Genomic DNA, 54,682 nt, shown 5'->3' with positions numbered 1-54,682 from the left:
TGCCTCATTCGGTCATGCGGCGCTGGCGCTGACGGCGCTGATGATTCCGCAGATCGCCGTGGCCTATTACATCGAACCGAAGTTTCTCGGCCGATCGGTCAACCTGTCGCCCTTCACCGTGCTGCTGGCTCTGGCGATCTGGACGGCGATCTGGGGGATGATGGGGGCGATCCTCGCCATTCCGCTTACCGCCATGGTGATGATCATCCTGGCGGAGCTGCCGAGCACGCGGTTCATCGCGGTGCTGATGTCGGAAACCGGCGACCCCTGAGCCGGTCGCGGCGGGGCGGGGGGCGGACCCGCGCAGGGGCGGTATGTGCCGCAGGGGCTGGTGTGCGCCCCGTTCCCGGCGCTATTACCGGCGCGAATCTGTCCTCAGACCCCGGAGCGTCGCCGATGTATGTCGCCACCCTCATGACTTCTTCTTCCGGGCCGGAGCTGGATCCGGCCCTGGTCTCTTCGCTGCGCAACGCCTGGGGGGGCGGCGAGGCGAAATGGCTGGCCCCCGACCGGGTGGCGGAATTCCCGCTGCCGCAGCTGCCGGAAAACCGCTGGGATGTCTGGCAGGATCTGCAGAACATGGCTGTCGATCTGGTGGTGCAACCGGCCGAGGGGCGCCGCAAGAAGATGCTGCTGGCCGATATGGATTCCACCATGATCCAGCAGGAGTGCATCGACGAGCTGGCCGATGTCGCCGGCGTCGGCGATCACGTCAAGGCGATCACCGCCCGCGCGATGAATGGCGAGCTCGACTTCGAAGGCGCGCTGATCGAGCGGGTCAGCCTGCTGAAGGGGCTGCCGGCGCAGGTGATCGAACAGGTGCTGGAAGACCGCATTACCCTGATGCCGGGCGGCCGGGAGCTGCTGGCGACGATGCGCGGCAACGGTGCCTATGCGGTGCTGGTCTCCGGCGGGTTCACGGCCTTCACCCAGACCGTGGCCGCCTGGCTGGGATTCGACGAAAACCGCGCCAACACGCTGATTGTCGAGGGCGAGGTTCTGGCCGGCACGGTGCAGATGCCGATCCTGGGCCGCGCTGCCAAGGTCGAGGCGCTGGAACAGGTTACCGCGCGGCTCGGGCTGTCCGAGGCCGAGGTGATCGCGGTGGGCGATGGCGCCAACGATCTGGGCATGCTGGGCCGGGCCGGCACCGGCGTGGCGCTGCACGCCAAACCGGCGGTGGCGGCGGAATGCGATGTGCGGGTGAACTTCGGCGATCTCACCGCCCTGCTCTATATCCAAGGCTATGCGCAGGACGAGTTCCTGGGCTGACCTTACCGCGTCCGATGCCCGGGCGGTCGGCCCGGGCATGGCGATCCGGCGGGACCTAGAACGCGCCGCGCAGGCCGGCTGCGGCCCGGATCTGGCCGACCGCGATGTTGCGGCGGTTCAGCAGCGGCGGCGCCATGCGTTTGATCGCGGCGGGATGATCCGCCTCCAGCACGCCCAGACCCACCAGAATCGCGGTGATCGCCGCTTCGCTGGCGCGGGTGGCGCCATCGGCGATCTTCAGGGCGATCCCCAGTTTCTGTTCCGGCAGGATGGCAACGAAGACGCCCTCTGCCCCGGTCTTGACTGCGACCCGCCCCTCCATGGCGCGCATCAGCTCGGTACAGGCGCGGCCTTCGCCGGCGACCAGATCGGGATGCGCGCGCATGGCGTCGACCAGCGCCGCGCCGGCCACGCTCTGGGCATCGCTGCGCGCGGCGGCCGAGGCGAACCAGGACATGGCACGGGCCAGCCCGTGCAGCGTGGTCTGGAAATTCGGCGCCGAACAGCCGTCGATGCCATAGCCGGGGCTGGTCAGGCCGGTGACCTCTTCGAAGGCGGTGCGCACCGCCTGCTGCACCGGGTGGTCGATCTCGACATACTCCGGCCCGGCACCCAGATGCTGCGACAGGGTGAGAAAGCCGCAATGCTTGCCGGAACAGTTGTTGTGGCACTGGCAGGGCGCCGCATCGGCGCGGATCAGCCCGTAGCGGGCATCGCGGTCGTCGGGCATCTGCGGGCCGCAGCGCAGATCGTCGTCGCCCAGCCCCAGATCCGCCAGCCAGGCGTTGACCCGGTCGGTGTGGATCGCCGCACCGTTGTGCGAGGCGCAGGCCAGCGCCAGCTGTTCGCTGCTGAGCCCGCGGGCCCGGGCGGCGCCGGAACTGACCAGCGGCAGCGCCTGAATCATCTTGCAGGAGCTGCGCGGATAGATCAGCGCCTCCGGGTCGCCCCAGGCCTGAACGATGTCACCAGCGGCATCGCAGACCACGGCATGGCCCAGATGCAGGCTTTCCAGCAGGTCGGCGCGCCAGATTTCGGCGAGGGGGACAGGATTGGTCATCATAAGCTCCGCAATTTGGCGAAATTCTGCCAATCGCCCTTTCGCCCGTGGCGGAAATTACGCTACTGTGCCTATGTCGGCAAGCGAAGGCCGCGCGATCAAACAGACAGTCCGAAGACTGCAGGCGCGGCAGAGCGATTGAGGTAAAGGACAGTCTGGAGGCTGGACAAATGGGATCGAAACACGCCCGCGCGCTCGTGGGCCTGTGCTTGGCCGCAGCGGCCACTTTTTCCGGGACACTTCCCGCGTTCGCGCAGGAGCAAAGCACCAATCGGGTCGCCGCCAAGACCGACTGGAGCGTGTTCGTCGAGGATGAACCGAAAGAATGCTGGGGCGTCTCCGCCCCCAAGGAAACGGTGAACACCCGCGATGGCCGGGTGGTGGCGGTGCGACGCGGCGATATCCTGCTGTTCGTCTTCTACCGTCCGGCGGCCGGGGTGACAGGGCAGGTGACATTCACCGGCGGCTATCCTTTCGCCACTGGCTCCACCGTCAATCTGAAGATCGGCGACGATGAGTTCGAACTGTTCACCGAGGGCGAATGGGCCTGGCCGGCGAGCGAGTCCGACGATGCCAAGATCATCGCGGCGATGAAACGCGGCGCCGACGCGGTGCTGACGGCGCGGTCCTCGCGCGGTACGCAGACCCAGGATACCTTCTCGCTCCTCGGCTTCACCGCCGCGGTCGAGGATGCCGAGGCGCGCTGCAAGTAAGCCCGGCAGACCGTCTGCCTTTGAGGGATGCGCCCGGCCGGACAGCGGCCCGTGCTTCGGCACGGGCGGAATCCTTTTGATTCCGGCGCAAAACCCTATATAGGGGCGATCTGCCCCGAAAACCGCCTTCGAACGATCCAGAACCGTTCCGCAACCGCGAAAGCCTGTCCGATGTCATCCGATGCCCCCTCTGCCCGCGCGCCGATCACCCAGGACGTCATGACCATTCCCCGCAAGCTGCCTGAGGCAGAGCGGGTCAATCTGGTCGGCTTGACGCGGGATCAGATGCGCGAGGCGCTGATCGCCGCCGGCACGCCGGAGAAGCAGGCGAAGATGCGCACCGGCCAGATCTGGCAGTGGATCTATCAGTGGGGGGTGCGCGATTTCGCCCAGATGACCAATCTGGCGAAACCCTATCGCGCCATGCTGGCCGAGAAATTCTCGGTCGACATCCCCGAGGTGGTCAGCCGGCAGGTCAGCAATGACGGCACCCGAAAGTATCTGGTGCGCATCGCCGGCGGTCATGAGGTCGAGGTGGTCTATATCCCCGAGGAGGATCGCGGCACGCTCTGCGTCTCCAGCCAGGTGGGGTGCACCCTGACCTGTTCGTTCTGCCATACCGGCACCCAGAAACTGGTGCGCAACCTGACCGCGGCAGAGATCGTCGGCCAGGTGATGATGGCGCGCGACGATCTGGACGAATGGCCGGTGCCGGGCGCACCCAAGGACGAAACGCGGCTGCTGTCCAACATCGTGCTGATGGGCATGGGCGAGCCGCTCTATAATTTCGACAACGTGCGCGACGCGATGAAGATCGCCATGGATCCCGAGGGGATCTCTCTGTCGCGCCGCCGCATCACCCTGTCGACCAGCGGCGTCGTCCCCGAGATCGCCCGCACGGCGGAGGAGATCGGTTGCCAGCTGGCGATTTCCTTCCATGCCACCACCGACGAGACCCGCGATGTTCTGGTGCCGATCAACAAGCGCTGGAAGATTGAGGAACTGCTGAACGCGCTGGCGACCTATCCCAAGGCGTCGAATTCCGAGCGGATCACCTTCGAATACGTGATGCTGAACGGGGTCAACGACACCGATGAGGATGCGCATCGGCTGATCAAGCTGATCAAGGACCACAAGATCCCGGCCAAGATCAACTTGATCCCCTTCAACGAATGGCCCGGCGCCCCCTATAAACGGTCGTCGAACAACCGCATCCGCGCCTTCGCCGACATCATCTACAAGGCCGGCTATGCCTCGCCGATCCGCACGCCGCGGGGCGAGGATATCATGGCGGCCTGCGGTCAGTTGAAATCGGCCACCGAACGCGCTCGCAAGTCGCGCCGCCAGATCGAAGCAGAGGCCGGAGTCACCCGCTGACCCGGTCGATTGCCCGTCTTTCGGGAACAATCACGCGCTGCGCCCCAAAAATTCCCTAATTCCGGTACAATTAAGCCGCCATCAACAATCAGTTTCCATACTGCAAACAACAAAACCGCAGGAGGAATTGAGCAATGGCACAGGCAATCATTCACCGCGCAACGATCGAGGCTCCGGTTCTGGACCTGCTGATGCGCGAACGTCAGAAGGCGCTGAGCCCGCGGGAATGGAAATTCCGGCTGATGGGCTACGGCTATGCCATCAAGGAGGTCGGCGGCCGCCAGATGGTGACCAAGCTGCCGCAGAACACCATGCTGGGTGTGCTGCCCACCGATCTGCACTGAACCGGTCCGGGACCCGGCTGTGTCGGCACAGCCGGCCGGACCAGCGCGCGCTCAGCCGAAATCGAAGCCGTCGGGCAGCAGCAGCCAGTCGGTCTGACGGGGGGCGAATGTGTCCTGCCCCTCCAGGAGGAGACCTCGATCGGCGATACCGTCGCCGTTCTGATCGATCTCCACATAGCCGTTCTTCATGCGGATTTCGAACCGGCCCTCGGTGCCGGAAAACGCCTTCTTGCCGATATAGCGGATCTCGTCCACGTCGGCGAAATTGAACAGCAGATAGCTGTCGTTGCTCAGGTCGATCTGATCGCCCTGACGCTTGTTGAAATCGGTGATCGTGGTCGACACGTCACCGGCGCCGAACCAGGCGCCGGGTTGGAACAGGTCGGCGCCCTTGCCGCCGGTCCAGACATTGTCGCCATTGCTGTCGGCGAAGAACGTATCCTTGCCGGCCTGCCCGAACAGACGGTCAGAGCCGTCCTTGCCGAACAGGAAATCGTCACCGCCGCCGCCCAGCAGCCGGTCATCGCCGGCATGGCCATCCAGGTGATCGTTGCCGAGCCCCCCGATCAGCCGGTCGTCGCCCAGACCGCCGTTCAGGCTGTCGTCGCCGCGCGCGCCGTTCAGGATGTCGTCGGTGACCGATCCGTTCATGTTGTCGGCGCCGGGGGTCAGCTTGCCGCGCACCCCGGTGTTGGTCAGTTCGTTCCAGATCAGGGTGGACGGCTGCACATTCACGATCCGGGACAGGTCGATGCCGGAATTGACCTGCAGCACCCCGACGGTCTCACCGTCGATCTTCATGATCGCCCGGGTCACCGGACCCGACCAGGTGCTATCGGTCTTGCTGAAATCCCCCTTCAGCACCAGCCCGTAGCTGATCGACCCGTCCGGACCGCTGAGGCTGGTGCCGAGATCGACGGTCGTGCCGGCCTTGCCCCGGGGCAGCGCCGCCGCCCAGCTGTCAGGATCAAATTTGAGGTGGGAATTGGTCAGAAGAAACAGGAAGTTATCATAGAGCGTCGCTGGCGTGGCCAGAGACTTCAGAACAGAAAAAGTCATCAAAAAATTCCGATACAAAGCTTCAAGGCCGCCCCAGGGCGGTCAGGGAAGGCTAGACAGGTCGTGGCGACCTGGCAATCGGGAAACGTCGGCGCTGCCGTCAGTCGCGGCCGGGAATCTGGTTGCGCGGCGGCGCGGGTTCCCATTCGTCGATCAACTGCGCCGCCTCGGCGGCGCTGTCGACGAAGCGGAACAGATCGAGGTCCTGCTGAGAGATCGTACCGGCATCGGCCAGCGCCTCCCAGTTGATGACCTTTTCCCAGAACGCACGGCCGAACAGCAGGAAAGGCACTCGTTCCATCCGGCCGGTCTGGATCAGGGTGAGGGATTCGAACATCTCGTCCAGCGTGCCGAAGCCGCCGGGAAAGATGCAGATCGCCCGTGCCCGCATCAGGAAGTGCATCTTGCGGACGGCGAAATAGTGGAAATTGAAGCTCAGGTCCGGGGTCACATACTGGTTTGGCGCCTGTTCATGCGGCAGCACGATGCTGAGCCCGATGGAAATCCCGCCGGCCTCGGCGGCACCGCGATTGCCGGCCTCCATCACGCCGGGCCCGCCACCGGTGGCGACGACGAATTCGCGGTTGTTGGTGGCCAGCGACCGTTCGGTCATCAGCCGGGCGAATGCGCGTGCCTCCTCGTAGAACTGCGACAGCTCCGCCAGGGTCTCGGTGCGGGCGGTGTGTTTCTGCGCCGGCTCGGGAATCCGCGCGCCGCCGAACAGCACGATGGTGCTCTTGATCTGGCGCTCTTCCAGCAGAAGCTGCGGTTTCAGCAGTTCCAGTTGCAGCCGGACCGGGCGCAGCTCATCGCGAAACAGGAATTCCTCATCGGCGAAGGCCAGTCGGTAGGAGGGGGAGCGGCTCTGTGGGGTATCGGGGATCTGGCGGGCTGTGCTGCGGTCGCTCTGGGCATCGCGGAATACGCTGTGACGATCGTCGCTCATTCACCGGTCCTCTTGTCTCTCTCCCTCTGGCTTAGCGCGTTCGCGAGGCTGTGACCAGACGCTGCGGCGCGCGTTGTCTCTGCCGTCGAAGCGGGGTTATCTGGGCGCGCGACAACCGGAGGGACGGCAGATGGTCAATCGAAGCGAAATCGATGCAGCGGCAGCGCGGATCGCGGAACATATCCAGCGGACACCGGTGATGCAGGTACGGGGCTTCGGCCTGCCCTATTCGGTGGAGATGAAGCTGGAGCAGACCCAGCATACCGGCAGCTTCAAGGTGCGCGGCGCCTTCAACACGCTGTTGTCGCAGCCGGTGCCGGCGGCCGGGCTGGTCGCTGCGTCGGGGGGCAACCACGGTGCCGCGGTGGCCTATGCCGCCCAGACGCTGGGCCACCGGGCGGCGATCTTCGTGCCGGAGATGGCCGGCCCGGCCAAGCTGGCGCTGATCGAACGCGCCGGGGCGGATCTGCATGTTGTGCAGGGCGAATATGCCAATGCCTTCCAGGCGGCGCTGGAATATGAGGCGGAAACCGGCGCGGCGCAGATCCATGCCTATGACGCACCGGCGACGGTGGCGGGGCAGGGCACCTGCATGCGCGAATGGGAAGAGCAGGGGCTGCAGGCCGATACCGTGCTGATCGCGGTGGGCGGTGGCGGCCTGATCGCCGGGGCGCTGGCCTGGCTGCGCGGCGCGCGCAAGGTGGTCGCGGTCGAACCAGAGACCTCCTCGGCGCTGCATTCGGCGCTGGTTGCCGGGGCGCCGGTGGATGTCGAGGTGTCGGGCATTGCCGCCAATGCGCTGGGGGCGCGGCGGATCGGCACCATCTGCTTCGATCTGGCCCGCGCGTTCGAAGCGCAGTCGGTGCTGGTTTGCGATGCGGCCATCGCCGATGCGCAGCGCGCCCTGTGGCAGGAGCGGCGCCAGCTGGTGGAACCCGCGGGGGCCACCGCGCTGGCGGCGCTGATGTCGGGCGCCTACCGTCCGGCGCCGGGCGAAAAGGTCGCCGTTCTGGTCTGCGGTGGCAATATCGCGCCCGATCCGCTGGCCTGATCGGGTCTGGCTGCTGGGGCGGCGGGGCGGCGTTACAGATAGCGTCCGCCGCGCTGCAGCACCTCGATCTGATAGCCGTCAGGGTCGGCGACGAAGAAGAACTTGGCGATCACCTCGCCGCCGGGCGCGAACTCCACCAGCTGGCGCGGCGCCAGCCCGGCGGCCTCGAAACGGGCGTGCTCGGCCTCCAGATCGGCGACGGAAACCGCCAGATGGCCGTAACCATCACCCGGATCGTAGGGCTCTGTCCGGTCCTTGTTGATGGTCAGCTCCAACTCGAATTCGGTCTCGGGGTTGCTGAGGTAGACCAGCGTGAAGCCCGGGAAATCCAGCCGGTCGGCCACCTTCAGCCCGAAGGCTGTGTCGTAGAAGGCGACCGAGCGTGTTTCGTCCAGCACACGGATCATGCTGTGGATCTGTTTGGCCATCTGTTTCTCCAGTCCTGCGTTGCACCTGGCCGGCGGTTGGCCGACCATGGGGTGGCTTTCGGATCGCATGAGGACCCGCCGATGTCCAATCCCCAGACTGCCGACGTGACGCTCTATGCCTATCCGCCCAGCTCCTACTGCCAGAGTGTGGGCATGATGCTGGCGGAATGCGGAATCGTGCCGCGGGTGGTGACGGTCGATCCCTTCGGCGGCAGCGGTTCCATCCCGCATCCGTTCGGCGCGGTGCCGGTGCTGGAGGACGGGAGCTTCGCGCTCTACGAGACGGCGGCGATTCTGCGCTATCTCGATGCCGCCTATGCCGGCGGCCGGTTCACCCCGGCGGCGCCGCATGCTCTGGCCCGGATGGCCCAGGTCGAAGGGATCGCCGACAGTCAGGGCTATCGCGCCTTCGTGCGCCAGGTCTATGGCGAGCGGATTTTCGCGCCGCTTGAGGGGGAGCGCCCCGACGAGGCGGTCATCGCCGAAGGCATGGTCGCGGCCCGCGCGGTGCTGGCGGCACTGGAGGCGATCGCGGCAGAGGGGCTGGTGCTGACCGGATCGGCCCTGACGCTGGCCGATGTGCATCTGGCCCCGATGATGGGGTTTTTCGCGGCGACCCCGGAGGGGGCGGCTGCGCTGGCGAGCCATCCGGCGCTGTCGGCCTGGTTCGGCGCGATCGCCGGGCGGCGGAGTTACCGCGAGACCAGCCCGCTGGGGCGCTGATCCGGTCGCTGGCCAAGCCGGTCCGCAGGATCATATGAAGCGCTGCTGCCCCGGTCGCCGCCATCGTTATCTTGCCCCGTGCGCGCGTCCCGGTTTATAGGCGATCTGACGCCACGACCGACCATGAGCGAAGAGGAAGACGACCCATGTCCAACGCCCAACTGGAAGCCGCCATCGAGGCCGCCTGGGAAACCCGCGACCAGATCACCCCGCTGACCGGCGGCGAGACCCGCGAAGCCATCGAGGACACGCTGAATGCGCTGGATTCCGGCGCCCTGCGGGTGGCGGAGAAACAGGAAGACGGCAACTGGCACGTCAACCAGTGGGCCAAGAAGGCGGTTCTGCTGGGGTTCCGTATCAAGGACATGGAAATGCAGGACGGCGGCCCGCAGGGCGGCGGCTGGTGGGACAAGGTCGACAGCAAGTTCAAGGGCTGGGGCGACAACGAATGGGGCGCGGCCGGCTTCCGCGCGGTGCCGAACTGCGTGGTGCGCAAATCGGCCTATATCGCCCCGGGCGCGGTGCTGATGCCCTCTTTCGTCAACCTCGGCGCCTATGTCGACAGCGGCACCATGGTCGACACCTGGGCCACGGTGGGCTCCTGCGCGCAGATCGGCAAGAACTGCCACATCTCCGGCGGTGCCGGCATCGGCGGCGTGCTGGAACCGCTGCAGGCCGGCCCGGTGATCATTGAGGACAACTGCTTCGTCGGCGCCCGGTCGGAAGTGGCCGAAGGCGTGATCGTGCGCGAGGGCTCGGTGCTGGGCATGGGGGTCTTCCTCGGCCAGTCGACCAAGATCGTCGACCGCGAGACCGGTGACGTCAGCTATGGCGAAGTGCCGCCCTATTCCGTCGTTGTCGCCGGCACCATGCCGTCGAAGAACGGTGTGAACCTCTATTGCGCGGTGATCGTGAAGCGGGTGGACGAGCGTACCCGGTCGAAAACCGGCGTGAACGAGCTGCTGCGCGACTGATCCGGCACAGCCGGCGACCCAGACCAGGAAAAAGGGGCGGCCCGCCGGGACCGCCCCTTTTTTCATCCTGTGCCTGGCGGGCGACGGTGTGTGCCGTCCTCAGTCGGCCAGCAGCGCCTTGCTCTCATAGCTTTTCAGCGGCAGCCGCGCCGCCGGGCCATAGGCCTCCGGCCCGTGTTCGGCGACCGCCGGCATCAGCCGCAGCAATTCGTCCCGGGTTTCGGCATCGAAACTGTCCAGCGTCTCGTCGCCGGGGTGATAGCTTTCGCTCTCCAGCCCGTTGCCGCGGATGATCTGGTGTTTTTCGAACAGCAGGTGGACATAGGTGACCGCGCTGTTGTCTCGGCGCAGACGGATGGTCTGGTCGTTCAGCAGGTCCTTGGCCTTCACCAGGATCTCGCTTTCGCCGAACATCAGCTCGGCGCGCAGCGACCGCAGCATCACCCGGTGGTTCTGCGACAGTTCGACCCGGCCGTGATCGCCAAGCGCGCCGGCCTCGATCACCACGGGGGCATCGCGGCCTTCGGCGCGGCGGGTGGCGCGGCCGCACCAGCGGATCGGCTGGGCGCCGTTGTCTTCGGTCAGCACCAGATCGCCGGGTTTCAGATCCTCCACCGCGACCGGCCCGTTGGGCGTGTCCACCAGGGTGCCGGCAACCAGGCAGGGCACCGTCGTCATCTTGACGAAGGCGGTGTCTGTGTTGCCGTCGCTGTCGGTCACCTCGTAGGTGAAGGTATTGGTTTCGTCGTCGCCATCGGGGTGGATCGTCACCGTGCCGTCGGCGTTCAGCGTCACCTCCTCGCCCGAGGGCAGGGTGATGGTGTCGCCGGCATGAACGTTCTGGCCGTTGATCTTGGTGATCGTCAGTGTCGCGCCGGTGGTGCTGGTGTCGTTGGCCAGCAGGTCGAAGGTTCCGGAATCACCCTCGACCGTGATGATGTCATCGCCCGCGATCAGCGCGCATTGGATCGAATCCCCGGCGATCAGCAGGTTACTGTCGTATTTCGCGTCGCCGCCATCGGCGATGGCGATCTTGATGTCGTTGACCTCGCCGGCGTTCACATCCGCCTTCAGCGTCAGGGTGACGGTGAACCCGTCCATCTCGGTGTTGTAGAGATCGAGGCTCTGCGGGTTGTCGACGTAGAGGTTGGAGTTGCTCTCGTCATTGATGTTGTTGATGGTGATGTCGCCGGTGCCGACCGTCAGCTCTGCCTTGACGCCATTGACCCAGATGCCCACCGCATCGTTGAAGCCGGAATTGACGTATTCCAGATATTCCTCCGACGAGAAGACAACCTGCATGGTCAGGGTGTCGCCATCGGGGACGAATTCCGCCTCGAATACCGCGGCGTCGTAGGTTTTCACGCCCGACAGCTTGTCCAGGTCGGAATCGCCGGGATCGCGCAGGTTGGTGCCGGTGGAGGCCGAGTTGTTCGCATCGCCCCAGCTGTTGGTGACGTCCTGCGCCTCACCGGTGGAGAGAATCACGCCGGAATCCGACGGGGTCAGATCCGGGGCGACGCTATCGCCGTTCGAATAGATGCCGGAAGCCCGGGAATCGCCGGTATAACTGGCCGAAATGATATTAATGCCGGAGCCGAACATGGCTTCGGCCATATCCATCGCCGATGCAGACGTGTCGATCGGAAGCTCGGAAGCTGTAACCATTGTATGCCTCAATCGTTATAGACGGCGACTTGCTGACGCCTGTTCTTATGATGGGATCATGAATAAAGAATTGGGCGAAAATATGCACTTCGAATCGAATTATCGGAAAATTTACCGGAAACATGCGGTCATGAGGTAACGGTTGACCCCTCTGCCCGGCTGCGGATAAGGCAGGCGCCATGACAGACAAGCCCAAAGTTTCGCGTCAGCAGGTCTATACGCTGCTGGTTCAGATCGGCCGCAAGACCGGCGATGGCCTGCCCGAGGGGGCCACCGGGGCGGCGCTGATGTGCTATGCCTCCGGCGTGGACGAGGCCGAGGCGGTGCGGGAAACCGTGGCGATCCTGAAACAGGCCGATACCGCGCCGCTGGATGTGACAGGGTATGGCACCCTGGCTGAGCGCGAAGAGGCCGGCCATGAGATCGATGCCGACGAGCGCGCGCTGATGCAGCGGGCGTTGGACGAGAACGCGGTGATCGTGGCGCAGATGACGCCCTTCTTCGGCGATGAGATGGCGCAGGAGCTGCCGCTGCAGTAAGGCGCGTTGCCGGGGGCGGATCAGCGCCGCCGCCGTGGGCCTGGAACCCGCGACCGGAAGCCGGGCGGGCGTTTGCGCACCCAGTCGATGAAGCTTGCCAGGTGGGGATGGGCCTGCAGCGCCGCGATGGTGTGGTAATTCCGCGCCAGCTGACTTTCGGTCAGTGTGGCGTGGATTTCGCGATGGCAGATATCGTGTAACAGGACAGTTGGCCCGCCCTTGCCACCCCTGAGCCGGGGGATCAGGTGATGCCGGCTTTGCGCGACATCCGCCGGGATCGGCCGGCCGCAAAGCGGGCAGATCGGGTCGCCGGTGGCGGCATCGTGGGCGGCGGGCGAAAACGAACGGGCGTCGGGCCTGGGGTCTGGCATCGGAAGAGGTCGAAAGGTGGAATTGGCGACGAGCGTGGCGGAGCCCGGGGCAGAGCACAACCCCCGGGCCGTGGTGATCGGCGGGGGGCCTGCCGGGCTGATGGCGGCGGAGATGCTGGGCCGGGCCGGGGTGCCGACCCTGGTGGCTGAGGCAAAACCCTCGCTGGGGCGCAAATTCCTGATGGCCGGGAAATCCGGTCTGAACCTGACCAAGGCCGAGCCGCCGGAGCAATTCCTGACCGCCTATGGCGCCGCGTCGGAGTGGCTGGCGCCGATGATCGGGGCCTTCGGTCCCGACCGGGTGCGGGACTGGGCGCAGGAGCTGGGTCAGCCGGTCTTTACCGGGTCGACCGGGCGGGTGTTTCCCGAAACGATGAAGGCCTCGCCGCTGCTGCGGGCCTGGCTGGCGCGGCTGTCGAGGCTGGGGGTTGGCTGGTCCACCCGATGGCGCTGGCTGGGCTGGCAGGACGATGCGCTGCTGTTCGACACCCCCGAGGGGCCGCGGACGCTCCGGCCCGGAGTGACGGTTCTGGCTCTGGGCGGGGCCAGCTGGGCGCGGCTGGGGGCCGATGGGGCCTGGGCGCCGCTGCTGGAGGCCCGGGGGGTGGAACTGACGCCCTTCGCGCCTTCGAACGTCGGGCTGCTGGTGCAATGGTCGGCGCCGATGCAGGCGCGGTTCGGCCAGCCGCTGAAAGGGGTACGGTTCTGCGCCGGCCGTTTGCAGTCGCGGGGGGAGGCAGTGATCTCCAGCCGCGGGCTGGAGGGCGGCGGGCTCTATCCGCTGACCCCGGCGCTCCGGGCCGGGGCGCCGCTGACCGTCGATCTGCTGCCCGATCTGCCGCTGGAGGTGGTGGCGGCGCGACTTGCACGGCCGCGCGGCAAGACCAGCCTCAGCACCCATTTGCGCAAGGCGCTGAAACTCGATCCGGCGCGGCTGGCGCTGGTGATGGAATTCAGCCGGCCGCTGCCGTCCGATCCGATGGCGCTGGCGCGGCGGATCAAGGAGCTGCCGCTGCATCACGCCGGGCTCCGGCCGCTGGACGAGGCGATCTCGACTGCCGGTGGGGTCCGCCACGCGGCGCTCGATGCCGATCTGATGTTACGGGCGTTGCCGGGGGTCTATTGCGCCGGCGAGATGCTGGACTGGGAGGCGCCGACAGGTGGCTATCTGCTGACTGGCTGCCTCGCCACCGGCCGTTGGGCGGGCCGCGCCGCGGCGGCCCGTCTCTCCGCGCCGCCGGCCCGGGCTCAGGACACCAAGGCCAGCGTGCGGCCGTAGGCCTCGCGCCCGCGCAGCGCCTTGAAATAGGCGTTCATCGTCTCATCCTCCAGCGGGAAGCCTGCGCTTTTGGCCCAGCCGAGGCAATGGACGCAGAGGATATCGGCGATCGTCATCTGGTCTCCCTGCAGGAAGGGGCCGGCGAAACGATTGCCGAGCCGCGCCAGATTGCGTTCGAATTCCCATTTCAGGCTGTCGGTGACGCCGGGCACCCGCATGTCCTCGGGCAGCACCGCGCGGTGCCGCGCCGCGGTCCAGAGCACCGCATCGAATTCGTCCAGGATGGTATGGCTCAGCGCGTCCTGATGCGCCCGTTCGACGCTGCCGGCGGGATAGGTGAACCGCCCGTGTTTATCGGCCAGATAGGTGATGATGGCCACCGAATCGGTCAGCACCGCGTCGCCGTCCGCCAGGATCGGGATCTTGCCCGATGCGTTCAGCGCCAGCGCCTCGGCGCTGTGTGGCTTGATTTCGTGCAACTCGTACCGCTGGCCGAGCTCTTCGAGCATCCACAGAACGCGGAACGCGCGGCTCGCCACGGCGCCATAGACTTTATACATGCCGATGTCCTTTCTTGGGTCGCGGCAGTCTTGATCGGCCGGCGCCGGCGGCGCAAGGGTTGGCGTGACGACGACAGCGACAGCGCCGGCGGCGCGGGAGGATGCGGATGGCATGGCTGACAGGACGTCTGACCCGGCGGCGGGTCCTGATCGGTGGCGGCGGGCTGCTGCTGGCGGGACTGGGGGCCGATACCGCGCGACAGCTGCGGCAGGGCGGTTACGAGGCGGCGCTGGCGCGGATGACGACGCGGCTGCCGGAGACGCCGACGCTGGCCGATCTGCTGCGCTATGCGACCCTGGCGGCGAACGGGCACAACACCCAGCCCTGGCGGTTCGCGGCGACCGAAACCGGCGTGCGGCTGCATCCCGATCTGCTGCGGCGAACGCCGGTGGTCGATCCCGACGATCATCATCTCTTCGCCAGTCTCGGCTGCGCGGCGGAAACGCTGGCGATCGCCGCCCGGGACCGGGGCCGGGGCGGCGTGGTGGCGGCCGCGACGCCCGAGACCGGGCTGGAGATCGATCTGACCCCGGGTGTGGCCGAGGCGCAGGCGTTGATGCCGGCGATTCCCCTGCGCCAGAGCACCCGGGGGCTCTATGACGGCAGCCGGCTCGACGCGGCGCAGACCGCGCGTCTGGTTGCCGCCGCCGCCCGCCACGGGGTCGAGGCGCGGGTGATCGCCGATCCGCCGGGGATGGAGGCACTGCTGGCGCTGGTGCAGGAGGGCAACCGCGCCCAGATCGCCGATCCCGCCTTTTTGGTGGAGTTGAAGGAATGGCTGCGCTTCAACCCGGTTGCGGCGGCCCGGAGCGGCGACGGGCTTTTCACCGGCGCTTCGGGCAACCCGTCGCTGCCGGACTGGTTGGGGCCGCGGGTCTTCGATCTGGTGTTCAGCGCCGGAGCGGAGAACGAGAAATACGCCGCCCAGGTCCGCTCATCGGCCGCGTTGCTGGTACTGGTGGCGCCGGAGAATACGCCGAGGGGCTGGGTCGCGGCCGGGCGGGCGGCGCAGCGGCTGATGCTGCAGGCGACACGGGACGGGCTGAAATGCGCCTTTCTCAATCAGGCGGTGGAGGTGCCCGAGGTCCGAGCCGAGCTGCAGGCGCATCTGGGGTTGGGGGACCGGCGGCCCAATCTGGTGCTGCGCGTCGGTCGGGGGCCGGCGCTGCCGCGATCACTGCGCCGGCCGGTGGCGGCGGTCTACGACAGCTGAGGGGCAGGCGGCTCAGCGCTTGCCGAGCATCGCCAGCCGGATCAGGGTGCGTTCCATCAGTGCCATCGCCGGCGCCGTCTGCTGGGCGGAGCGCAGCTGCAGATCGGTATCGGTCAGCAGGGTCAGCGCGGTTTCCAGCCGCATCGCGCCCCAGCCCTGCGCCTGCCGCACCACCCGGTCGCGCCGCTTGCCATAGACCGGCGGGCGCAGCCGGCCGACGCCGGCCGCCGGGCCACCGGGATCGGCGGCGGCGGTATAGAGCATGCGGAAATGCCGGGTCGCGCCGATGCAGAGCGACACCGCATTGGTACCCTGCGCCTCCAGCCGCTGCAGCAGCGGCCCGATCTCCTGGCTGCGGCCCTCGGCCACCACGTTCAGCATGTCGTCGAGCCCGGCTTCGGTGGATTGCGGCGCGCAGGCGGCGATGTCGTCGAGGCCGAGCGGGCTGTCGTCCCGGAATTTATAGAGCGCGATCTTCTCGGTCAGCCGGGCGAAATCGCCGGGGCCGAGCTCATTGGCCAGGTCGGTCAGCGCCGACATCGAATCCTGCGGCACATTGCGAATCCCGGCCTCGGCCAGGGTGCGCTCGATCTCCTCGCGTGACGGCGGATCGTCGTAGAGGCCGACGGCAAAGGCGTTGGGGTGCAGTTCGAAGGCCTTGCGCAGTTTCGAGGTTGCCTTCAGCGATCCCGCCGCCACCACGATCTGGGCATCGCCGGGCGCCCAGTCGTCAAGCGCCGCGGCGACGGCGGCGGCGATGGTGTCGGTGGCGTCCTCGACAAAGACGGCGCGGGGGCCGGGAAAGAATCCGACCGCCTTGACCGCGTCGTTCAGCTGTGCCGGATCCTTGCGCAGATCGCCGCCCTGCAGGCGGGTCAGCCGCATCTCTTCCTCGGCGCCGGGACCGAGCAGCGCCTTGAGCACCTGCTGGCGCTTCAGCGCCACCCGCATGGTATCGGCGCCATAGATCAGCAACCCGGTGCGCTCCGGCTCCGGCTTGGCGAAATAGCGGTCCGCGTCGCGGGGGCTGAGCTTCATGCCGTCAGGTCCGGCGTCGCATAGAGCCGGGTGACGATCTGGTCGGCGAGAATGGTCATCAGCCGTTCGGCCGCATCGCGTTCGCCGGCCAGGGTTTCCACGGTGGAGCCGGTGGCGGAATAGCCGGTGAAATTGCGCACATCGCCTGAGGCGACGACGGTGCCGGTGTCGAGCGCGGTCAGCGTGTAATCGACCCGCCCCACCAGGCTGTAGCGGGTGGTTTCGTTGGTGGCGGTCACCGCCTGACCTTCGGTATCGGTGCTGAGCACGAACCGCAGCTCATACCCCGGGGCGCTGTTGGGCCGGCCCAGCCGGTCCTCCAGCGTGCGCACCAGCATGTACTCATCCGGGCTGTCGGGCTCCTGCACCCGGACGCGGCCACGCAGGGCGCGCCCGGTGCCGCCGGGGCCATAGACAGGGGTAAAGCCGCAGGCGGCGAGCGCCAGCGGCAGGATCAGCAGGCTTCTGCGGTCAAGCGACGACATTCACGATCCGTCCGGGGACGACGATCACCTTTTTCGGCGCCGCCCCGTCCAGCGCCCTCTGCACAGCCTCCACTGCCAGCGCCGCTTTTTCAACCTCTGCCTTGTCCATATCCTTGGGCACGCTGATTTCCGCGCGCCGCTTGCCGTTGACCTGGATCGGCAGGGTGACGGTGTCGTCGATCAGCATGGCCGGATCGGCCTTGGGCCAGGGCGCGGTGGCGATCAACCCCTCGCCGCCCAGCAGCTCCCAGATCTGTTCCGACAGATGCGGGGTCATCGGCGCCATCAGCTGCGCCAGTGCCAGGGCGGCCTCGCGCTTGGCGGCGCCACCGGCCTTGGATTTGGCCAGCGTGTTGGTAAAGGCATAGAGCTTGGCGATGGCGGCGTTGAAGCCGAAGCTTTCCACCCCGCCGGTGACGTCATGGATGCATTTGTGCATCTCGCGCAGCAGCGCGCTGTCGTCCTCGGTGCCGGGGGCGGTGGCGTCAATCTCCGCGGCGATGCGATAGACCCGGCTCAGGTGCTTGAAGGCGGCCTCGGCGCCGGCGGCGGTCCACTCCACGTCGCGCTCCGGCGGGCTGTCGGACAGCACGAACCAGCGCGCGGTATCGGCGCCGAACTGGCTGATGATGCTGACCGGGTCGACCACGTTCTTCTTGGATTTCGACATCTTGGCGGAGGGGATGATCTCCACCTCCTCGCCGGTGGCCTTCAGCTTGCCGGCTTCGACCTCTTCCGGCAGGTGATAGACCGGGCGGCCGTTGCCGTCGCGGGTCTGATAGATCTCATGGGTCACCATGCCCTGGGTGAACAGCGCGTCGAAGGGTTCGATCGCCTTCTTCGGCAGGTGGCCGGTGATCTGCATCGCCCGCGCGAAGAAGCGGGAATAGAGCAGGTGCAGAATCGCGTGTTCGATGCCGCCGATGTACTGATCGACGTTCATCCAGTATTCGGCCTCTTCCGCGACGGTCGGCGTGGTCGCATGCGGCGCGGTGAAGCGGGCGTAATACCAGGACGAATCGACGAAAGTGTCCATCGTGTCGGTCTCGCGCTTCGCCGGCTTGCCGCAGGTCGGGCAGCTGCAGTCGCGCCATGTCGGGTGCCGGTCCAGCGGGTTGCCGGGGATCGAGAAGTCGATCGGCTTGCCGCCCTCGTCATAGGGCAGCAGCACCGGCAGGTTTTCCTTCTTCTCCGGTACCACGCCGCAATCGGCGCAATGGACCACCGGAATCGGGCAGCCCCAATAGCGTTGCCGCGACAGCCCCCAGTCGCGCAGGCGGAACTTGGTGACGCCCTGGCCCCAGCCCTCGGCCTCGGCCTTGTCGACGGCGGCATTCACCGCCTCTTCGCCGGTTTGCACCTCTTCGCCGGCGATGCCCGCGACATAGCGGACCTTTTCCGACTTGGTCGGGACGAAGGCTTCCTTCAACCCGGCGCTGTCGTCATCGGTGGCCACGAAGGTCGCCTTGATCGGCAGGCCGTATTTGCTGGCGAATTCGAAGTCGCGCTGATCATGCGCCGGGCAGCCGAAGATGGCGCCGGTGCCGTAGTCCATCAGGATGAAGTTGGCGATCCAGACCGGCAGTTCCCAGTTGGGGTCGAGCGGATGCTTGACCCGGATGCCGGTGTCGAAGCCCAGTTTCTCGCCGGTCTCGATGGCCTCTTCCGTGGTGCCGCCCTTGCGGCATTCCGCCACGAATTCAGCCACTTGCGGGTTCTCGGCCTCCAGCGCTTTGGCGATCGGATGATCCGGGGAGATGCCGACGAAAGAGGCGCCCATCAGGGTGTCGGGACGGGTGGTGTAAACCTCGATCGGCTCCGCCCCGTCGGTGCGGGTGAAGGCGAATTGCAGGCCGCGCGATTTGCCGATCCAGTTCTCCTGCATCAGCCGCACCTTGGCCGGCCAGTTGTCCAGTCCGTCGAGCGCGTCGAGCAGTTCCTCCGCCATGTCGGAGATCTTGAAGAACCATTGGGTGAGTTCGCGCCGCTCCACCTCGGCGCCCGACCGCCAGCCCTTGCCGTCGATCACCTGCTCGTTGGCCAGAACGGTCATGTCGATCGGGTCCCAGTTCACCACCGCGTTCTTGCGATAGACGAGGCCGGTGTCGAGCATGTCGAGGAACAGCGCCTGCTGCTGGCCGTAATATTCCGGATCGCAGGTGGCGAATTCGCGGGACCAGTCGATCGACAGGCCCAGCGGCTTCATCTGGCCGCGCATGTCGGCGATGTTGCCATAGGTCCAGTCCTTGGGGTGGCCTCCGCTCGCCATTGCGGCGTTCTCCGCCGGCATGCCGAAGGCGTCCCAGCCCATCGGGTGCAGCACGTTATGGCCGGTTGCCAGCTTGTAGCGCGCGATCACGTCACCCATGGTGTAGTTGCGCACATGCCCCATGTGGATACGCCCCGACGGATAGGGGAACATCTCAAGCACATAGTACTTCGGCTTGTCTGCGCTGCGTTTGGCGGTGAAGATTCCGGCCTTGTCCCAGGCCTCCTGCCATTTCGCTTCGATTTCAGCGGCGGAGTAACGCGACATCGCTGCGGTCCTTCTGGAATGAAAACGCCGGGTCAGAACCCGGCGTGGTGTTACTGTGGTTTTGCGCTGCTTTCTAGAGCTTCTTGTCGCGCACACGCAACTGGCGGGCCCGGGTCAGGATCGCGTCCTCGACCGCGCGGGAGGTCGCCGGCGCCACGGCGCGGCCGCCCTGGGTCTGCAACGAAACGTTGAGCGAACGGGCATCCAGCGCCGGGTCGGAAACGTGAACCACGGCGCGATAGGCGCGGCCGCCACCCGGCGGGGTGCCATAGCCGGTGATGATCACGCCGGTGAACGGATCGACCGACTGCACCGGCAGGAAGCTCAGCACATCGAGCGAGGCCGCCCAGAGGTAGCGGTTCACCTGAACATTGGTGTCGGCCTTGTTCGGGCCGAACACGTCCCAGATCGAGGACCGCTCGTAGTTCATCGGCGCCGTTTCACGGTTATGGGCAATATTGCCGCCGGCCGGGGACTCGCCGCCGACACGGATACCGCCGCCCTTGTTGCCGCAGGCAGCCGTGGCCAGGCAAACGGTCATAATCAGCATGGCCTTCGACGGCGTATTCAGCAATTTCATGTCGCAGTCCCGGGTTTTCCGCTCTGGCCTGTCCTACCCAACGGGGCTTGGGGGAGCAAGGGTTTAGTGTAGGGCGGGGCGGTGGCCGGCGGCGGAGCGCGCGGGTTTTCCGGCGCTGGGGCGATCCAGCCTCTCGCCAGGGGCAGGATGAAGGCATCACGGGCGCCATTCGGCCGGATCGGGCCGTCGCCCCGGGAACGGGACAGCGTGCCGATGGGCGGGAATATCCCGGGCGATGTGGCCAGACTGCTTTTCGGGCCCCGGATCGGGAGGCGTGGCAGTCGGGCGGGCTGCACCGACCCCGGCGCCCCGTTTCTTTGGAAGGACATGCGGTGCGGGGACGATACTGACAGGCTTTCTCGGGTGCGGCCGCGGCGGGCCGGGCGGACTGTGGCAAAGCTGCACCATCCGTGACCGCTTTGGAGACGCCTCGCCGCGAAGTCTTGCCAAGACGACCCCGAAAGAGCGAAACCCCTGTCCATACCCACACCGGATTCCCCGGTTTGGGCGTATGAATCGAAAAACCGAGGGAAAGACATGAAAAAAGTTCTTCTCGCAACGACTGCGCTGATCGCGACCGCGAGCATGGCCGCAGCCGAAGTGCGGATCAGCGGTTACGGCCGTTTCGGTCTGGACTACAACGACGCGCACTCGAACGATCTGGCCGACGCCAACTACGATGGCATCAGCGAAACCACCATCACCAGCCGTCTGCGTCTGCAGTTCGACATGTCGACCGAGACCGACGGTGGCGTGGTGATCGGTGCCCGTTACCGTGCGCAGGCTGAAAGCCGCGACAACAACCCGGGTGGCGCAACCTTCAACGGTGCACGTTTCTACGCAACCTACGGTGGCTTCACCGTCGGCGTGGGCAACATCATCGGCGCCGTGGAAAACATGCCCGGCCTGTACCTCGAAACCCGTTCCGCCGGTCTGGGCATCGACGGCGCTGGCTTCGTTTCGCTGGTGACCAACGTCAACAACGAGTACTTCAACTGGGATGCATACTCCTCGGCTGGCGCTGGCGCCAACGGCCTGGAAGTCCTGTACTCCGCAGGCGGCTTCACCGGTCACCTGTCGTACTCGACCGACAATGACATCCTGCCGACCGCAGCCGTGACGGACAGCGCTGGCGACATCATCACCCCGGCAACCGCAGGTTCTCTGGGTGGCGACCGTTTCGCAGCCATGCTGGCGTACACCTTCGGCGACTGGACCGCAGCAATCGCTGGTCAGTCCTCGGATAACGCCTGGGAAGACAAAGTGGCCGTCAGCATCGCCGGCGACCTGGGTCAGTTCGGCGTTCGTCTGGCCTATGCCGACAACGACGGCATCAGCAAATGGGGCCTGTACGGCAACATGGACATCGGCGCCGCTTCGAACATCCTGGTGTTCGTGACCGACGAAGACGCAGTGGACGCAGCTGACGTTGCAGCCGGCCGTGCCGACAACCGCGACACCGCGACCGTCGATGGCACCGAAGGCACCTCCTACGGTATCCACTACTCCTACGACCTGGGTGGCGGCGCTTCGATCGAAGCCGGCTGGCGCGAGTCGTCGAACGACAACACCACCGTTCAGGCTGGTGTGTACTTCAGCTTCTAAGCTGATCCACGCTTACGCGTGATCGGGGGCGGGTCTTCGGACCCGCCCTTTTCTTTTGCGGGCCTTTCCTTTTTCGCCCAACTGGTGTTTTCCTGCCGGCGATCCGTTCCCGCGACCCAAGACAGGAGGGCGTCATGCCGCTGCAAGACATCAAGGACCGTATCGCCAGGGCCGAACAGGAGGCCGGGCGCGCACCGGGGGCGGTGACGCTGATCGCTGTGTCGAAGGTGCAGCCGCTGGAGCGGGTCGAGGCGGTGCTGGAGCAGGGGCAGCGGATCTTCGGGGAAAACAAGGTGCAGGAAGCCGCCGGCAAATGGCCGGATTTCAAGACCCGTTTCGATGGCGTCGAACTGCATCTGATCGGCCCCCTGCAGACCAACAAGGCACGACAGGCCATTGGCCTGTTCGACGCGATCCACTCGGTCGACCGCCCCAAGCTGGCCGCCACTCTGGCGCGGCTGGCGCAGGAAGAGGGCAAATGCCCGGAGCTCTTCATCCAGGTGAACACCGGCGAGGAGCCGCAGAAGGCGGGAATCCTGCCGGCCGAGGCCGATGCCTTTGTCGCCGAATGCCGCGGCCTCGACCTGCCGGTGAAAGGGCTGATGTGCATTCCTCCGGTGGAGGAGGAACCGAGCCTGCATTTCGCGCTGCTGGCCAAGATCGCCGAGCGCAACGGGCTGAGCGGCCTGTCGATGGGCATGAGCGGCGATTTCGAAACCGCAATCGCGCTGGGAGCAACCCATGTGCGGGTCGGATCGGCCATCTTCGGGGAACGCAGCTACGGCTGACGCCTACGATAAAGTCGTTATTTGTGGGTTGCGGCCTCTTGGTGCAGACTGAGGCCATATTGCTAGCAAGGGGGCGCTGATGCGACGATTCTCACGGGCAATTCCGATCTTGCTGGCAATGGCGTTGGCATCGCCCGCGGCGGCTGAGTTCAAGCTGACCTTCAAGTCCTGGGGCGATATTCCCGCCTGCACCTCGGGGAACCCAAACCGGGTGGGCAATCCTGAATTCGTCTTTTCAGGTGTGCCGGCCGGCACCACCTCGATCCAGTTTCAGATGAAGGATCTGGACGCTCCGGGCTATAATCACGGAGGCAGCAAACGGCTGGCAGCCACCGGTGACGGCAAGCTGCCGCTCGGCAGCTTCACTTACAAAAGCCCCTGTCCGCCGGGTGGCGTGCACACCTACGAATGGACCGCCACCGCGCGCAACGGCAACAAGGTACTGGCCAAGGCCAAGGCGCAGCGCCGCTACCCGGAGTGATTAGCCGCTCACGATGATCCGCATGCCGGGTTGCGCCCGCGCGGCCAGCCAGCGCAGATCGGGACGGGAAAAGGCGATACAGCCCTCGGTCGGGTATCCCGGACGGCGCCATTGATGCAGGAAGATGGCAGAGCCGCGTCCCGGCTGCGCCTCCGGCCAGTTCCAGTCCGTGACCAGGATCAGATCATAGAGCGGATCGGCGCGCCGCAGCCGCTCATGACTGGCACCATAGGGCGCGCGCACCCAATGGTTATAGGCCGGATCGCCGCTGGCGTCGGACCACAGGTCGCGCGGGCCGATCGGCAGCGCCCAATCGTTGGGTCGCGTCAGCCGGTCGGGGCGATAGAACATGCCGGCGATCCTGTGCACCCCGGTAGGGGTAGCGCCATCGCCCTCGCGCTTGTCGCGGCGGATGCCGCCGCGGCCGATCGAACACGGCAGGACCCGACCTTGAAACCGCAGCCCCCGGGGCGTCAGCACGAGATCGTCGACGCTCACAGCAGGTGGCCCGATTTCTTCGCCTTGGTCGCCAGATAATTGCGGTTGAAGGCGGTTTCTCCGACCTTCAGCGGCACCCGTTCGGCCACCGCGATCCCGGTCTTCTCCATCATCGCGATTTTCTTGGGGTTGTTGGTCAGCAGGCGGACGGAGGAGAACCCGAGCGCGCGCAGGATATCGGCGCCAAGCCGGAAATCGCGTTCGTCATCCTCAAAGCCGAGCCGGTGGTTCGCCTCCACCGTATCGAAACCCTGATCCTGCAGCGAATAGGCGCGCATCTTGTTGGCCAGGCCGATGCCGCGGCCCTCCTGATTGAGATAGAGCAGCACCCCGGCGCCCTCCGCCCCCATCTGTGCCAGCGCGCCGCGCAGCTGCGGGCCGCAGTCGCATTTCAGGCTGCCCATCACGTCGCCGGTGAAACAGGCTGAATGCAGCCGCGCCAGCACCGGCTTGGACCGGTCCGGGCGGCCGATCTCGATGGCGTAATGCTCCTCGCCGCCGTCCTCGGGGCGATAGATATGCAGCCGCCCGGCCTCGGAGGCCTCCATCGGCAGCCGGGCATGCACCACCTCGTTCATCGGGCTGCGCTCGCCCAGATGCGGCACCGCCAGCCGGTGGATGATCCGGGTCAGCCCGTACTCTGCGGCGAAGCGCGTGCCGTCCTCGACCGGCACCAGCACCACTGCTGGCAGCAGCCGCGCGCTCTTGGCCAGGGCGATCGCCAGCCGGTGCAGCGCGGCCGAGCCGCCGCGGGCGCTGACCAGCGGGCCTTTCATCGGCGTGATCAGATCGTCGGCGGGATCGGCCACCGCCTGCACCCAGTCCAGATCGGCATCGGCGGGAATCTCCACCCGTGCCAGATCGCCGTCATAGGGGCGCGCCTTCAGCGTCTCCGCCCGCCGCGCGGTGATCGCGATGACCGGCTGGCCGAGCGCGCGCAGATCCGCCAGCCGTTCCGGGGTGAGGGTCTCGCTGGCCACCGCCAGGATGGATTGATCCTCGCCGGCGAGCACCACGGGCACCCCCATGCGCAGATCAGAGCGCGCACGGGCGAGAAGTTCGTTGATATCGGGCAGAAGGCTCATTTGACAAAATCCGGCGTGACGCGTCCTGATGTATCTAAGCGCTTTTCGCCGGATATGAAACATAACCGGTGTCGCAGACACGACCGCGTGAGGCTTTTGCAGCAATCCTTGTGTCCGGCCACCGTCACGCGCATTTGAAATCTTATCAGACAGGAGGGCAAACCCTATGGCGCAAACCAAGAAAATTCTGCTGGTGGACGATGATGAGGACCTGCGCGAGGCCTTGAGCGAACAGCTGGTGATGACCGAGGATTTCGATGTCTTCGAGGCCGGCGACGGGCATGCCGCGATGGAGCGGGTGAAAGAGGGCCTGTTCGATCTTCTCATCCTCGATGTGGGCCTGCCCGATACCGATGGGCGGGAGCTTTGCCGGCTGATGCGCAAACAGGGGGTCAAGGCGCCGATCCTGATGCTGACCGGCCACGACACCGATGCCGATACCATTCTGGGGCTGGACGCGGGCGCGAATGATTATGTCTCCAAGCCGTTCAAATTCCCGGTGCTTCTGGCCCGTATCCGGGCGCAGCTCCGCCAGCACGAACAATCCGAGGATGCGGTGTTCCAGCTGGGGCCGTATACCTTCAAGCCTGCGATGAAGATGCTGATCACCGAGGACGGCCGCAAGATCCGGCTGACCGAGAAGGAAACCAATATTCTCAAGTTCCTCTACCGCGCGACCGACGGCGTGGTGCCGCGCGATATCCTGCTGCACGAGGTCTGGGGATATAATGCGGGGGTTACAACTCACACGCTGGAAACCCATATCTATCGTCTGCGGCAGAAGATCGAGCCCGACCCGTCGAATGCCCGAATTCTGGTGACCGAAGCGGGCGGCTACAGGCTGGTTGCATAGGGACGAGAATTGCTCTACCCTGAGGTGACTTGACGCAGATCAAAGACGTTTGTGCGCAAGCGACTTTATCACGACGCTATCCCGCGCATGTCCGGGTTATGACATGCACCTCCCTGTTGGACCTTGGCCGGGCCGTGCGCCCGGTCTTTTTTTACCCGAACGGGCGCCGGGGAACGGGCGCCAGCTTCAGCCGTTCTCGCGCAAAACGGTCCCGGCCAGATAGAGCGATCCGCAGATCAGGATCCGCGCCTGCGGGTCGGCTGCGGCGATCCGGGCGACGGCCTCTTGCACCGTCTCGGCTGTGGCGGCCGTCATGCCGACCGCCTGCGCTGCGGCGCAGGTGTCTTCGGCGCTCAGCGTGTTGGCCTCCCCGGGGATCGACACGGCGGTCAGGCTGTCGGCCGGCCCGGCCAGAGGCCGCAGATAGCCGCTGACATCCTTGGTATTCAGCATCCCGCAGACCAGATGCGTCGGCCGTTTCGGCAGGCTGGCCAGATGCGCCGCCAGCGCCTCACCGGCGGCCGGATTGTGCCCGCCGTCAAGCCAGAGCTCTGCCTGCGGGGCGGCCCCGACCAGCGGCCCGGTCTTCAGCCGCTGCATGCGGGCAGGCCAGAAGGCCCGGGTGACGGCGGCCTCGCAGGCCGCCTCGTCCAGACCCAGGTGGCGCAGGGCGGCCAGCGCGGTGCCGGCATTCTGCAACTGATGCGCGCCGGGCAGATTCGGCAGCGGCAGATCCAGCAGCCCGGTTTCGTCCTGGAACACCATGCGGCCGCGTTCCTGCTGCACATGCCAGTGCTGGCCATGGGCGATCAGCGGAGCACCGACACGGGCGGCCTGCGCCTCGATCACCTCCAGCGCCTCGTCCGGCTGCGGCGCGACGATGCAGGGCACGCCGGGCTTCAGGATGCCGGCCTTCTCAAAGGCGATCTTGGCCAGGGTGTCGCCCAGGAACTGTTCGTGGTCGATGGAGATCGGCGTGATCACCGTCAACGCCGGGCGGGCGACCACATTGGTCGCGTCGAGCCGGCCACCGAGGCCGACCTCCAGCAGGGTGTAATCCGCCGGGGTGCGCGCGAAGGCGAGCAGGGCGGCACAGGTGGTGATCTCGAAATAGGTGATCGAGCCGCCGTCGTTGGCGGTATAGCATTCGTCCAGCAGCGCGCTCAGCTCGGCCTCGTCGATCAGCTCTCCGGCCAGGCGGATGCGTTCGTGGAATCGCGCCAGATGCGGCGAGGTATAGGCATGCACGCTGTGGCCTGCGGCCTCCAGACCGGCGCGGATCATCGCCTGGGTCGAGCCCTTGCCGTTGGTTCCGGCCAGATGGATCACCGGTGGCAACCGGTCCTGCGGATTGTCCAGCGCCGCCAGCAGCCGCCAGACCCGGTCCAGCGTCAGGTCGATGATCTTCGGGTGCAGCGCCATCATCCGTTCAAGGATGACGTCGGACGCCGCAGGTGTGCGGGAGTGCATCGGGGGGCCTCCGGGGCGCGGGGAAATCAGATGGCGGTCAGAGCGGCGCGCGGGTGATCGTCGACAGCGGTGCGTTCACATCGAAGCTTTGCGCGTTGATGCCGGTGATACCGAAGGCCGCCAGCCGGGCGGAGTGCTTTTCGGTATAGGCGGCAGCCGCCGCCGGGTTGTCGAAGACGTAGATGCCGCCGGCGCGGCCGGTGGCTTCGTTCTCGGTCCAGATTTTCCAGACCAGCCCGGTTTCGCCGGCGATGTCCTGCGCCAGATCGCCCATGGCGGTGGCCATATCCGCGCCCCAGGGGCCGGCATAGGGAAAGTCGAACTGCACCAGAGTGTAAGCCATCGTCATCTCTCCTGAAGGGCCCGGGATCGGGGTTGTTTTTCTTACTTGGACTTCGGGTCTTTGGCCGGCTTGGCGTCCTTCGCCGGTTTGCTTTCCTTGGTCGGCGCGGCGGCCGTCTCTGCCGCAGTGGCGGCGGCCTCCGGCGCTGTGGCGTCGGTCTCCGCCTCCGGGGCGGGCAGGTCGCCGCGGATCGCCGGCGGCAGGCCCAGCAGCATCCGGGTGATGTTGATCAGCTCGTCGCGCAGTTCGGTCCGCGGGGTGACGCGGTCCAGCATACCGTGATCCAGCAGGTACTCGGCGCGCTGGAAGCCGTCGGGCAGCTTTTCGCGGATGGTCTGTTCGATCACCCGCGGTCCGGCGAAGCAGATCAGCGCGTTGGGTTCGGCGATCTGCACATCGCCCAGCATCGCATAGGAGGCGGTGACGCCGCCAGTGGTCGGATGCGTCAGCACCACGATATAGGGCAGACCGGCCTCTTTCAGCATCTGTACCGCCACGGTGGTGCGCGGCATTTGCATCAGGCTCAGGATGCCTTCCTGCATGCGGGCGCCGCCGGCGGCGGAAAACAGGATCAGCGGACGTTTCAGCTTCACCGCCTCTTCCGCCGCGGCGATGATCGCATTGCCGACATACATCCCCATGGAGCCGCCCATGAAGCTGAAGTCCTGCGCGGCGGCGACGATCGGGGTGCGGCCGATCTCACCGGTGGCGACCAGCATCGCCTCTTTCTCGCCGGTGGACTTCTGCGCTGCCTTCATCCGGTCGGGGTATTTCTTCTGGTCGCGGAACTGCAGCGGGTCGGCGACCGGGTCGGGCACCGCGATCTCGGCAAAGATGCCGCCGTCGAAAAAGGCCTGGAACCGGGCGCGCGGGCTGATCGCCATGTGATGGCCGCAGTTGGTGCAGACGTTCAGGTTGTCCGACAGTTCCCGGTGGAACAGCATGGTTCCGCATTCATCGCATTTCTGCCAGAGATTCTCCGGCATCTCCCGCCGCGAGAAGATCGAGTTGATCCGGGGGCGGACGTAGTTGGTGATCCAGTTCATGTCGGGGCCTCTCTCGCGGGAGATTGCGCATCTTGTGCCGGTTCGCGGCTTCGGGGCCTGAGATAAGCCTCAAGCCGGGCAAATGCAATCAACGCCTGATGGCGATGCGGCCCAGCAGCCAGGAGATGACGATCAGCGCGAAATCCACCGCCAGCCAGCCGCGGGCGATGCCGGTGTCGCCCATCGGGAACGGCAGGATATAGAGCGACAGCCCGTTCAGTGTCTCGGGCGAGGCGGTGATCAGAAGCGCGGTGATATTGTTGAAGAAATGCACCGCGATCGCCGGGCCGAGGCTGCCGGCGCGGGCGGTCAGATCACCCATCAGCAGGCCGAAGACGGCGGCCCAGATCACAATCAGCCCGGCGTTGGCGCCGGCCTCCTCGGGGGTGAAATGCCCCAGCGCGAACAGCAGCGCCGGCCCCATCAGCCAGATCGCCGGGTGGCGGAACCGGGCCGCCAGGCTCTGTTGCAGGAAGCCGCGAAACAGAATCTCCTCGGCGCTGGTCTGGATCAACACTGCCAGCAGCGACAGCGGCAGCAGCATCGCCCAATGGCCAAAGGTCAGATTGGGGATCAGCGCCGCATCGCCCATGTCGTAGGGTGGCAGCAGCAGGATCACGACGCCGAGGAGGAGGAGCAGCCGCAGCACCCGCCAGAACTGCACCAGCGCCAGCCCGGGCGGCCCCAGCAGGCTGAGCGGCGGGCGGTTCTGCAACAGGTTGGCCGCGGCCATGCTGGCGATGGTCATGAACCCGAAGCTGGCCAGAAGGATCAGCGTCGGCCCGGGCAATCGGCCGTGGAACAGATCACCGTACCACTCCGGCGGCGCCAGGTCGCGCACCGCGGCGTGCAGCAGCGAATTCAGCCCGAAGATGACCACGGCGATCAGCACCAGTCCGGCCAGCAGCCGCCAGATCTGGGCGCGCGGACGCAGCGGCGCGATCAGGCGGTCATGGGCGGCGTAGGGGCTGTCAGTCATCGAAATAGTCGTTCAGCTTCTCGGGCGTCAGCGGATCGGCGGTGCTGGTCCGGGGGGTGCCCGGCGGCGTGGCGTAATCCGACAGGTTGATCTGGGCGGCCTGCAGCAGCTCGGTCGCCCCGGTCAGATGGGTAGCGACCTCTTCCAGCAGCGCCAATGCGACCGATGCGTCATTTTCGATCACCGCGCGAAATTCCTCCGCTCCGATGCGCAGGAACCGGGTCGGCTCCACCGCCACCAGATCGAGGAACCGCTTGTCGCGGGTGATCACCGCCAGATCGCCGATCAGCCGGCCGGGCCGGACCGAGGACACCGGTGCGATCTTGGTGTTACCGGCACCGGGCCAGCGCAGCTCCGCATGTCCTTCGAGGCAGAGATAGACCGCGTCGGCCGTCTGGCTGTGAGAGAAGACCACATGCCCCGGCGCGGCCTGATACCATTGCGCCGAGAACGCCAGCAGCCGCCGGTTGCGCAGGCTGAGGCGGCCCAGAAGGTCGTTGGCAGACAGCAGCGCCACCTTGCGGCTGAGGTCGTCCGAGGCACCGGAGGCCGCCACCGACATCGCCGGCTGGCCGCTGGTGTTGATCCGCCCGTTGCGGATTTCGACGAACATGTCGTAGGCATCCGGGTTCTCGAACCGGTTTTCCATGAACAGCATGATCGAATTGGGCAGAAGCTCGCGCAGGCGCTGGCGGGTGCGCAGGCGGCTGGCGGAATTGTGGCTCGACAGAACCTTGTCCATGATCAGGATGTCTGGGCGTTTCAGCCCGGCCCGGGTGAAGGCGGCGCGTTCCTGAAAGATCGGCGCCAGATTGGTGCCGCCCAGCCCGGCGCGCAGATCGTAGATGATGGCGGTGATCCGGCGTCGCAGCCCGTGTTCGCTCAGCACCTCGGCCACCACGTCCTCGACCTCGTCGGACCTGACCCCGGCAATCATCGACACCCGGCCGAAGATGGCGTTTTCCACCACGGTCAGGCGCGGCACATAGCGGTCGGGATCCACCGGCAGGAACAGATCGCTCAGTTTCCGCCGCAGCTCTTCGCCCTTGCTGCGCCGAATGGCGAGGATCTTCTCCTTGTATTCCTCGGGGAAATTCGGGCCGATCTGCTCTGCCGTCAGCATGAAGGGCACGATCAACAGCATCGCCCGGTCCTGCGGGCTGAGACGCTGGCGCCGCCCCGGGCGGCTGCGCCGGGCGGCGATATCGGTGATCCGCTGATAGAGATCCTCGTCGAGCCCGAGACGCTGGAACAGCGGGTGGTGGGTGCCGTCGCGCCCGAAGGTCCGGTTCAGCGTGTCGATCACCCCGATCGAGACGGCGATCGCCTCCTCCGCCAGTCCCTGATCGTCCAGTATCTTCAGGAACCGATCGTCATGCGCCAGCGCGTCGGCGGTGAATTCGCGTATCGGTGTGGCATAGAACAGGTTGCCTGCCAGCGGCACCGCCGGGTTGAACCGGTCCGGATCGAAGTGGAAGACGATGTCGTCCAGCCCGCGTTCTTCCAGCCGCTTGCGGATCTCGGGCCGCAGGGCGGCGATATCATGCGCCAGCGTCGGGTGCAGCGCCGGGTCGAAGGTGGACCGCAGGGTGCGGCGGAACATGGATTCGTCGATGCCCATCGCCTCGATCAGATCGAACCACCAGTCCCGCACCTCGGCCGCGTCGGACAGGCCGGCGATGCCGGGGTCGACCCAGTCGGCAGTCAGCGGATCGGGGCTGTTGCCGGCGCGCACGGCCTCGGCGATGGCGCGGTCGCGCGGCATGTGGGGCGAGATATGAGGATGCATCTTCAGCGGCATCAGCAGGTTGTCGCCCAGCGTGCCGTCGAACAGATAGGGCCGCGAGTTGGCATAGCCGATCCGCGCCGCGATCACCGCCTGGTGCAGGGTCTCGATCCGGCGGCCGGAGATGATGACCTCGCCCTTCGACGGCAGGGTTTCGCGCAGGAGAAGCTCGGCCAGCGCGGTGCGTTCCGCCGGTTTGGTGCATTGAATCGCCACCCGTGCCCGCGGCGGGATCTTCAGGTTGATATCCTCCAGCACGATATTGCCGTCCTGGTCGCGCACGCTGACATCGCGCAGTTCGATCGTGCCGTAGAGATGCGGGATGCTGGACGGCTCGCCTTCGAACAGCTCTTCGGGGATCATGTTGCGCGGTGCGAAGCGGGAGGTGACGACCTCCCAGCGCAGCGACATGTCCTGCACCTGGTTGTAATAGGTCAGAAGCTCCTTCCAGGGGGAACTGAGGTCTTTGTAGGCCGACAGCGCCGCCACCAGCGCCCCCACCGTGATCTGCCCGTGGATCGCCAGATAGCCGCCGGCGGAATAGTACATGAACGGGGTCAGATGCCCGATCATGTTGTTCAGGAACTTCATGAAGTATTTCTTCTGGTAGATCCGGAACCGGATCTCGAACAGCCGACCCAGCCGGTCGGTGAATTGCGCCAGCCGGTAGCGCCAGCCGCCGTTGGCACGCAGATCGGTGATGCCGGCGGCGGTTTCGCCGATCTCGGTCGACAGGTGGCGCACCTCGACGATGCGCTCCTTGTTCAGCAGGTTGATCTGGCGCTGCAGCATCGGGATCAGCCAGGCCTGCAGCGGGATCAGCGCGATGGAGGCGAGCCCGAACCACACGCTCTGCATGAACAGGAAGAAGATGATCGTCATCATCTGGCCGAACTGGAACACCGGCTGGGCCACCGCGTCGCCCATCAGCCCGCCCATCGGCTCGGCCTCTGAGGTGATCATCGACACCAGCTCCCCCTGGCTGGTGGTGCGGAAATAGGGCTTGGGGAACCGCAGCATGCGGCTGATCAGCTGATAGCGCAGCCGCCGCAGCATACGTTCGGACAGCACCCCCTTGCGGGTATTGATGTACATCTTCATCAGCCCGCCGACCAGTACGGTGGCCATGAACCCGAAGCAGAGCAGCAGCAGGAACTGCACCTGGCTCAGCGTCATGCCATAGACGTCGATCTGTGAGGTCTGCGCGCCGATGGCGTCGTTGATGATCCGCTTGGGCAGTTCGAGCGAGGCATAGAGGAAGGGGAAGGAAATCAGCGTCAGCACCAGCAGCCACAGCTGTTGCCGCTTGGAATACTTCCAGATGAAAGAGAAAAGGTTGGGCTCCATCACCCGCCCCCCACGCAACTCGTGCCCGTCGTTTTCATGCCCGTGTGTTCCGCGATGCTTCGTCGCGCGACGGGCGGCCCCGGGCACCCTGCGCGGCAAGACGGTAAGCACTGCGTGGCGCGATTACAAGTCACCGGGCGCGCTGGGCGCCACGGCCTCTTGTTCCGTGGCGGTGCGGCGGCTATGCCCTTCGGACGGATTTTTCGGGGGGCATGCCATGCGATATCCAGGCGCCAGAGGCCGGTTTTCCGGCCGCTTCGGCCGCGGGGCGGTCAATCGGGCGGGGGGCCGGCCGGGTCGTGACCGATGCTGATGCCGCTGCGCCGGGGAATGATCGCGCTGGTGGCGCTGGTGGGGCTGGCGGCCTGCGACGGCGTGGCGCCGCTGGGCGGCAGTCCGGATCTGGGCGCGACGACGCTGGACCGGGGGCCGGGCGGGGCGCTCAGCGTGACTGCGCCGCCGGGCTATTGCATCGATCGTCGGTCGCTGCGCGACACGCCGCTGGGCGGCTTCGTGGTGATGGCGCGCTGCGATACGCTGGGCGTCGGCAGCCTGTTCGGCAACCGGCGGCTGGCGCTGATCACCGTGACCACCGCGGCGATGGAGCCCGATGCGCCGGCGCCGACGCTGGCCGCGCTCAAGGCCTCGGTCGCACCGGCGCGGGTGATCGAGGCGCGGCGCGTCGGCAAGGTGCCGATGGTCCGGCTGGCCGAAGAGCCGGGACCGGTGCAGGGGCTGACGCCGGAACATTGGCGCGCGGTGCTGGCGCTGAACGGCCAGCTGGTGGCGCTGGCGCTCTACATGCCCGATGCGCCGCCGGCCTCGGAAGCGGCCGATCTGCTGGCCGAGGTCGCCGCCCGCATCCGCGCCGAGGCCCCGCCGGCCGCCGCGGCACCGGCTCCGGCGCGAAAGGCGCAGGCGGGCAAGGCACCCCGTGCGGCGGAGCTTCGCCCCAGAGCCCGGCCTGATTCCAGTTCCGGTTCGCGCTCCGGCGCGCCGGTGGAGGGGCAGGGGACGAAGGCGGCTGCGACGAAAGCGCCCGCAGGAAAATCGCCGTTCCGGGCGATTGCAGGTTTATTTCAGTAAATTCCTTTCGATACACTGGAGGGAAGCAGAACCGCCCGGCTTCGACCGGGCAAGGGAACCGATATGGGCAGGATTCTGGATCGACTGGTCCTGGCGCGGGTGATCCGGCGCTGGCGCCGCGCCGCCCGAGAGGCGGAGACCGCGCCGCTGACGACCCTGCGTCAGCAGCGCACCAGCGCGCGCGAGCTGCGCACGCATCTGGACCGGCTGATCCATATCGCCGACGGGCGGCTGGCGCTGCCGCTGATCGGGACCTCTTATTTCCCGCGTCCGCATGGCACCGACTGGGCCTGGCGGCCCGAACTGTGGCGCGGCCCGCTGCCGGTGCCGGGGCTGAGTTCGGTCGAGAGCCGGGCGATGCTGGGCGGCGAGGTGACGCTGTTTCACGATTGCGACCGCTCTGAGCTGACACTGCGTCAGCTGCGCAACACCCGCGAGGCGGATCTGGCCCCCTACGGGCTGCGCATGGATGTGTTCCGCTTCGATGGTTCGTTCCTGTCGCTGGTGGTCGATCTGCCCACCGCCGCGGCCGAGGGGCTAACCCGCGATCACATCCTGCGGGTCGACACGATCATCGAGCTTGAGAAACCGCTGGAAATCTTCGCCCGGCTCAATATCCGCCACGGCCCGAATACCGAGCAGATCGTTCGGGAACTGCCGCTGAACGAGGAAGAGGTGAAGGTGGAATTCGACCTGGCCTATTCCCGGCTGAATGAAAAGCGGATCGAGAAGATCTGGCTCGACCTGATCTTCGAGGCGCCGGAGATGAATCAGGTGGTGATCCGCGATCTCACCTTCTCCCGCCGCCGCCGGGCCGCCATATAGGAGCGCGACATATGAGCGATCTGACCCTGACCAAGATCCGCATGCGCAACCGCCGCTGGGAAGGCCGGGTGACCGGCGCCGGGCGCAGCGGCGCGCGCCCCGATGTCCGGGTCAGCTATCTTGACCGGCCGGTCGACAGCGTCACCCTGACTGAGGGGCAGGCGCCCGGCGAATGGGACCTGAGTGTCGACCTGCCCGACGAGGTGATCGCCGACGGGGTGCATGTGCTGCTGATCTGGGATGGCGCCACCGAGACCCGGCTGGGAGAGATCACCCTGATCGCCGGCGAGGTGACCGGCGACGACATGCGCGCGGAACTGGAGCTGCTGCGCGCCGAACTCGACATGCTCAAGCGCGCCTTCCGGCGGCATTGCCTGGAAACCAGCTGAAGGCTCAGCCGTCGCTATCCGGCGCCGGGGCGGTGACGAAGCCGACGAGGTCTTCGACCAGCTCGGGCACCAGCGGCAGGCTGGGGTCGGTATAGCTGGCGAAGGGCTGGCCGGGCTGGTCGGCCTTCAGCATATGGGTCATCGCGGGATAGGTCACTTGCCGGGCCGCGGGCATCGCGGCGGCAAGGGCGGCGGCATCCTCCAGCGTCACTTGAAGGTCGCGCCCGCCCTGCAGGATCAGCACCGGCAGCTGGACCTGACCGGCGACGGCGGCGGGATCATAGGCGAAGAGCTGGATCATGTAGCGTTGCAGCCCGGGGCGGAACAGCGGCCGGAGCGGCGCGCTGACCGTGTCGGGATCGACCATGGCGCCCTGTTCCAGCGCGTCGATGGCCTCGTCGAGCTCGGCCAGATAGGGGCCGTTCATCGGATTGGCGTGAAGCTGTTCCCGCATCAGCTGGCCCAGCGGTCGACCGGGGGCCGCCAGCAGCACGACGCCGCAAAGCGGGGCCTCCGCCGCGTCGGGGGCCGCGCCGGCGGCCGCAACCAGCGCGACTAGGCCGCCTTCGCTGTGGCCGGCCAGCCAGGTGCAGGGCAGGCCGGTCCGCTCGGCCAGTGCCCGGGCCCAGCCACGCGCGTCCCGGGCGTAAACGTCGATTGTCACCGCCTCGGCATCCGCGATGGCGCCGGCGCTGGCGAACATGCCGCGCTTGTCGATGCGCAGGCTGCTGATGCCGCGGGTGGCCAGCGCCTCGGCCAGGAGCTTGTAGGTGTCGCTCTGCATGCCCTGCGGGCTGTTGCCGTCGCGGTCGGTGGGGCCGGAGCCCGGAATGATCACCACCGCTGCGGGCGCGGCGTCGATCAGCAGCGCCTCACCGGTCAGCGGGCCTTGCGGGCCGGGCAGGGTCATGACCTCAGCCGTCGCCGGGGCGGCGACAAGCCATGCGGCGCAGACCGGAGCCCACGCCGCGCGGATCAGGAATCGGATCGGCAGGTTACTGATCCGTGTTCTCGGTTGCGATCACCGACAGGCCCTTGAGGATGTCGATCGCATAGGCGAGCTGATAATCCTCGACCCGCAGGCGCGCGGCGGCTTCGGCCTTGGCGCGGTCTTCCTCGATCTGGCGGATTTCATCCTCGGTCAGGCTGTCGTTGTTCAGCCGGCCGCGCAGGTCCGCCTCCGAACGCGAGCGGGGCCGCGTGGTGGTTTCCTCTTCTGCCGCCGGCTGGCGCCGGGGCTGTTCCACCACGATGTCCGGCGAAACGCCGAGCGCCTGGATCGACCGGCCCGACGGCGTGTAATAGCGCGCCGTGGTCAGCCGCATAGCGCCATCGCCCCGAAGCGGCATCACCGTCTGGACCGAGCCCTTGCCGAAGCTCTTGGTGCCGACGACGATGGCGCGGTGGTGATCCTGCAGCGCACCGGCGACGATTTCAGAGGCCGAGGCCGAGCCGCCGTTGATCAGCACCACCATCGGTTTGCCTTCGGCCAGATCGCCCGGCGTGGCATTGAAGCGTTCCCCGTCCGAGGGGTTGCGGCCGCGGGTCGAGACGATCTCGCCGCTTTCGAGGAAGGAATCGGAGACCTTGATCGCCTGGGTCAGCAGGCCGCCCGGGTTGTTGCGCAGGTCCAGCACGATGCCGTTGACCTTGTCGATGCCGCCGGCGGCCTCGATCTGTTCGGCCAGACCGGATTCCAGGTTCGGCGTGGTCTGGTCGTTGAAGGTGGTGACCCGCAGCACCACCGTGCTGCCCTCGGTCCGGGCGCGCACGGCGGTCAGCTTGATGGTGTCGCGGATGATCGAGACGTCGAAGGGTTCTTCCTCGCCCTCACGCACCACGGTGATCACGATTTCCGAGCCGACCGGCCCGCGCATCATGTCGACGGCCTGATCCAGGGTCAGCCCCAGCACGCTCTCGCCGTTCACGTGGGTGATGAAGTCGCCGGCCTCGATGCCGGCCTCGGCCGCCGGGGTGCCGTCCATCGGCGACACCACCTTGACGAAGCCCTCTTCCTGGGTGACCTCGATCCCCAGACCGCCGAATTCGCCACGGGTCTGTACCCGCATGGCGGCGGCATCGTCGGGGGAGAGATAGCTGGAATGCGGATCAAGCGAGGTCAGCATGCCGTTGATGGCCGCCTCGATCAGCTTGGATTCGTCTACCGGCTCAACGTATTGCGAGCGGATGCGTTCGAAAATATCCCCGAACAGGTCGAGCTGTTCGTAGACGTTCGAGCTGCGCGCGCTTTCTTCGGCCAGCAACGGGCCGGCCACCTGCGTGGTCGCAATAATGCCTGCAACCGTGCCGCCGAGCGCGGCCATCACGAACTTTTTCATACGTAGTTACCCATCCTTGTCGGTCCGGAACCATGTTTCAGGATCCACCGGGCTGCCGCCCTCTCTGACCTCTATATAGAGCGTTTCCGAACGCTCAGTTCCAGTGCCATCACCGCTTAGTGACAAAATCGCCCCGATTTCCGGGACCTCGCCGCCCATCAGCCCCACCGGTGTTCCCTCAGGGATCACCTGACCGGCTTCGCCGTAGACCTCCGCCAGACCCGACAGGATGATCAGCATGTCGGGCTGGGGTTCCAGAATCACGACATTGCCCAGATCGAGCAGCGGACCGCGATAGCGAATCGTGGCCGGCGCCGGGGCGGTGACCAGGGCGCGCGGCCGGGCCGCCACCACGATGCCCGCGCGCTTGATGCCGGCGGCATCGGCCTCGCCGGCGCGATGCAGGATCACACCCTGAACCGGCAGTGCCAGCTGCCCCTTGCGCGTGGTGATGTCGGCGTGGCTCTCGGGGATCTCCTCATCGGTGATCTCGGCCAGGCCGCTGGCGAAACCATCGAGCGTTTCGGTCGAGGAGATCAGGATCGCCGTGCGCACCGGATCGGCGGTGAAACGGCGCGGCAGGTCGGTGCGGTCGGCGATCGCCTGGCTGAGCGCGCTGCGCGCCTGCTGCACCCCGGCAAGCCCCTCTTCCAGCGTCTTGGCGGCGTTCTGCTGCAACAGCCTGAGGGTCTGAACCTCGTCGAGATCCTCACGCAGGCGCTGCGCCTGAGTGTTCAGCGCCGGTGTCACCTCGGCCAGGATCATGCCGGAACGGGCGCTGCCCAGCGGCCCCTGCGGGTGCAGCATCAGAACCGGCGGCGGCGCGGTCTCGATGGTCAGAAGAACCCCCATCAGCTGGGCGATCTCGCCTTCGCGCGCCTGCAGCTTGCGGCTCAGCTGCGCTTCGCGCATGGCGGCGCGGCGCAGCCCGTCGCGCATCGCCTCCAGCCCGGCCTCATAGGCGCGGATGGTTTCGGTCAGCGCCTTGACCCGGTCTCGGGCATCGACCGCGCCCTGCAGTTCCAGCGCTGCCTTTTCCAGCTGTGCCGAGGCCGCGCGGGCGGCGCTGGCGGGATCCGGGCGTCCCTCGGCCGCGGCGCTGCCAGCCCAGAGGGCAGCAGCGCAACAGGCGGCACTGAGGACGCGGGCCAGCCTCATTGCAGCAGGCTTTCCCCGGTCATTTCCGCGGGTTTCGGCAGGCCCATCAGCTCCAGCACCGTGGGCGCCAGATCGGCCAGCCGGCCGGCGCGCAGCGTCGCCCCCTCGGGGCCGCCGACCAGCACCACCGGCACCGGGTTCAGGGTATGGGCGGTATGTGGGCCGCGGGTCTCGGGATCCCACATCTGTTCGCAGTTACCGTGGTCCGCCGTCACGATCATCGCGCCGCCGGCCTTCTTGAGCGCGGCCACCGCCTTGCCCAGCCCCTGATCGACCGCCTCGCAGGCCTTGATCGCGGCTTTCAGGTCGCCGGTATGGCCGACCATGTCGGGGTTGGCGAAGTTCACCACGATCAGGTCGTAGCCATGTTCGATGGCCTCGACCAGCTTCGCGCTCACCTCGGCTGAGGACATCTCGGGCTTGAGGTCATAGGTCGCCACATCGGGGGATTTCGGCATGTAGCGGTCTTCGCCCTCTTCGGGCGCTTCCTTGCCGCCGTTCAGGAAGAAGGTGACATGCGGGTATTTCTCGGTCTCGGCCAGGCGGAACTGGGTCAGCCCCTGTTTCGCCACCCAGGCGCCCAGCGTGTTGACGATGTCGCGCTTGGGGAACACCGTGTTGAAATAGGCATTATGGCCGACCGAATATTCGACCATGCCCAGGAGCGCCGCCCAGACGGGTCGGGTGCCGGTATCGAATTCGGCAAAGCCGGGCTCGCCGATGGCGCGCAGGATCTCGCGGGCGCGGTCGGCGCGGAAGTTCAGGCAGAAGAAGCCGTCGCCGTCCCGGGCACCGGCATAGTCGCCGATCACGGTGGCGCCGATGAATTCGTCGGTTTCGCCCTGCTCATAGGCCTGGTCGATGGCGGAATGAGCGCTGGCGGCATGCCGGCCCTTGCCGTGGATCATCGCCTCATAGGCCTCCGACACCCGGGCCCAGCGGTTGTCGCGGTCCATCGCGTAATAGCGGCCGGTGACGGTGACCACGCGGGCGGTGGCGGGCAGGTGCTCTTCCAGCTCCCGCATGTATTCGAAGGCCGATTTCGGCGCCACGTCGCGGCCGTCGGTCACCGCGTGGAGCGCAACCGGCACCCCGTTGGCGGCAATCGTGCGGGCGGCGGCGGCGATATGGTTGAGATGGCCATGCACCCCGCCGTCGGACACCAGCCCCATCAGATGGGCGGTGCCGCCGGTGGCCTTGAGCTTGTTGATGAAGGCCAGCAGCGCCTCGTTCTCGAAGAAGGAGCCATCCTCGATCGACAGGTCGATCTGGCCCAGGTCCATCGCCACCACCCGGCCGGCGCCGATATTGGTGTGCCCGACTTCGGAGTTGCCCATCTGCCCGCTGGGCAGGCCGACATCGGGGCCATGGGTGATCAGGGTCGCATGCGGCCCCTCGGCCATGATCGCATCGAACGTCGGGGTCGCGGCCTGCGCCGGCGCGTTGTTCTCGACCTCGTCAGAGAGGCCCCAGCCATCCAGAATGCACAGGACAACGGGTTTGAGGGCAGTCATGGGCGGGACTCCGTTTCAGTTCAGTCTCTGCCTTCTATCGCCGGATGCGCGCGGGGTGAACCGGATTTCGCGCCAATGCGCCGGGAGCGGCCGGTCCCGGCCCGGCGGAGCCGGGGGCAGGGAAGATGTGACAGGGGGATTGATCGAAATGCGATCGGGCAGCCGGAAAAGAAAAAAGGGCCCGCCGGTGTGGCGGGCCCTGATGGGGTCGGATCAGTGGATCACCGCATCGGCGGGTTTGGCCGGATCGGTGCCCAGCTTGCCGCCGATGATCAGCCCGCCCTCGCCAGCGGAGACCGGCAGCACCTCGCCATCCCGGATCTCGCCGGCCAGCAGCATTTCGGCCAGCGGGTTCTGCAGCGCCGTCTGGATCACCCGTTTCAGCGGGCGTGCGCCGAACACCGGGTCGTAGCCTTCGTCGGCCAGCCAGGTCTTGGCCGCCTCGTCCAGCTCCAGATCGATCTTGCGGGCGGCAAGCCGCTTGCGCAGACGCTCCAGCTGAATGTCGACGATGCCGTCCATGTTCTCCCGGCTCAGCCGGTCGAAGATGATGGTCTCGTCCAGACGGTTCAGGAACTCCGGCCGGAAGTGGGCGCGGACGGCTTCCATCACATCGGCCTTGGCCTGTTCGCTGCTGGCCCCTTCGGGCAGCATGCTCAGCGCCTGGGACCCGAGGTTCGAGGTCAGCACGATCAGCGTCTGCTTGAAGTCGACCGTGCGGCCCTGACCGTCGGTCAGCACCCCGTCGTCCAGAACCTGCAGCAGCACGTTGAAGACATCCGGGTGGGCCTTTTCGACCTCGTCGAACAGCACGACCTGATAGGGCCGGCGCCGCACCGCTTCGGTCAGAACCCCGCCTTCGTCATAGCCGACATAGCCCGGAGGTGCGCCGATCAGACGGGCCACGGCGTGTTTCTCCATGAATTCCGACATGTCGATGCGGACCATCGCGTTGTCGTCGTCAAAGAGATAGTTGGCCACGGCCTTGGTCAGCTCGGTTTTCCCCACGCCGGTCGGCCCGAGGAACAGGAAGGACCCCAGCGGCCGGTTTTCGTCGTTCAGCCCGGCACGGGCCCGACGCACCGCATTGGCCACCGCGCGGACGGCCGAATCCTGGCCGATCACCCGCCGGTGCAGCTCGTCTTCCATGCGCAGGAGCTTCTCGCGCTCGCCCTCCAGCATCTTGGAGGTCGGGATACCGGTCCAGCGTTCGACCACAGCGGCGATTTGCTCGGGGCGCACGGCCTCTTCGACCATCTTGCCCTCTTCCTCGGCCTGTTCGGCCTCGGACAGCTGTTTTTCCAGCTGCGGGATGATGCCGTAGGACAGCTCCCCCGCCTTGGCGAGATCGCCGTTGCGTTTGGCGATGTCCAGATCGGCGCGGGCACGGTCCAGCTGTTCCTTCAGCTCGCGCGCAGAGGCCAGCTTGTCGCGTTCCGCCTGCCATTGCGCGGTCAGCTCTGCCGAGCGTTCCTGCAGATCGGAGAGCTCTTTCTCCAGTTTTTCAAGCCGGTCCTTCGAGGCCGAGTCGTCTTCCTTCTTCAGTGCTTCCGCCTCGATCTGCAGCTGCAGGATATGCCGGTCCAGCTGGTCCAGCTCTTCGGGCTTGCTGTCGACCTCCATCCGCAGCCGGCTGGCGGCCTCATCGACCAGATCGATGGCCTTGTCCGGCAGGAAGCGGTCGGTGATGTAGCGATGCGACAGGGTTGCCGCCGCCACCAGCGCCGAGTCGGAGATCCGCACGCCGTGGTGCAGTTCGTATTTCTCCTTGATGCCGCGCAGGATCGACACGGTGTCCTCGACCGTCGGCTCCTCGACCATGACCGGCTGGAACCGGCGGGCCAAGGCGGCGTCCTTCTCGACATATTTGCGGTATTCGTCCAGCGTGGTGGCACCGACGCAGTGCAGCTCCCCCCGGGCAAGCGCAGGCTTGATCAGGTTGGCCGCATCCATGGCGCCATCGGTCTTGCCGGCGCCGACCAGCGTGTGCATCTCGTCGATGAACAGAATGATCTGTCCGGCGGCCGACTGGATTTCGCTCAGGATCGCCTTCAGGCGTTCCTCGAATTCACCGCGGTATTTCGCGCCGGCGATCAGCGCGCCCATGTCCAGCGCCAGAAGCCGCTTGTTGCGCAGCGATTCCGGCACGTCGCCATTGATGATGCGCAGCGCCAGCCCCTCGGCGATGGCGGTCTTCCCGACACCGGGCTCCCCGATCAGCACCGGGTTGTTCTTAGTCCGCCGGCTCAGCACCTGCATCGACCGGCGAATTTCCTCGTCGCGGCCGATGATCGGGTCGATCTTGCCCTGTTCGGCGGCCTCGGTCAGGTCGCGGGCGTATTTCTTCAGCGCGTCATAGCTTTCTTCGGCATTGGCGGTGTCGGCGGTGCGGCCCTTGCGGATGTCGTTGATCGCCTCGTTCAGCTTCTGGGCCGAGACCTTGCCGGCCTCAAGCGCTTCCTTGGCGGCGGATTTGACCATGCAGAGCGCCATCAGCACCCGTTCGACAGGCACATAGCTGTCGCCGGCCTTGGTGGCGATCTTCTCGGCTTCGTCGAGAACCTTGGCGGTCTGGGTGTCGAGATAGATTTGCCCGGCGTCGCCGCTGACCTTGGGCAGTTTGGCCAGAGCGGCCTCGACCGCCTCGACCACGCGGGCGGGTACGCCCCCGGCGGCAGCGATCAGATTGCTGGCAAGCCCCTGATCGTCATCCATCAGTGCTTTGAGCAGATGTTCGGGCAGCAGACGCTGATGCTCCTCGCGGATCGCAATGGTCTGCGCGGCCTGCACGAAACCGCGTGCACGCTCGGTGAACTTGTTCAAGTCCATGAAACTCTCCTTTTTCAAGCGCCCGGTTGTCCGGCGCCCGCATTGCGGCACGCCTGTGTTGGGCCTCGACATCCAATTTGGGCAGGGCGCGGCGCAGTTCAAGACCCTGTGATCGGGATATTCGGCGCCGGGCAACTGCTTGGCCGGGCTTGAGAAACAGGGCCCTGCCGGGGCAGCGGGGCACGCCCGCGACATTCTGTCTAGGCGGTGCTGACTTGAGGGAACCGTGGCAGCGGACCGGCAAAGCTGGTTTCATCGTGGTTAACAAGAGCAGCAATCCGGCGGTCAGACAGCCGGAGCGAACAAGACGAAGACAAAACCATGTTGATTACGGACGTTGTGTTCTCCGACCACCGGTATCTGTCGGAGGTGGGATGTCATCAGGCGGCGGTGGGGCTGATCGCCGGTCCCCGTCGGGCGACCTTTTTCTGCACCGTGGCGCTGGCCGAGACGGTGCCGGAGGCGTTGCGCGACGCTGCCCTTTTGCGCGAGGCGATGCGGCAGCTGCGACGGATGCCGGAATTCCGCACCGGCGCGGTGCAGGTGGCGCTGGTTCCGGCGCTCGATCCGGCGCGGCGGGTGCTGCGCGCGGCGTTGCGGCAGGCGGCCTGACGCGGGCTCTTGTTCCGGAGAGGGGCGGGCCTTAGACAGGCCGGGCCGCAACCCGAGGAGAGCGCCGATGTCCGATGACCGTCTGATTGTTGCCCTGGATGTGCCCAACGCGCTGCAGGCGCTGAAACTGACCGATCAGCTGGGCGATGCCGTCAGCTTCTACAAGATCGGGCTGGGGATGCTGACCGGCGGCGGGCTGGCGCTGGCCAACGAGCTGATCGCCGAACACGGCAAACGCATCTTCCTGGACATGAAACTGTTCGATATCGGCGCCACGGTCGAGGCGGCGGTGCGGGGTCTGGCGCAATTCGATCTGGATTTCCTGACCGTGCATGGCGATCCGCATGTGGTGCGCGCCGCCAAGGAGGGAGCGGCAGGCAAGGATCTGAAGATCCTCGCCGTCACCATCCTGACCTCGCTCGATCGCGGCGATCTGGACGACGGGCTGATCCGGGCCGGCGATGTCGCCGATCTGGTGGTGGAACGCGCCGGTCGTGCCTTTGCCGCCGGTGCAGACGGGGTGATCGCCAGCCCGCAGGAGGCCGCGTTGATCCGGGCCCTGCCCGAAGCCGAGGGCCGGCTGATCGTTACCCCGGGGGTGCGTCCGGCGGGGGCCGCTCTGGGCGATCAGAAACGGGTCGCAACCCCGGCCAGCGCGATTGCGGCCGGCGCCGATCATATCGTGGTGGGCCGACCGGTTTGGCAGGCCGCCGATCCGAGGGCGGCGGCGCAGGCGATCGTCGATGAACTTGCCTTGATCTGAGGCATTTCGGCCTGCCGGACGGTCGGGAAAGTTTCCGTAAGGGAAGCTCAACTGAAAAGTGTGCCTGGAAAAGCACATATCAAACGTCTGTTTCCGATATGTGAGTTTCCACGCTTCTCAAGTGATCGAATTTGGGTGACCTTAGGGAAGAGACACTCCCCAACGGACCTTTTTCTTCCTGTGGTTCGTTACCTTCCCCCCCGCCCTGGTTGCGGGGGGTCTTTCCGAGAGGGACCTGAATCGGGGCCGAGGACAGCGTCGATTTCAGGGCCGCTTCACCCCGGACATCTGATCTGCTGCAACCGGATGTGCCGAGGACGTCTCGGCCGTCACAGCACGCAGAGCGGCCCGCCTCCCTGCCCGAGATAAAGCGCCAGCTGTTCGGCGAAATGCGGCACTGCCAGCGGGTGGCAGCAATAGCTTTGCGGCGACATCAGCCGCCATTCCTGCCCTTCGTCGCCCAGCCGCACCTCCTCCGCCCGCCGGGCCGGCAGATGCGCGGCGAAGAACCAGACCCGGCCATGTGGCCTGAGATAGCTGGTCGACCAGCTCACCTCGGCCGGGGTCAGCTGCAAACCGATCTCCTCGCGGGTTTCGCGCAGGGCGCAGTCGAGCGGGCTTTCTTCGCCCTCGCGGCCGCCGCCGGGCAGATCCCAGTGGCCGGGCCAGGGGATGTCCGGCTTGTCGTCGCGCAGGATCACCAGCAGGTCGGAGCCGAGAAACAGCGCCAGCTTCGATCCGGAAAACGGCGTCAGGTCGGACCCGTCGGGTTTTGGCATGATGACTGTCCCGCAGTTGCGTTCTATCCTGTCCCAGACATACGCAGCCTTGCCCGTCTTCGCCAGTCTTTGCCCCCGGCCCCTGCCCATGCCCTCGCTTTGTCGTGATTGCCTGACCCGGTTCGAAACCGGCCGTCGCTGCCCCGCCTGCGGCAGTCCGCGGGTGCTGTCGCATCCCGAGCTTTTCGATCTGTCGATCGCGCATATGGACTGCGACGCCTTCTATGCTTCGGTGGAAAAGCGCGACAATCCGGAGCTGGCCGACAAGCCGGTGATCATCGGCGGCGGCCGGCGCGGTGTGGTCTCAACCGCGTGCTATGTCGCGCGCATCCGTGGCGTGCGGTCGGCAATGCCCATGTTTCAGGCGCTCAAGCTCTGTCCGGGGGCGGTGGTGATCCGGCCGCGCATGCAGGTCTATGCCGAGGTCTCGCGTGCGATTCGCGTCATGATGGAGGAGCTGACCCCGGATGTTGAACCGCTGTCGCTGGACGAGGCGTTTCTCGACCTCTCCGGCACCACCCGGCTGCACGGGGCGCCGCCGGCCGTGATGCTGGCGCGGCTGGTCAAGCGGATGAAGGACGAACTGGGGCTGACTGGCTCCATCGGGCTCAGCCACAACAAGTTTCTGGCGAAGGTGGCCTCGGATCTCGACAAGCCGCGGGGCTTTTCGGTGATCGGCAAGGCTGAGACCGCGGATTTCCTGCGCGATCGGCCGGTGCGGTTGATCTGGGGCATCGGCCCGGCGGCGCAGGGGGCGCTGGAAAAGGCGGGGATTCGCAGCTTCGCCGATCTGCTGCGCTGGGAGCGGCGCGATCTGCACGAGCGGTTCGGCGCGATGGGGGACCGGCTCTATGATCTGGCGCGCGGCGTCGACCGCCGCCGTGTCTCCGCCCATGCGCCGATCAAGTCGATCTCCAACGAAACCACCTTCGACGAAGACACCGGCAACCCGGAGATCCTCGACGGGCATCTGTGGCGGATGTCGGAGAAGGTCGCCGACCGGACCAAGGCCAAGGGGCTGGCGGGCCGCGTCGTGGTGCTGAAGCTGAAGCGCGCCGATCATTCGCTGTTGAGCCGGCGGCTGGCGCTGCGCGAGCCGGTGCAACTGGCCGACCGAATCTATCGCACCGCCCGCGGCCTGTTCGATCAGGTGGAGGAAAAGGGGCCGTTCCGCCTGCTGGGCGTCGGCCTGGCCGAGCTCTGCCCCGAGGCGGAAGCGGAACGCTCCGGTGATCTGCTGGATCCGGATGCCGCCCAGCGGGGCCGGGCGGAACGCGCCACCGACGAGATTCGCCGCCGCTTCGGCAAGGACGCGATTCGCAAGGGGCGGGCGCTGCGCTAGCCGGTCATTCCGCGGCCAGCGGCAGATCCACGTAGCCGATGCTGGCGATCTCGGCGATGACGCCGCGCAGCAGGCTGCGGAAACTGTCGAACTGAGCGTTGGGTTCGATTCTCTGCTCGTCCATGTAAAGCGACCGGTCGATCTCGATCTGGATCGCATGCTGGCGCCGCGACGGCCGGCCATAGGCCTGGGTGACATAGGCGCCGGCAAAAGGCGTGTTGCGCGACACCACCAGCCCGGCGGCGATAAAGGCGGCCTCGACCCGCTCCATCACCGAGGCTTCGGCGGCGGCGCCGAATCTGTCGCCCAGCACGATTTCCGGGCGCGGCATGCCGCTGCGCGCGATTCCATCCATCGCCTCATGCGGCATGGAGTGGCAGTCGATCAGAATCGCCTCGCCGAACCGGTGATGCGCCTGGTCCAGCAAATCCTGCAGCGCGCCGTGATAGGGCCGCCAGATCCGGTCCAGACGGTCCGTGGCCTCGCGCATCGGCAGCTTGCCGCGATAGATCGCGCGGCCGTTCGACACCACGCGGGGAATCACCCCGAGCCCGGAAGCGACGCGTGGGTTGTGCCCGTGCCGGCGCACACCTTCGATCAGGGCGGGGTCGAGCTCGTCCGGGCTGCGATTCAGGTCGACATAGGCGCGCGGGGCCCGGGCACAGAGCAAAGGAGCCCCGAATTCCGGGGCTGCGGCGAAAAGCTGGTCGACGAAAGCGTCTTCTGAGGATCGGATCGCGCGGGGATCCAGAATCGACCGCCGCAGGAATCCCTCCGAATATTCATGGCCGCTGTGAGGCGAGGCGAAAACGACGCTGGACAGGCGGCGAGAGGGCTGAAAAAGGGAAAAAGCAGGGTTGGTCATCAATGTTCCTCACGCTTCGGACAATAGCTTGCAGAATCCTTTGTCAAAAGCCCTTGATCACCCCGGAAAGACCTTTTATAGACCCCCGCACCGGCGCGGATTTCCGCGCCCCATTTGATTGTGGGGCAAAGACGCGCAGGCATTCATGGGCGGTTAGCTCAGCGGTAGAGCACTACGTTGACATCGTAGGGGTCACTGGTTCGATCCCAGTACCGCCCACCATGAATTCACCGTCTCGGGGTATCCCGGGGCCCCGACAAGCTCAGGCGCTGGCCCGCGCCGCAGGACAGGAGACAGGCCATGAAGGTCAAGAACTCGCTCCGCTCGCTGAAGACCCGGCACCGCGATTGCCGGGTGGTGCGTCGCAAAGGCCGGGTTTATGTGATCAACAAAACCCAGCGCCGGTTCAAGGCCCGTCAGGGCTGAACGACGACGCGGATCACGATCCGACAGAAACCGCGCCTTCGGGCGCGGTTTTCTTTTTGGGGCATCGGGTTTTGAGGTGGCGACGCTCGGGTGGTCGGCATCACTTTTCTGACAAAAATAATAAGTTTTTCTTGCCCGTCCCGCCGAATTCCCTATGTCTTGCGCCATTCGGGCCGTGCCCGTGACGGAACAAGGAGGATCTCCGGGATGAAACTTGGTTTGACCTGTGCTGCCGCCGCCCTGCTGGGTGCGCTGGCCCCCGCTGCCTTTGCTGGCGGCGATGTGAACATCTACTCTTCGCGCCATTATGACACCGACGAACGGCTCTATTCCGATTTCGAAGAGGCGACGGGAATCACCGTCAACCGGATCGAGGGCAAGGCGGACGAGCTGATCGCCCGGGTCCAGGCGGAGGGGCTCAACTCTCCGGCCGATGTGATTCTGACCGTCGATACCTCGCGGCTGGAGCGTGCCAAGAACGCCGGCATCCTGCAGCCGATCGACAGCCCGGTGCTGGAGGCGCGCATCCCCGCCTATCTGCAGGATAAGGACAACGAATGGTTCGGCTTCACCCAGCGTGCCCGGGTGATCTTCTACAACAAGGCCGATGTCATCGATCCGCCGCAGACCTACGAGGCGCTGGCCGACCCGAAATACAAGGGGATGGTCTGCATCCGTTCCTCGACCAATACCTATAACCAGACGCTGCTGGCGGCGATCATCACCCACAACGGCGCCGAGGCGGCGAAGGCCTGGGCGCAGGGCGTGGTCGACAACATGGCCCGCGCGCCTCAGGGCGGCGACACCGATCAGCTGCGCGGGCTGGTGTCGGGCGAATGCGATATCGCGGTTGCCAATACCTATTACTTCGCGCGCACCATCCGTACCGAGGTCGAGGGCGTCAGCGATCACCTCGACATGATCGGCTGGGTGTTCCCGAATCAGAACAGCTATGGCGCCCACATGAACCTCTCTGGTGCCGGCGTCGCCGCCCATGCGCCGAACCGGGAGAACGCGATCAAGTTCCTGGAGTATCTGGCCAGCGATTCGGCGCAGAAATATTTCTCCGCCGGCAATGACGAATATCCGGCGGTGCCCGGTGTCGGCCTGCCCGCTAGCGTCGCTGAACTCGGCTTCTTCAAGCCCGACGATATCGACCTGTCGCTGGTGGCCAAGCAGATCCCCGACGCCCAGAAGATTTTCAACGAAGTCGGCTGGAAGTGATCTGCCCCGACAGCTGAGACATCAATGAGGCGTCGCCCCTGACTGGGCGGCGCCTCATGCCTTCGGCGAGAGTATTTGCGCAGAGAAGAAGGACGCGCCGCGGCGCCCTGCCCATCCGGCCCTTCTCTTCTGCAGAAATACTCCGGGGGAGGCCGCAGGCCGGGGGCGGAGCCCCCCCCCCTCTGTCCCAAAAGTGCGGGCGATCAGCTGCGCCGGCCGACCTGGCGGCAGATCAGGATCACCGGCAACAGCCCGATGGCGACGATCACCAACGATGGCACCGCCGCGCCTTCCAGCCGCTCGTCCGAGGCCAGGCGATAGGCCTGCACCGCCAGGGTGTCGTAGTTGAAGGGTCGCATGATCAGGGTTGCCGGCAGCTCTTTCATCACATCGACGAAGACGATCAGCAGTGCGGTCAGCAGGCTGGGGGTCAGGATCGGCAGGTGGATGCGCCGCAGGGTGCCCAGCGGGCTTTCTCCCAGCGACCGGGCGGCGGCGTCCATATTGGCATGCACCGTGCTCTGTCCGCCCTCGTAGGCGCCGAGCGCGGCGGCGAGGAAGCGCACCATATAGGCAGCGACCAGCAGCCAGATCGAGCCGGTGACCAGCAGCCCGGTGGAAATACCGAAGCTGGCCCGCATCCAGGCGTCGAGCGTGTTGTCGAAGGCGGCGAAAGGCACCATCAGCCCGACCGCGATCACCCCACCGGGCACCGCGTAGCCGAGCCGCGCGAGATAGACCGTCGTCAGCGACCGCCGCCCGGGCCGCAGCCGCTGGAAAAAGCCGATGCAGATCGCGGCGAAGACCGTCACCAGCGCGGCGGTGCCGGCCAGCGTCAGCGAATTCTGGATGAAGCGGATGTAGCGCCGGCTGAGCAGATCCTGCTGGCCGTCGAGCCCCATGATCGCCAGCACCAGCGCCGGCAGGGCGAAACCCAGGATCACCGGCAGGGCGCAGAGCGCGAAGGCCGCGAGCGCGCGCAGCCCGCTCAGCGGTTCGGGCGGCATCTTCATGTGCCGTTTGCCGGCGGCGTGATACCGGGCTTTGCCGCGCGAGCTGCGCTCGGCCACCGCCAGCACCAGCGCGAAGACCAGCAGGCAGAGCGCCAGCTGCGCCGCCGCGGCGCGGTCGGCCATGGTGAACCAGCTGGTGTAGATGCCGGTGGCGAAGGTCTGCACGCCGAAATAGGCGGAGGTGCCGAAATCGGCGATCGTCTCCATCACCGCGAGCAGCACGCCGCCGGCGATTGCCGGCCGCGCCATCGGCAGGCTGACGCGCCAGAAGGCGGACCAGGCGCTGTGGCCGAGGGTGCGGGCGGCGAGGAAGGCGCCCGAGCTCTGCTGCACGAAGGCGGCGCGTGCCAGCAGGTAGACATAGGGATAGAGTACCAGGATCAGCATCGCCGCCGCCCCGCCGGTGGAGCGAATCTCGGGGAACCAGTAATCGCGCGGCCCCCAGCCGGTCACCTGCCGCAGGGTCGATTGCACGATGCCGGGGTGATCCAGGATATAGGTATAGGCATAGGCCAGCACGTAGGAGGGGAAGGCCATGGGCAGCACCAGCGCCACCTCCAGCACCCGCACCCCGGGAAACCGGGTCATCGTTACCAGCCAGGCCGCGCCCACCCCCAGCGCGAAGGTCCCGACCGAGACCAGCGCGACCAGAATCACGGTGGTGCCGGCATAGCCGGGCAGAACGGTTTCGATCAGATGGCGCACGGTGTCGGTGCCGCCGGTCACCGCGGCCAGCGCCACGGCCAGCATCGGCAGCAGGCAGGCCGCCGCCACCAGCGTGGCGATCAGCGCCAGTGCCCGGGTGCCACGGGTCTTGCGACGGGTGGCGCCGGCGGCGAGATCGGGGACAGAGGGAAGAGAGCTGGTCTGGGGCAAGGGGCGAGGGCTCCGATGGTCGGGTCCGTTTTCCCCTTATCCCTGCCTCATGCCCGGTTTTCCAGAGGCAATCGCCCCGCCCGGCGTCACGGTGCCGGGCGGGGCGACGGGCCCGGGATCAGTCGCCGAGCGCGCTTTTGACGATGCCGTCCAGCATCTGCTGAACCTCCTGCATCGGCCCGTCGGGGAACTGGCGATAGCCGACGAAGACGGTGCCGGGGGTCTCGGCCAGCTCCGCCACGAAGATGTCATAGGGGCAATATACGATGTTCATCGGATCGGCCTCCATCACGCTGCGCGACACCGTGGCCGAACAGAAGGAGTAGACGTCCGCTTTGGTGAACAGCACCTTGTCTGAGCCGACATCGGCGCGGGTCCGTTCCAGCATCTCCCCGACATGGCTGATGTGATCGACCACCAGCCCGGCATCGAGGATCGCGCTTTCCACACCGAAGGCGACATCCTCGAAGCTCTGATCGGTGCCGTAGCGCACCATCTGATCGGTTTTCTCCTGCGCGACCGCCATTTGCGCGGCCAGCCCGAGCGCTGCGGCGATAATGAATCTTGTCATGATTTCCTCCCTTTCTCCTCCCTTTCGGGGACGCCGCGGCTTGCCACTGCCGCCAATCCCAACCAGTCTTGAGGCTAACGCTTCGGCGCCTCCCGCGCCATATTAACATATAGGAGTTTTTGCATGATTTTCGCGGCGAATGCGGTCGAGCTTCTTGCGTTCCTCTTCATCGCGCTGCTCGGGCTCCTGTTCCTGGGTGCTGTCGCGCTCTTCGTGATCGACCGTATCCAGACCGGGGATGCCATCCGGCGCAACTATCCGGTGCTGGGGCGGTTCCGCTATCTCTTCACCACGCTGGGGGAGTTCTTTCGCCAGTATTTCTTCGCTATGGACCGCGAGGAGATGCCGTTCAACCGGGCGCAGCGCGACTGGGTCACTCGCGCCTCGACCGGGGAAAGCAACACCGTGGCTTTCGGCTCGACCCGCAACATCAGCGTGCCGGGCACCGCGATTTTCGTCAACGCGCCGTTCCCGCCGCTGAACGATCAATACGCCAAGACCGAGCCGATGCTGATCGGGCCGACCGCGCGACATCCCTATCTGGCGCCCTCTTTCTTCAATATCTCCGGCATGAGCTATGGCGCGATCTCGAAACCGGCGGTGGAGGCGCTGAGCCGCGGCGCCAAGGAGGCCAACATCTGGCTCAACACCGGGGAGGGCGCGCTCAGCCCGATGCATCTGGAGGGCGGCTGCGATATCGTGTTCCAGATCGGGACGGCGAAATACGGCCTGCGCAACGAGGCCGGCGGTCTCGACGACGACAAGTTGCGGGCGCTCGCCGCGCATGAGAACATCCGCATGTTCGAGATCAAGCTGGCGCAGGGGGCGAAGCCGGGCAAGGGCGGCATCCTGCCGGCGGCCAAGATCACCCCGGAGATCGCCAAGATTCGCCATATCCCGATGGGTAAGGACAGCATGTCGCCCAACCGCCACCCGGAGGTGCATGATTATGGCGAGCTCCTGGACATGATCGCCCATGTTCGCGAGGTCACCGGCAAGCCGGTGGGCATCAAGACGGTCGTCGGTTCGGAGGAGGCGATGCGCGCCTTCTTCGAGGTGATCGTCGCGCGCGGTCCGGAAAGCGCGCCGGACTTCATAACCCTGGACGGCGGCGAGGGCGGCACCGGTGCGGCGCCGATGCCGCTGATCGACCTGGTCGGCATGTCGGTGCGCGAGGCGCTGCCGGTGGTGGCCAATATCCGCGATGAACACGGGCTGAAGGACCGGGTACGGCTGATCGCCAGCGGCAAGCTGATCAACCCCGGCGATGTCGCTTGGGCGCTGGCGGCAGGGGCGGATTTCGTCACCTCCGCGCGCGGGTTCATGTTCGCGCTGGGTTGTATCCAGGCGCTCAAGTGTAACAAGAACACCTGCCCGACCGGCATCACCACCCATGACCCGCATCTGCAGAAAGGCCTGGTGGTCGAGCGCAAATACATCCGTGTCGCCCGCTATGCCCGCGGCCTGATCGACGAGGTCGAGACCATCGCCCATTCCGTCGGTGTCGCCGAACCGCGGCAGATGCGCCGCCGCCATGTGCGGATCGTGCAGGGCGACGGATCCAGCATCCCGATGAACGAGATTCTGCCAAGTTACAGTCCCGTCGCTGAAACGTGAGACAGCGTTGTTTGGTCCGCGCCCGCCGTGCGGTTAGATTTGTTGCGACCGATCTAGGGAGAGACCGATCATGGCCCGACGCTGGACCAACGACCTGACGACCGCCGATGTGACGCCGGAGGCGCTGTTTCTGAACCGCCGGCAGCTGATGACCGGGGCTGCCGCCACCGGGCTGGGGCTGACGCTGGGCCGCCCCGCCGGCGCGGCCGAAGAGATGCCGGCGCCCAATAGCTGGGAGGATATCACCAGCTACAACAACTATTACGAATTCGGCACCGGCAAATCCGACCCGGCGGAGAATGCTCACAGCCTGATCACCGCGCCCTGGTCGATCCGTATCGACGGGCTGGTGGACCGACCGGGCGACTACGACCTGACCGACATCCTGGCAAAGATGGACCTCGAGGAGCGGATCTATCGCTTCCGCTGTGTCGAAGCCTGGTCGATGGTGGTGCCCTGGCAGGGGTTCGAGCTGGCCGATCTGCTGGATCTGGCCGGGGTACAGGACGCTGCCCGCTATGTCGCCTTCGAAACCGTGCTCAGGCCGGAGGAGATGCCGGGCACCCGCTACCCTGTGCTCGACTGGCCCTATCGCGAGGGGCTGCGCCTGGACGAGGCGCTGCATCCGCTGACGATCATGGCCACCGGGATTTACGGCAAGCCGATGCCGAACCAGAACGGTGCGCCGATCCGTCTGGTGGTGCCGTGGAAATACGGGTTCAAGTCGATCAAGTCGGTGGTGCGCATCACCCTGACCGACCAGGAACCCTATGCCAGCTGGAACGCCTACAACCCGCGGGAATACGGGTTCTACAGCAATGTGAACCCGAACGTGGATCACCCGCGCTGGTCGCAGGCGACCGAGCGGCGCATCGGCGGCGGGCTGTTTGCCCGGCGGTCGCCGACGCTGATGTTCAATGGCTATGAAGACGAGGTCGCCGTCCTGTATGAAGGCATGGACCTGGCGACCTATTTCTGACGTGTCGGTCGCGGCGCTGAACCGTGCCGCCCGGCGGCTGCCGACCTGGGTGGTCTATCTGCTTGGGGCGCTTCCCGGGCCTGTGGTCTTCTATCAGGGGCTGACCGGCGGGCTGGGACCGGAGCCGATCAAGGCGCTGGAACATGCGCTGGGGCTCTACGCGCTGCAATTCCTGTTGGCCGGTCTGGCGATCTCTCCGCTGCGGCGGCTGGCTGGTCTCAATCTGATCCGCTTTCGCCGCGCCCTGGGATTGCTGGCGTTCTACTATGTCAGCCTGCATCTGCTGGTCTGGCTACTGCTCGATGTGCAGGTGCCGGCGGCGATCTGGGCCGATCTGGTCAAGCGCCCCTATATCACCGTCGGCATGGCGGGCTTTCTGCTGCTGCTGCCGCTGGCGCTGACCTCCAACAGTTTCTCGATCCGCAGGCTGGGTCGGCGCTGGCGGCAGCTGCATCGCGCCGTCTATGCAGCGGTGCTGCTGGGGGCGCTGCATTTCGTGATGCTCCGCAAGGGGCTGCAGATCGAACCCCTGATCTACTTCTCTCTCGCCGTTGGTCTGCTGGCCTTGCGGCTGCCACTGCCGCGAGTCTGCCGCAAGGCGGAATGAGACTTTGTGGGTTGTTTTGGTCTGGCTTGGGGGGTGTTTTTTGGGGGAGTCGGAGCGGGTCTGTGGGTAAGGCTGTGGATAAGGGGTGCGGGGGAGAGTGCCGGGGGATGCGGGGGTGTGATTTGACGGGATGGTCAAAGTTTTTCGACACCTAAGTTATTGATATTATGCAGTTTCGTATATTTTTTGCAGAAAAATGACGAATGGGGGAAGAATCTGCTTGCGGGTATTTGGAGTTATCCGTAAAAGCCCTTCACCGGCGGCGCTGAGGCGCTACGGGGCGCCACGGAGGCGGACGGAACGGAAGGCGGCGGCGCTGCCTGAGGGACCTGAGGCCGAGGTGGTGGACAGAAATTCAGAGGAATGATCG

53 protein-coding genes and 1 tRNA gene (1 of these 54 cut by a window edge) are annotated in these 54,682 nt (G+C 66.3%); 27 read left to right on the top strand and 27 right to left on the bottom strand.

Annotation, left to right across the window (positions count from 1 at the left end):
• A protein-coding gene (locus tag QO033_RS08365) for an AI-2E family transporter (RefSeq protein WP_284480506.1) crosses the window boundary here: on the top strand, positions 1-271 show its 3' portion. Its footprint begins 785 nt before the window's first position; only the last 271 of its 1,056 coding nucleotides appear in the window; its start codon lies beyond the left edge, outside the window; it ends in the stop codon at positions 269-271.
• A 125-nt stretch (positions 272-396) separates the two neighbouring features.
• Positions 397-1,272, top strand: coding sequence for a phosphoserine phosphatase SerB (serB, locus tag QO033_RS08360; RefSeq protein WP_284480505.1), 876 nt, complete (start codon positions 397-399; stop codon positions 1,270-1,272).
• Positions 1,273-1,327: 55 nt separating this feature from the next.
• Here serB and QO033_RS08355 read toward each other — a convergent pair whose 3' ends face one another.
• Positions 1,328-2,332: an asparaginase gene (locus tag QO033_RS08355; RefSeq protein ID WP_284480504.1), complete on the bottom strand. Its 1,005-nt coding sequence runs from the start codon at positions 2,330-2,332 to the stop codon at positions 1,328-1,330.
• A 170-nt stretch (positions 2,333-2,502) separates the two neighbouring features.
• Between QO033_RS08355 and QO033_RS08350 the strand changes: the two genes are divergently transcribed.
• The 3 genes from QO033_RS08350 to QO033_RS08340 all read left to right on the top strand — a co-directional run bounded on the left by QO033_RS08350 (position 2,503) and on the right by QO033_RS08340 (position 4,766).
• Complete coding sequence (locus tag QO033_RS08350) at positions 2,503-3,045, top strand: invasion associated locus B family protein (protein WP_284480503.1); 543 nt, start codon at positions 2,503-2,505, stop codon at positions 3,043-3,045.
• 171 nt (positions 3,046-3,216) lie between these two features.
• Positions 3,217-4,422, top strand: a complete 1,206-nt coding sequence (gene rlmN / locus QO033_RS08345; protein WP_284480502.1) for a 23S rRNA (adenine(2503)-C(2))-methyltransferase RlmN — start codon at positions 3,217-3,219, stop codon at positions 4,420-4,422.
• A 134-nt stretch (positions 4,423-4,556) separates the two neighbouring features.
• Complete coding sequence (locus tag QO033_RS08340) at positions 4,557-4,766, top strand: hypothetical protein (protein ID WP_284480501.1); 210 nt, start codon at positions 4,557-4,559, stop codon at positions 4,764-4,766.
• A 51-nt stretch (positions 4,767-4,817) separates the two neighbouring features.
• Here QO033_RS08340 and QO033_RS08335 read toward each other — a convergent pair whose 3' ends face one another.
• Together QO033_RS08335 and QO033_RS08330 are read right to left on the bottom strand one after the other, a co-directional pair.
• On the bottom strand, positions 4,818-5,825 hold the full coding sequence (locus tag QO033_RS08335; RefSeq protein WP_284480500.1) for a calcium-binding protein: 1,008 nt from the start codon (positions 5,823-5,825) through the stop codon (positions 4,818-4,820).
• Positions 5,826-5,925: 100 nt separating this feature from the next.
• A complete protein-coding gene (locus QO033_RS08330; protein WP_284480499.1) occupies positions 5,926-6,771 on the bottom strand; it encodes an LOG family protein in 846 nt (281 codons plus the stop codon).
• Positions 6,772-6,901: 130 nt separating this feature from the next.
• Here QO033_RS08330 and QO033_RS08325 point away from each other — a divergent pair, with 130 nt between their 5' ends.
• Positions 6,902-7,822, top strand: coding sequence for a threonine/serine dehydratase (locus tag QO033_RS08325; protein ID WP_284480498.1), 921 nt, complete (start codon positions 6,902-6,904; stop codon positions 7,820-7,822).
• Between the two features lie 32 nt (positions 7,823-7,854).
• On the opposite strand, the gene QO033_RS08320 is transcribed toward QO033_RS08325, so the two are convergent.
• Entirely contained in the window at positions 7,855-8,250 is a 396-nt protein-coding gene (locus tag QO033_RS08320) for a VOC family protein (protein ID WP_284480497.1), read from the bottom strand.
• An 81-nt stretch (positions 8,251-8,331) separates the two neighbouring features.
• Between QO033_RS08320 and QO033_RS08315 the strand changes: the two genes are divergently transcribed.
• Entirely contained in the window at positions 8,332-8,973 is a 642-nt protein-coding gene (locus QO033_RS08315; protein WP_284480496.1) for a glutathione S-transferase family protein, read from the top strand.
• A 146-nt stretch (positions 8,974-9,119) separates the two neighbouring features.
• Positions 9,120-9,947, top strand: a complete 828-nt coding sequence (dapD, locus tag QO033_RS08310) for a 2,3,4,5-tetrahydropyridine-2,6-dicarboxylate N-succinyltransferase (protein WP_284480495.1) — start codon at positions 9,120-9,122, stop codon at positions 9,945-9,947.
• 99 nt (positions 9,948-10,046) lie between these two features.
• Here the strand turns inward: dapD and QO033_RS08305 are convergent, their stop codons facing one another.
• Positions 10,047-11,615, bottom strand: a complete 1,569-nt coding sequence (locus tag QO033_RS08305) for a choice-of-anchor L domain-containing protein (RefSeq protein ID WP_284480494.1) — start codon at positions 11,613-11,615, stop codon at positions 10,047-10,049.
• Positions 11,616-11,794: 179 nt separating this feature from the next.
• On the opposite strand from QO033_RS08305, the gene QO033_RS08300 reads away from it, so the two are divergent.
• Complete coding sequence (locus tag QO033_RS08300) at positions 11,795-12,154, top strand: hypothetical protein (protein ID WP_284480493.1); 360 nt, start codon at positions 11,795-11,797, stop codon at positions 12,152-12,154.
• A gap of 20 nt (positions 12,155-12,174) precedes the next feature.
• On the opposite strand, the gene QO033_RS08295 is transcribed toward QO033_RS08300, so the two are convergent.
• Positions 12,175-12,525: an HNH endonuclease family protein gene (locus QO033_RS08295; RefSeq protein ID WP_284480492.1), complete on the bottom strand. Its 351-nt coding sequence runs from the start codon at positions 12,523-12,525 to the stop codon at positions 12,175-12,177.
• 16 nt (positions 12,526-12,541) lie between these two features.
• Here QO033_RS08295 and QO033_RS08290 point away from each other — a divergent pair, with 16 nt between their 5' ends.
• Positions 12,542-13,804, top strand: a complete 1,263-nt coding sequence (locus QO033_RS08290) for a TIGR03862 family flavoprotein (RefSeq protein ID WP_284480491.1) — start codon at positions 12,542-12,544, stop codon at positions 13,802-13,804.
• Here the strand turns inward: QO033_RS08290 and QO033_RS08285 are convergent.
• Positions 13,774-14,364: a glutathione S-transferase family protein gene (locus tag QO033_RS08285; RefSeq protein ID WP_284480490.1), complete on the bottom strand. Its 591-nt coding sequence runs from the start codon at positions 14,362-14,364 to the stop codon at positions 13,774-13,776. The two genes, QO033_RS08290 and QO033_RS08285, sit on opposite strands and share 31 nt — an antisense overlap.
• Before the next feature lie 107 nt (positions 14,365-14,471).
• Here QO033_RS08285 and QO033_RS08280 point away from each other — a divergent pair, with 107 nt between their 5' ends.
• The gene (locus tag QO033_RS08280; RefSeq protein ID WP_284480489.1) at positions 14,472-15,578 is read left to right on the top strand and encodes an Acg family FMN-binding oxidoreductase; all 1,107 of its coding nucleotides are present in this window, start codon (positions 14,472-14,474) and stop codon (positions 15,576-15,578) included.
• Positions 15,579-15,590: 12 nt separating this feature from the next.
• Here the strand turns inward: QO033_RS08280 and holA are convergent, their stop codons facing one another.
• From holA to QO033_RS08260, 4 genes are all read right to left on the bottom strand, one after another.
• Positions 15,591-16,616, bottom strand: a complete 1,026-nt coding sequence (holA, locus tag QO033_RS08275) for a DNA polymerase III subunit delta (protein ID WP_284480488.1) — start codon at positions 16,614-16,616, stop codon at positions 15,591-15,593.
• Entirely contained in the window at positions 16,613-17,101 is a 489-nt protein-coding gene (lptE, locus tag QO033_RS08270; RefSeq protein ID WP_284480487.1) for an LPS assembly lipoprotein LptE, read from the bottom strand. The genes holA and lptE overlap by 4 nt, the downstream gene beginning before the upstream one ends.
• Positions 17,088-19,637, bottom strand: coding sequence for a leucine--tRNA ligase (gene leuS / locus QO033_RS08265; protein WP_284480486.1), 2,550 nt, complete (start codon positions 19,635-19,637; stop codon positions 17,088-17,090). Before leuS ends, lptE begins: the two co-directional genes overlap by 14 nt.
• A 73-nt stretch (positions 19,638-19,710) precedes the next feature.
• Entirely contained in the window at positions 19,711-20,217 is a 507-nt protein-coding gene (locus QO033_RS08260) for a DUF3576 domain-containing protein (protein ID WP_284480485.1), read from the bottom strand.
• 537 nt (positions 20,218-20,754) lie between these two features.
• Between QO033_RS08260 and QO033_RS08255 the strand changes: the two genes are divergently transcribed.
• From QO033_RS08255 to QO033_RS08245, 3 genes are all read left to right on the top strand, one after another.
• A complete protein-coding gene (locus QO033_RS08255) occupies positions 20,755-21,822 on the top strand; it encodes a porin (RefSeq protein ID WP_284480484.1) in 1,068 nt (355 codons plus the stop codon).
• A gap of 134 nt (positions 21,823-21,956) precedes the next feature.
• Positions 21,957-22,610, top strand: a complete 654-nt coding sequence (locus QO033_RS08250) for a YggS family pyridoxal phosphate-dependent enzyme (protein ID WP_284480483.1) — start codon at positions 21,957-21,959, stop codon at positions 22,608-22,610.
• Positions 22,611-22,689: 79 nt separating this feature from the next.
• Entirely contained in the window at positions 22,690-23,091 is a 402-nt protein-coding gene (locus QO033_RS08245; RefSeq protein WP_284480482.1) for a YbhB/YbcL family Raf kinase inhibitor-like protein, read from the top strand.
• Here the strand turns inward: QO033_RS08245 and QO033_RS08240 are convergent, their stop codons facing one another.
• Positions 23,092-23,589: a L,D-transpeptidase family protein gene (locus QO033_RS08240; protein ID WP_284480481.1), complete on the bottom strand. Its 498-nt coding sequence runs from the start codon at positions 23,587-23,589 to the stop codon at positions 23,092-23,094.
• On the bottom strand, positions 23,586-24,674 hold the full coding sequence (gene ribA, locus QO033_RS08235; RefSeq protein WP_284480480.1) for a GTP cyclohydrolase II: 1,089 nt from the start codon (positions 24,672-24,674) through the stop codon (positions 23,586-23,588). Before ribA ends, QO033_RS08240 begins: the two co-directional genes overlap by 4 nt.
• Before the next feature lie 166 nt (positions 24,675-24,840).
• Here ribA and QO033_RS08230 point away from each other — a divergent pair, with 166 nt between their 5' ends.
• A complete protein-coding gene (locus tag QO033_RS08230) occupies positions 24,841-25,527 on the top strand; it encodes a response regulator transcription factor (RefSeq protein ID WP_284480479.1) in 687 nt (228 codons plus the stop codon).
• A gap of 186 nt (positions 25,528-25,713) precedes the next feature.
• On the opposite strand, the gene QO033_RS08225 is transcribed toward QO033_RS08230, so the two are convergent.
• From QO033_RS08225 to QO033_RS08205, 5 genes are all read right to left on the bottom strand, one after another.
• Positions 25,714-26,997 (bottom strand): bifunctional folylpolyglutamate synthase/dihydrofolate synthase, encoded by a 1,284-nt coding sequence (locus QO033_RS08225; RefSeq protein ID WP_284480478.1) that lies wholly within the window; start codon positions 26,995-26,997, stop codon positions 25,714-25,716.
• 37 nt (positions 26,998-27,034) lie between these two features.
• Positions 27,035-27,340: a monooxygenase gene (locus QO033_RS08220; protein ID WP_284480477.1), complete on the bottom strand. Its 306-nt coding sequence runs from the start codon at positions 27,338-27,340 to the stop codon at positions 27,035-27,037.
• Between the two features lie 41 nt (positions 27,341-27,381).
• On the bottom strand, positions 27,382-28,386 hold the full coding sequence (accD, locus tag QO033_RS08215) for an acetyl-CoA carboxylase, carboxyltransferase subunit beta (RefSeq protein WP_284480476.1): 1,005 nt from the start codon (positions 28,384-28,386) through the stop codon (positions 27,382-27,384).
• A gap of 88 nt (positions 28,387-28,474) precedes the next feature.
• Complete coding sequence (locus QO033_RS08210) at positions 28,475-29,365, bottom strand: CPBP family intramembrane glutamic endopeptidase (protein ID WP_284480475.1); 891 nt, start codon at positions 29,363-29,365, stop codon at positions 28,475-28,477.
• Positions 29,358-32,498 (bottom strand): ABC transporter transmembrane domain-containing protein, encoded by a 3,141-nt coding sequence (locus QO033_RS08205; RefSeq protein WP_284480474.1) that lies wholly within the window; start codon positions 32,496-32,498, stop codon positions 29,358-29,360. Before QO033_RS08205 ends, QO033_RS08210 begins: the two co-directional genes overlap by 8 nt.
• Before the next feature lie 306 nt (positions 32,499-32,804).
• Here QO033_RS08205 and QO033_RS08200 point away from each other — a divergent pair, with 306 nt between their 5' ends.
• The 3 genes from QO033_RS08200 to QO033_RS08190 all read left to right on the top strand — a co-directional run bounded on the left by QO033_RS08200 (position 32,805) and on the right by QO033_RS08190 (position 34,798).
• A complete protein-coding gene (locus QO033_RS08200) occupies positions 32,805-33,584 on the top strand; it encodes a hypothetical protein (protein ID WP_284480473.1) in 780 nt (259 codons plus the stop codon).
• Positions 33,585-33,647: 63 nt separating this feature from the next.
• Positions 33,648-34,409 carry a DUF6478 family protein gene (locus QO033_RS08195; protein ID WP_284480472.1) on the top strand — a complete coding sequence of 254 codons (762 nt, stop codon included), beginning with the start codon at positions 33,648-33,650 and terminating at the stop codon, positions 34,407-34,409.
• A gap of 11 nt (positions 34,410-34,420) precedes the next feature.
• A complete protein-coding gene (locus QO033_RS08190; protein WP_284480471.1) occupies positions 34,421-34,798 on the top strand; it encodes a hypothetical protein in 378 nt (125 codons plus the stop codon).
• A 4-nt stretch (positions 34,799-34,802) separates the two neighbouring features.
• Here the strand turns inward: QO033_RS08190 and QO033_RS08185 are convergent, their stop codons facing one another.
• The 5 genes from QO033_RS08185 to clpB form a co-directional block, all read right to left on the bottom strand.
• Positions 34,803-35,708 (bottom strand): alpha/beta hydrolase, encoded by a 906-nt coding sequence (locus QO033_RS08185; RefSeq protein WP_284480470.1) that lies wholly within the window; start codon positions 35,706-35,708, stop codon positions 34,803-34,805.
• 85 nt (positions 35,709-35,793) lie between these two features.
• Positions 35,794-37,137: a S41 family peptidase gene (locus QO033_RS08180; protein WP_284480469.1), complete on the bottom strand. Its 1,344-nt coding sequence runs from the start codon at positions 37,135-37,137 to the stop codon at positions 35,794-35,796.
• A 6-nt stretch (positions 37,138-37,143) separates the two neighbouring features.
• On the bottom strand, positions 37,144-38,295 hold the full coding sequence (locus QO033_RS08175) for a murein hydrolase activator EnvC family protein (RefSeq protein WP_284480468.1): 1,152 nt from the start codon (positions 38,293-38,295) through the stop codon (positions 37,144-37,146).
• A complete protein-coding gene (gene gpmI / locus QO033_RS08170; protein ID WP_284480467.1) occupies positions 38,292-39,809 on the bottom strand; it encodes a 2,3-bisphosphoglycerate-independent phosphoglycerate mutase in 1,518 nt (505 codons plus the stop codon). The genes QO033_RS08175 and gpmI overlap by 4 nt, the downstream gene beginning before the upstream one ends.
• Positions 39,810-40,022: 213 nt before the next feature.
• Positions 40,023-42,638, bottom strand: coding sequence for an ATP-dependent chaperone ClpB (gene clpB, locus QO033_RS08165; protein ID WP_284480466.1), 2,616 nt, complete (start codon positions 42,636-42,638; stop codon positions 40,023-40,025).
• Positions 42,639-42,959: 321 nt separating this feature from the next.
• On the opposite strand from clpB, the gene QO033_RS08160 reads away from it, so the two are divergent.
• Complete coding sequence (locus QO033_RS08160; RefSeq protein WP_284480465.1) at positions 42,960-43,250, top strand: hypothetical protein; 291 nt, start codon at positions 42,960-42,962, stop codon at positions 43,248-43,250.
• Between the two features lie 67 nt (positions 43,251-43,317).
• Positions 43,318-44,013, top strand: a complete 696-nt coding sequence (gene pyrF / locus QO033_RS08155; RefSeq protein ID WP_284480464.1) for an orotidine-5'-phosphate decarboxylase — start codon at positions 43,318-43,320, stop codon at positions 44,011-44,013.
• A gap of 329 nt (positions 44,014-44,342) precedes the next feature.
• Here the strand turns inward: pyrF and QO033_RS08150 are convergent, their stop codons facing one another.
• Positions 44,343-44,792, bottom strand: a complete 450-nt coding sequence (locus tag QO033_RS08150) for an NUDIX hydrolase (RefSeq protein WP_284480463.1) — start codon at positions 44,790-44,792, stop codon at positions 44,343-44,345.
• 88 nt (positions 44,793-44,880) lie between these two features.
• On the opposite strand from QO033_RS08150, the gene QO033_RS08145 reads away from it, so the two are divergent.
• Entirely contained in the window at positions 44,881-46,134 is a 1,254-nt protein-coding gene (locus QO033_RS08145; RefSeq protein ID WP_284480462.1) for a DNA polymerase IV, read from the top strand.
• A 4-nt stretch (positions 46,135-46,138) separates the two neighbouring features.
• Here the strand turns inward: QO033_RS08145 and QO033_RS08140 are convergent, their stop codons facing one another.
• Complete coding sequence (locus tag QO033_RS08140; RefSeq protein WP_284480461.1) at positions 46,139-46,999, bottom strand: N-formylglutamate amidohydrolase; 861 nt, start codon at positions 46,997-46,999, stop codon at positions 46,139-46,141.
• Positions 47,000-47,146: 147 nt separating this feature from the next.
• On the opposite strand from QO033_RS08140, the gene QO033_RS08135 reads away from it, so the two are divergent.
• The 3 genes from QO033_RS08135 (at position 47,147) to QO033_RS08125 (ending at position 48,649) form a co-directional block, all read left to right on the top strand.
• Positions 47,147-47,221 (top strand) — tRNA-Val (locus QO033_RS08135).
• 78 nt (positions 47,222-47,299) lie between these two features.
• Positions 47,300-47,425, top strand: coding sequence for a type B 50S ribosomal protein L36 (ykgO, locus tag QO033_RS08130; protein WP_284480460.1), 126 nt, complete (start codon positions 47,300-47,302; stop codon positions 47,423-47,425).
• A gap of 207 nt (positions 47,426-47,632) precedes the next feature.
• Positions 47,633-48,649: a Fe(3+) ABC transporter substrate-binding protein gene (locus QO033_RS08125; protein ID WP_284480459.1), complete on the top strand. Its 1,017-nt coding sequence runs from the start codon at positions 47,633-47,635 to the stop codon at positions 48,647-48,649.
• A 203-nt stretch (positions 48,650-48,852) separates the two neighbouring features.
• Here QO033_RS08125 and QO033_RS08120 read toward each other — a convergent pair whose 3' ends face one another.
• Positions 48,853-50,412: an ABC transporter permease gene (locus tag QO033_RS08120; RefSeq protein WP_284480725.1), complete on the bottom strand. Its 1,560-nt coding sequence runs from the start codon at positions 50,410-50,412 to the stop codon at positions 48,853-48,855.
• 244 nt (positions 50,413-50,656) lie between these two features.
• The gene (locus tag QO033_RS08115; RefSeq protein ID WP_284480458.1) at positions 50,657-51,109 is read right to left on the bottom strand and encodes a DUF302 domain-containing protein; all 453 of its coding nucleotides are present in this window, start codon (positions 51,107-51,109) and stop codon (positions 50,657-50,659) included.
• Between the two features lie 123 nt (positions 51,110-51,232).
• Between QO033_RS08115 and QO033_RS08110 the strand changes: the two genes are divergently transcribed.
• The 3 genes from QO033_RS08110 to msrQ all read left to right on the top strand — a co-directional run bounded on the left by QO033_RS08110 (position 51,233) and on the right by msrQ (position 54,312).
• Complete coding sequence (locus tag QO033_RS08110) at positions 51,233-52,726, top strand: FMN-binding glutamate synthase family protein (RefSeq protein ID WP_284480457.1); 1,494 nt, start codon at positions 51,233-51,235, stop codon at positions 52,724-52,726.
• A 70-nt stretch (positions 52,727-52,796) separates the two neighbouring features.
• Positions 52,797-53,705, top strand: a complete 909-nt coding sequence (gene msrP / locus QO033_RS08105; RefSeq protein WP_284480456.1) for a protein-methionine-sulfoxide reductase catalytic subunit MsrP — start codon at positions 52,797-52,799, stop codon at positions 53,703-53,705.
• Positions 53,674-54,312: a protein-methionine-sulfoxide reductase heme-binding subunit MsrQ gene (msrQ, locus tag QO033_RS08100; protein WP_284480455.1), complete on the top strand. Its 639-nt coding sequence runs from the start codon at positions 53,674-53,676 to the stop codon at positions 54,310-54,312. The genes msrP and msrQ overlap by 32 nt, the downstream gene beginning before the upstream one ends.
• Positions 54,313-54,682 lie beyond the last annotated feature (370 nt).

The sequence above is a fragment of the Pseudodonghicola flavimaris genome (genome assembly GCF_030164425.1).
In the GTDB taxonomy this organism is placed as follows: domain Bacteria; phylum Pseudomonadota; class Alphaproteobacteria; order Rhodobacterales; family Rhodobacteraceae; genus Pseudodonghicola; species Pseudodonghicola flavimaris.
Note: the sequence above shows the minus strand (reverse complement) of the source record. Positions and strands in the feature narration are given on the sequence as shown.

What these genes read in the sequence shown, in the direction of transcription:
- serB (WP_284480505.1), top strand. Translation starts at nt 397, where the DNA reads ATGTATGTCGCCACCCTCATGACTTCTTCTTCCGGGCCGGAGCTGGAT.
- QO033_RS08355 (WP_284480504.1), bottom strand. Translation starts at nt 2,332, where the DNA reads ATGACCAATCCTGTCCCCCTCGCCGAAATCTGGCGCGCCGACCTGCTG.
- QO033_RS08350 (WP_284480503.1), top strand. Translation starts at nt 2,503, where the DNA reads ATGGGATCGAAACACGCCCGCGCGCTCGTGGGCCTGTGCTTGGCCGCA.
- rlmN (WP_284480502.1), top strand. Translation starts at nt 3,217, where the DNA reads ATGTCATCCGATGCCCCCTCTGCCCGCGCGCCGATCACCCAGGACGTC.
- QO033_RS08340 (WP_284480501.1), top strand. Translation starts at nt 4,557, where the DNA reads ATGGCACAGGCAATCATTCACCGCGCAACGATCGAGGCTCCGGTTCTG.
- QO033_RS08335 (WP_284480500.1), bottom strand. Translation starts at nt 5,825, where the DNA reads ATGACTTTTTCTGTTCTGAAGTCTCTGGCCACGCCAGCGACGCTCTAT.
- QO033_RS08330 (WP_284480499.1), bottom strand. Translation starts at nt 6,771, where the DNA reads ATGAGCGACGATCGTCACAGCGTATTCCGCGATGCCCAGAGCGACCGC.
- QO033_RS08325 (WP_284480498.1), top strand. Translation starts at nt 6,902, where the DNA reads ATGGTCAATCGAAGCGAAATCGATGCAGCGGCAGCGCGGATCGCGGAA.
- QO033_RS08320 (WP_284480497.1), bottom strand. Translation starts at nt 8,250, where the DNA reads ATGGCCAAACAGATCCACAGCATGATCCGTGTGCTGGACGAAACACGC.
- QO033_RS08315 (WP_284480496.1), top strand. Translation starts at nt 8,332, where the DNA reads ATGTCCAATCCCCAGACTGCCGACGTGACGCTCTATGCCTATCCGCCC.
- dapD (WP_284480495.1), top strand. Translation starts at nt 9,120, where the DNA reads ATGTCCAACGCCCAACTGGAAGCCGCCATCGAGGCCGCCTGGGAAACC.
- QO033_RS08305 (WP_284480494.1), bottom strand. Translation starts at nt 11,615, where the DNA reads ATGGTTACAGCTTCCGAGCTTCCGATCGACACGTCTGCATCGGCGATG.
- QO033_RS08300 (WP_284480493.1), top strand. Translation starts at nt 11,795, where the DNA reads ATGACAGACAAGCCCAAAGTTTCGCGTCAGCAGGTCTATACGCTGCTG.
- QO033_RS08295 (WP_284480492.1), bottom strand. Translation starts at nt 12,525, where the DNA reads ATGCCAGACCCCAGGCCCGACGCCCGTTCGTTTTCGCCCGCCGCCCAC.
- QO033_RS08285 (WP_284480490.1), bottom strand. Translation starts at nt 14,364, where the DNA reads ATGTATAAAGTCTATGGCGCCGTGGCGAGCCGCGCGTTCCGCGTTCTG.
- QO033_RS08280 (WP_284480489.1), top strand. Translation starts at nt 14,472, where the DNA reads ATGGCATGGCTGACAGGACGTCTGACCCGGCGGCGGGTCCTGATCGGT.
- holA (WP_284480488.1), bottom strand. Translation starts at nt 16,616, where the DNA reads ATGAAGCTCAGCCCCCGCGACGCGGACCGCTATTTCGCCAAGCCGGAG.
- lptE (WP_284480487.1), bottom strand. Translation starts at nt 17,101, where the DNA reads ATGTCGTCGCTTGACCGCAGAAGCCTGCTGATCCTGCCGCTGGCGCTC.
- leuS (WP_284480486.1), bottom strand. Translation starts at nt 19,637, where the DNA reads ATGTCGCGTTACTCCGCCGCTGAAATCGAAGCGAAATGGCAGGAGGCC.
- QO033_RS08260 (WP_284480485.1), bottom strand. Translation starts at nt 20,217, where the DNA reads ATGAAATTGCTGAATACGCCGTCGAAGGCCATGCTGATTATGACCGTT.
- QO033_RS08255 (WP_284480484.1), top strand. Translation starts at nt 20,755, where the DNA reads ATGAAAAAAGTTCTTCTCGCAACGACTGCGCTGATCGCGACCGCGAGC.
- QO033_RS08250 (WP_284480483.1), top strand. Translation starts at nt 21,957, where the DNA reads ATGCCGCTGCAAGACATCAAGGACCGTATCGCCAGGGCCGAACAGGAG.
- QO033_RS08245 (WP_284480482.1), top strand. Translation starts at nt 22,690, where the DNA reads ATGCGACGATTCTCACGGGCAATTCCGATCTTGCTGGCAATGGCGTTG.
- ribA (WP_284480480.1), bottom strand. Translation starts at nt 24,674, where the DNA reads ATGAGCCTTCTGCCCGATATCAACGAACTTCTCGCCCGTGCGCGCTCT.
- QO033_RS08230 (WP_284480479.1), top strand. Translation starts at nt 24,841, where the DNA reads ATGGCGCAAACCAAGAAAATTCTGCTGGTGGACGATGATGAGGACCTG.
- QO033_RS08225 (WP_284480478.1), bottom strand. Translation starts at nt 26,997, where the DNA reads ATGCACTCCCGCACACCTGCGGCGTCCGACGTCATCCTTGAACGGATG.
- QO033_RS08220 (WP_284480477.1), bottom strand. Translation starts at nt 27,340, where the DNA reads ATGGCTTACACTCTGGTGCAGTTCGACTTTCCCTATGCCGGCCCCTGG.
- accD (WP_284480476.1), bottom strand. Translation starts at nt 28,386, where the DNA reads ATGAACTGGATCACCAACTACGTCCGCCCCCGGATCAACTCGATCTTC.
- QO033_RS08210 (WP_284480475.1), bottom strand. Translation starts at nt 29,365, where the DNA reads ATGACTGACAGCCCCTACGCCGCCCATGACCGCCTGATCGCGCCGCTG.
- QO033_RS08205 (WP_284480474.1), bottom strand. Translation starts at nt 32,498, where the DNA reads ATGGAGCCCAACCTTTTCTCTTTCATCTGGAAGTATTCCAAGCGGCAA.
- QO033_RS08200 (WP_284480473.1), top strand. Translation starts at nt 32,805, where the DNA reads ATGCTGATGCCGCTGCGCCGGGGAATGATCGCGCTGGTGGCGCTGGTG.
- QO033_RS08195 (WP_284480472.1), top strand. Translation starts at nt 33,648, where the DNA reads ATGGGCAGGATTCTGGATCGACTGGTCCTGGCGCGGGTGATCCGGCGC.
- QO033_RS08190 (WP_284480471.1), top strand. Translation starts at nt 34,421, where the DNA reads ATGAGCGATCTGACCCTGACCAAGATCCGCATGCGCAACCGCCGCTGG.
- QO033_RS08185 (WP_284480470.1), bottom strand. Translation starts at nt 35,708, where the DNA reads ATGACCCTGCCCGGCCCGCAAGGCCCGCTGACCGGTGAGGCGCTGCTG.
- QO033_RS08180 (WP_284480469.1), bottom strand. Translation starts at nt 37,137, where the DNA reads ATGAAAAAGTTCGTGATGGCCGCGCTCGGCGGCACGGTTGCAGGCATT.
- QO033_RS08175 (WP_284480468.1), bottom strand. Translation starts at nt 38,295, where the DNA reads ATGAGGCTGGCCCGCGTCCTCAGTGCCGCCTGTTGCGCTGCTGCCCTC.
- gpmI (WP_284480467.1), bottom strand. Translation starts at nt 39,809, where the DNA reads ATGACTGCCCTCAAACCCGTTGTCCTGTGCATTCTGGATGGCTGGGGC.
- clpB (WP_284480466.1), bottom strand. Translation starts at nt 42,638, where the DNA reads ATGGACTTGAACAAGTTCACCGAGCGTGCACGCGGTTTCGTGCAGGCC.
- QO033_RS08160 (WP_284480465.1), top strand. Translation starts at nt 42,960, where the DNA reads ATGTTGATTACGGACGTTGTGTTCTCCGACCACCGGTATCTGTCGGAG.
- pyrF (WP_284480464.1), top strand. Translation starts at nt 43,318, where the DNA reads ATGTCCGATGACCGTCTGATTGTTGCCCTGGATGTGCCCAACGCGCTG.
- QO033_RS08150 (WP_284480463.1), bottom strand. Translation starts at nt 44,792, where the DNA reads ATGCCAAAACCCGACGGGTCCGACCTGACGCCGTTTTCCGGATCGAAG.
- QO033_RS08145 (WP_284480462.1), top strand. Translation starts at nt 44,881, where the DNA reads ATGCCCTCGCTTTGTCGTGATTGCCTGACCCGGTTCGAAACCGGCCGT.
- QO033_RS08140 (WP_284480461.1), bottom strand. Translation starts at nt 46,999, where the DNA reads ATGACCAACCCTGCTTTTTCCCTTTTTCAGCCCTCTCGCCGCCTGTCC.
- ykgO (WP_284480460.1), top strand. Translation starts at nt 47,300, where the DNA reads ATGAAGGTCAAGAACTCGCTCCGCTCGCTGAAGACCCGGCACCGCGAT.
- QO033_RS08125 (WP_284480459.1), top strand. Translation starts at nt 47,633, where the DNA reads ATGAAACTTGGTTTGACCTGTGCTGCCGCCGCCCTGCTGGGTGCGCTG.
- QO033_RS08120 (WP_284480725.1), bottom strand. Translation starts at nt 50,412, where the DNA reads ATGCTGGCCGTGGCGCTGGCCGCGGTGACCGGCGGCACCGACACCGTG.
- QO033_RS08115 (WP_284480458.1), bottom strand. Translation starts at nt 51,109, where the DNA reads ATGACAAGATTCATTATCGCCGCAGCGCTCGGGCTGGCCGCGCAAATG.
- QO033_RS08110 (WP_284480457.1), top strand. Translation starts at nt 51,233, where the DNA reads ATGATTTTCGCGGCGAATGCGGTCGAGCTTCTTGCGTTCCTCTTCATC.
- msrP (WP_284480456.1), top strand. Translation starts at nt 52,797, where the DNA reads ATGGCCCGACGCTGGACCAACGACCTGACGACCGCCGATGTGACGCCG.
- msrQ (WP_284480455.1), top strand. Translation starts at nt 53,674, where the DNA reads ATGAAGGCATGGACCTGGCGACCTATTTCTGACGTGTCGGTCGCGGCG.